Origin of the sequence: Type-D symbiont of Plautia stali, assembly GCF_001485335.1 — a bacterium.
GTDB classification, from domain to species: Bacteria; Pseudomonadota; Gammaproteobacteria; order Enterobacterales; family Enterobacteriaceae; genus Pantoea; species Pantoea vagans_C.
The window spans coordinates 1-55,676 of sequence record NZ_BBOC01000014.1 but is presented as its reverse complement, the minus strand read 5'-3'; the positions used below and the strand labels follow the sequence as shown (position 1 = coordinate 55,676).

The window sequence follows — 55,676 nt, the reverse complement described above, 5'->3', positions numbered from 1 at the left end:
TCCCGCCCTTCTTTCAGCAGCCAGCTGATGTCGCTGGCAAGCGACCGGGGAAACCGGCGCTGCTTTTCGGCGGTGGCCAGCCAGCGGGTCAGAAACAGGTTGTCCTGCGCGGGCGAGGTCGCAATACCGTCCTGCCGGGCGGTATTCAGCGCAATCAGCCCGCACCAGGCGAGGTGACTGACGTTCAGGTTGTCGTTATCCATAAGCCGGGTAATGCATCTAACTTTCTGATTTATTGTATGATGGTGGTTTTTGAGGTGCTCCGGTGGCTTCCATTTCTATCAGCTGTCCTTCCTGCTCCGCTACTGAAGGCGTGGTGCGTAACGGTAAAAGCACCGCCGGACATCAGCGCTACCTCTGCTCTCACTGCCGTAAAACATGGCAGCTACAGTTCACTTACGCCGCCTCTCAACCCGGTACGCACCAGAAAATCATTGATATGGCTATGAATGGCGTCGGGTGCCGCGCCAGTGCACGCATTATGGGCGTTGGACTCAATACGATTTTACGGCACTTAAAAAACTCAGGCCGCGGTCGGTAACCTCACGCATACAGCCGGGCAGTGACGTCATCGTCTGCGCTGAAATGGACGAACAGTGGGGCTACGTCGGGTCTAAATTACGCCAGCGCTGGCTGTTTTACGCGTATGACAGGATACGCAGGAAGGTTGTTGCCCACGTCTTCGGTGAACGCACGATGGCCACGCTGGAGCGTCTCCTGAGCCTGCTGTCGGCCTTTGACGTGGTGGTATGGATGACGGACGGATGGCCGTTGTATGAATCACGTCTGAAGGGAAAGCTGCACATTATCAGTAAACGTTACACGCAGCACATTGAGCGGCATAACCTGAATCTGAGGCAGCATCTGGCAAGGCTGGGCAGGAAGTCACTGTCGTTCTCAAAGTCGGTGGAACTGCATGACAAGGTCATAGGGCATTATCTGAACATAAAACACTATCAGTAAGTTGGAGTCATTACCCTTTCATCATACCTCTCATGAGTCCTCACCAGAATAGAATGCAGATGCAGGTAAGCAATTTATCATTAATTGTGTGTTGTAGATTCACGGCCTTAAATCTGGACGATCATTCGCACTCTGTGCAGCTGTGAGTGCTTTCCTGGTTTTTCTTGTTAAAGCCAGTTTCAGGCTACTTTTGATTTATTCAACAAAGCCCCTAAATTCCGGTAACGCTCGAGCTCTCTGATTTCATGAGTGTAGTAGCGCTTGTCGGTATCAGTGTACTGCAACTCTCTCCGAGTTTAAGACAGGCCAGATACGGAAAAGGCCGCCCGTAGGCGACCCATTTCGTTCGGGGGGGGGTAATTTAGCTTTTAAAGCCTGGTTTCCCGTTGGCTGCGCGCCATTCTTTGACTTCTTTGACTTCTTTGACTACACCTTCCGGGCTATCTTCCCTGCTATCATCCGGATAATAGATAAGATCAGATCCGGATGGATGTTCACATAGTCTTTTGAACTCGAGAATATTCTTTATATCCTCTTCCTCAGTCGTATTTTGCACATTAAAAATTCTTTTAACGAATGCTAAAAATTCAGCTTCGGTATAATCAGAAATCGTTTTCTTTTCCATCTCACTTACTCCCTTTATGGATCTCAATATGGCGTTTCGGGGTAGTTACGCGAATATTATCAATATCATATACGCTACCATTATCTTTGATTGGTTTAACGTGGTGTAATTCATATTTAACACGCCCACCAACCTGCTCCGAATCTCTAGGCACAAGGGATTTACCAGCTTGAATATTACCAACGTTCCCCGGCTTGAACTGCTTAAGCAACTCAGGATCCTTCCCCACTTCGGTCCAGAACGCATTACGGAACTCCCTGAAGCTGGAAAAATCCTTCCCGTGTAGCTTATCCGCAATCTGTTTTGGGATGGGTGCGCCATCGCCTGATGCGGCGGCATTCAGCCAGCCCTCCCCTACGTCCTGCCCTTCTCCGCTGACTGTACCGGGCAGGTCGCGCGGACTCATGAACATGACGTACACCGGCTGGACGCCGGCGCTGCTCCAGAGCGCATTCCGGCTGGCCTCCGCCTGAACCGCCCTGACGTTTTCCTCCGCGGCCTGCCGGGCCTGCTCTTTCTGCTGGCGCTCAGCCTGCGCCTGCGATAGAGCTTCATTCGCCGCGTTCAGCGCCGATTCGGCGTCGGTTTTAGCCTGCACGGCCGCGTTCAGCTCGCCCTGTCGCGCCTGAGTGGCTTGCTGCGCGGCGCCCCATGCATGATAGGCGGTTTGCCACCCCTGAAACTGCGGCGTGGAGAGCGAGGAGCCCGAGCCGCCGGACAGCGCCTGCTTCTGCGTCACGGCCTCTGACGCCGCGTTCAGGGCATTCTACGCCGCCTGCTGCTGTGATGATGCCTCACTTTCACGCTGCGCGGCCTGCTGAAGAGCGGCATCTGCTTCCTGCTGCTGACGGGCCGCCCCCGCCACCGGGTCTGCCGCGTCCGCTTCAGCTTGCTTTCTTGCCGCTTCTTCTGCCTCTGCTGCTCTGCCTGCTGATGCTGCTCCAGCGCCTGGTTAACGTCCGCGGTGATCTGCGGAATATTTTCCGCAAACCGGATCTTATTAGCGTTATCGACCTCGGAATAGGTTGTATGACCGTTCTGCCCCCCTGACTCATGCTCAAATCCTGCGCACAGGTTGTCAAGCAAACGCGGATGAGAATCATATTACTGTGTGGCGGGACGAACCGGCAGGGATTTCTGGCGGGCGAGCAGTGCGCAGCCTGTCCTGTGAATGCCGCGTGAGCGGCATGGAGGCGCCAGAAACCGTTAAGGACGGGTCGTATGCCATCGGGCGCCGTTAACCCGGCAGAGCCGGTTACAGAGCGTTATGTTCGTGCAAGCCCAACCACCCCCTGCCAGACGCCGTTTAAGCAGCGGCCTTTCAGGCGCGAATAAGCCGGATGGTCGCAGACGAAAGATACGAACCGCGGGCCTCAGTTCAACAGCCATTTCTGACTTTAAGTACAACATCCATCATTAAAGCGACTCTGTTCCGGCCCTCCGGGCCGGGGTGGCGGCGCTTTTCAGGTGGGTTTCGCTTGGTGGTCATATTCACGCGAGTGTGATGGCACATTTGTCCGCTGTTTCTGCTGAGAGGATGAAGCCGGGCATTTTGCCCGCCGCTTCTGGCGGGAGCTACCTCAGACGCGAAGCGTCGTATCCGGACCGGCGCGGACGTGAGTCCGCTGCAAGGGCGGGCGTTATTCACCTGTCCACAGGACGGGTGCCGAACAGGTTTTATCTTTAAAGGTAAGTAATAACAGTTCTTTAAAAGAAAGGAGATCGGGTTTTTAAACGGATCATCGCGGTTTGTAAAAATCCCGTTCAGTGGTTAAGACGCTGTCCGGACAGAAGATAAATGTCATACCCTCTCGCGGTTAATGTGGATAACTCAGAAACGGGGCGTGAAGACGTCAGCGCAGTGAAATAGTGTGCGCCCGATCGCATTCCGGGAGCAGGTCTAAGGGGCTGATGTGGATGAGTTTTGTGCGAAAGGCGTTCTGCAGGCGTGGGGAGGCCTCCGGCGCAAACCGGATAGCTGGATTCCAGGCAGGGGAAGAGAAAAGCCGGCTTCGGGTGCCGGGCAGCAGGCAGGGGTCATCCGGCGCGCATGCGCCAGCGTTTTAGGGGGAATGCCGCAACGGCCGTCAGGTCGTGACCAGCAGGTCGTCTCCGAGCCGCGCGTAATGGCCACGCGACAGCTTCATGCGCTCGGTGACGCGATGCTCTATCTCCGTGCGTACCGCATCGAGGCTGCCAAAGAAGCGACCGTTGCGGATTTCTTTCTGCAGCTGCAGGCGGACCAGCTGCTCGATGTCCTTGCGCGTACGCGGCGCGTCCTTGCGCGCGCGGTGGCGCTTCATGCCGTGCTCACGGCGAGACTTCTGGTACTCGCGGAAACGTTCGCGGACGAATGACCAGGCGGCGCTGATGAGCTCGCCGGCGTCAGCGCGCGGCAGGCCCTTCTTCTCGCGGCGGCGGTTTTCCCACTCGATGCGGCTGCGGCGCGCGGCCGCAACGGCCTCCTCGGACACGTCCAGCACCTGCCACATCAGCGGCGTAAAGGTGATGTCCGTCGGGATGTTACAGCCAATTTCTTTGTCGTATTCGGTGTTGTAGGTGAGGAGCTTCAGCTGGGCCAGGAACTGCACGGCGCCGGTAAAGCGGGTAATGGAGAGGCGTTTTTTCTCCGTGGCCAGCCCGCAGCGGATGCTCATGGTGGTGAGCGAGGCGCCTACGCGGTTGGCCAGCGGGTTAAAGTAGTGGCAGAGCGCCTGCAGCGAAGCTTCAAGGGCGCGCATGCGCAGCTCCGGCGGACGGCGGCGGCGTTCGCCGCGGGCGATCGACATCGCAACCAGCGTCTGGAACTCGACGCGCTGCGTGAAGCCTGCCGCCTTCTCACGAATTTTTTCGCAGAACGGCAGGGTCTTCTTTCCTTTCTCAGGAATAAATTCCGGATTCGGATTCTTTACCTGCCGGTAAAATGAAGTGTTTTCAGATACCTGTTCAGTCACGCCTTCCTGCGCTTATGTTGCACAGAAGGAGTAGGCACCGAGGGTATTGCAGTTTTTCGGGCATGAATCTATACTCCCCGCATAGAGCAACAGCTTCTATGCAGAATAAGTGGGCCCCGTTAGTCTTCTCCTGAGTCGCCAAACCTAGGAAGATTATCGGGGTTTCGTTTTTTCTGGCCTCAACTAATCAGTCAGTACCAGACTTCTGCCACCTTTCGGCGTGGCAAACCAGGAACTTAATTGCGAGCTAATGTATCACCACGGGTTTGCACAATCAATTTCCGTGAATAGTCACCCTCAAAAATCGTGATTCTTACTGGCTTCTATAAGCCGTTCAATCGCTTCACCCTGCGTCAGTCCGGACTCTTTACAAATCTCATCCAGTTTCTGCTTGGTGCTGTTATGGATAAACACGTTAAGTGGAGAATGTGTTTCACGCTTACGTGCGACTGAACGCATCTTACGCTCCCTGACGGTGAGGGGCGCTTTGCGGGAAGGTTTTACCTCAGATTGAGTTGTATTTTCAGTCTGCGGCATACGAGCCTCCAGCATTTCTAAAACGAATTGGCTGAGAATACTACAGATCCCTTAAATCAGCGACTTAACTTTACAACGGCGAGCAGACTGCGTTGGCGCACAGTCTGGCCAGAGAGGTGATGTAACGTGCGGGAGGTGATCAGTAGGTGGACTGCCAGTCCTTACCCCCGTCCCATCGGGACTGCCAGTGCGCCAGATAAGTCTGTGCGAGCGCCGGTACGCCCCGAACAACCAGCGCGTTTTCGGAGTTGGACTCCGCCGCGCTGCGGGTGTAATTGAAGGATCCGAGCTCAACGTTCTGCCCGTCCGTGATGATCACCTTGTCGTGCATGATCTTGTACTGGCTGTTGGTACGCAGCGGTATGCCGGCATTCACCACCACATTCATAGCCGCCTGACTTGCCTTGCTCCGGTTACCTTTGTCATCCACGACCACCCTGACGTCCACGCCGCGACGCTTTGCCGCGACCAGAGACTTCACCACTTCAGGCGAGGTAAAGCTGTAGCCCATCAGGCGTATGCTTTCGTGCGCTTCATCCAGCGTACGCAGCACCAGCTGCTGCGCGCTGCCTTCGGGCGAAAATCCGGCGTCGATTGAGGGCGCCGCGACGGCCGCACCTGTGGAAAGCGTCAGCCACAGCGCGCTGGCCACGATTCGTGCATTCAGTTTCATTCCAGTTCCTTGTTAATCCCGCCATAGCCGGCGGGTCAGTTCATAAACCATGATTCAAAGCTGTCGTGCGTTATCTCCACGTCACACCGACACAGACAGACATCGCCATAGCCGCCATCATGAGAGGCCGCATACCGCGCAATTGCCCGGGCGTCCTGCACGTCCATAACGGTCGCAATGAGACGATCGCTCTGCATTTCCGTAATCCGGTAGCGCCCGGTATCGGGCATGACGGCCGGCTCATAAACGAGGCTGGCCGTGGAGTCTCCCCGCCATGGCCAGCTTACGTATCGCAGTCCTTCGTACTCCGCTTCGCTGACATGCAGCGCCTGCAGCTCAGCCTGTTCGGCGGCCTGACGGTCATCTTCGCGCATTTGCACATGGAGTTTGTGCGCCCACTGAAGCTCAGTCATCCAGGCCGGAATGCTGATTTCGCAGGCAATGCTGTTTATCGCATCGAGCACTTCAGCGCAGTACGGACTCAACGGTACACCGTCCACGTCATAACTGGTCACCACGAAGGCGGCGATGGACAGCGCCTGCTCCGCGTCATCGCACAGCCCCCCCTTCAGCCGCATTGTGGCACGCGAAACCAGAAGGTTACCCTCGTGCCAGGCGAGCAGATGCAGGATTTTCCAGGAGGAATGGCCGGTATTCATGGGCAGCGACTCCCGTCCCACAACACCACTGACAATTCGCAGGCGCTTCCCGAAGCCTCTGCAGCGACTCTGATGGCGCGCAGGCTCTGTTCCGTTGTCAGGCCACCGGTGCCGGCACCAATCAGCGGCATCGCCATTGAGGCTAAACCCCGTTCATCTGCCAGCGCCAGCGCGGACGCCGTGCATCGGGAAACGATCGATTCCGAGCTGCGCCACAGCAGGTTCAGCCCTGCCACGTGGATAATGGGTTTATTGAGCACGCCGCCGGCAGTCAGAACGGCGCTGCCAGGGTTGAGCCAGCCGTGACGGGCCAGCTCACGAAACGGTGCCGGGCCCGCAGTTTTCTTCAGCTGAGCAGTCACGCCGCCCGGATGAAACAGCCACCGGGGAAAGAGGTTCACGTTCCAGGGGTTCACAATGCAGGCGGCGTCATGCGCCAGCAGATTGCCGGTGACGATGTTCATGGGGTGTCCTTGAGCAGGAAAAGCAGTTTCAGGGGAGAAGGTAAAAAAAGAGGGTCCGGGAGGACCCTGCTAAACAGCTGTCAGGGAAAAGTATGTTTGTATGGAGTTCTTTCACCGGCGGGCCGGCTGATAAAGGATATCGGTCAGCCCAGGCAAAACCTTAGCGCCATACGCATATTTCAGGTCAGCCGTGTGCGTAAGGCGTTCCATGTCCCGCTCCGCATCCCTGACCTCCGTCAGCTGCGCGGCAAGGTCGGTCACGCCCGTATACGGGGTGTGGCAGGCGCGCCGGCAGCCGCATCGCAGGAAAGGTGTAAGCCATCAGTCAGCCACGCGTCAAAGCTCATGTGAGTCGGTTTCTCAGACGTTTCGCTTATCAGCACGTCCCCGAGCCCGCCGTTGACCGATACGGCATAGCTGGCAAGATGCCTTGCCATATACATCGACGGAAGGATAGCCACTTGCCGGCCGCAGCCGGGCTCCGTAACGCTGAAACAGTGCTTTCCTGAAGCGCCCACCTGGACATACACACTGGCGTCGACTGCATCACTGCGATGGGGCACGGGCTGATACTCAATGCCGCCGTAGCAGATATTCTCTGGGACATTGTCATCGCCTTCCTGCGCTGTCTGCCAGGCACCTGACTCGTAATCCACGGCCCAGATCCACTCCCGTGCATCGATTTGCCACGCCAGCTGCTCAACGCTGATGGCCAGCATTGCGCAACTGAGGTTTAGGGCGGGTCTGATGCTGTATCCCACCCGGACAAATTCGATGCCGATGAAGGCAATTTCAGTGCGTTCGCTTGCCGTAAGATGCCCCCGCACTCTCTGAGCCGCCGCGATGGCCATCAGGCGCCCTTCCATCCCGGCAAGCGTATGAAGATGCCGCCAGCCCTTGATGCACACGGAATTCTTATCAGAGACCCGGCGTGTATTTCCGGGCCTGGTTTCAGTCATCATGTCTGTGACCTCTCAGTTGTCAGGCTTCCTGTGACGCCGCTTTAACAGGAGCCAGCGCCACGTAGTTCTGCGCCGCCTGTTCGATGGCATCGCGGCCCGCACCCAGCAGACGCGGCTCGCGCAGGCGCACTTTATATCCACGCCCGCGGACCGGCAGGCTGGCCAGCACCATGTTCCAGAGAACTGCCGACCGTACGGCTGCTGCCGGCGATCGTTTCCAGCTGAACTCACACTCCAGATCAAACTCACAGACGGTGGCCAGCGCCGGGTCGGTCAGCACCAGCCGGCGGGTATCCTGCAGACCGGGCTCAGCATCGAGAACACGCAGGATGTGCTGTACACGATCGGCGCGCACATAGCTGCGGCGCTCGCGGTACGGCATGGTGGCCAGCAGCTGCTGCTCTGACGGTGGACTGACTTCAACAAACCGGTTTATCCGCACTGCATCCTGCGCAAATTTGTCGGCATCTTTGATATAGAGCGAACTGCCGCGGATGACCTGCCCCCGGAACAGCGTGATGTTTTCGCCCTCCTGCAGTGCCTGAATCTCATCGACGTCGACCTTTTTCTTCTCGCTCACCTGCAGACGGGTGTCATCGTTCCAGCCGCTGCCGAGAATGCCGGCCTGCTGCACCATGCTGCCCATGTGCGCGCGGTACTCGGTGCCCGCCATCAGTTGAAGGATTTCCAGCGTATCCTTGGGATCGCGGATAATGCCGGTGATTCGCGTGCCCATGTTGGCGATCAGCGTCCACACCGCATCGCCCGCAGCCGTCTTCAGGCGCTGAACCTCCTGACCGGCCAGCAACAGGCAGTAACCCAGCGAGCGGATCTGCGTGGCCAGCTCGCCGAGTTTCTCGCTGTAGCCTGCGCCGACCTCGTCAATGATCCACAGAAACGGGAAGCGGTCCTTATACCGGCGCACCTTCATGTTTTCCTGCGGACGCCCTTCAATCTTCTCGCCGAGATCCTGGCTCAGGATCATGGCCAGCTGCGACTGATAAAGGCGGCCGAGCGTTGAGCTCTCACTGGAGGACAGCTCCAGCGCCGGCACCAGCACGATCAGGATGCGGTCATTGTGCACCACGTCGCGCAGATCGATGTCGCCGGCGTCGCGCGCGAATACGTGACCGTAGGTGTCGTTAAACAGGCTCAGCATGCGGGTGAACTGCTGCATCAGGTAGCCGTGCTGGCGGTTCGCCTCCGGGTCCCACTCCGACGGCGTGGCCACCTTATCGATATCGAACCCGGAGAGCGTGTCGAGGTAGTTCTGCAGCACGTGGCGGATTTCCTCATGCCACTGCTCCTCCACCGCCTGGATGTAAAGCCCGGCGATTTTGCGCAGCGGCAGGTGCTGCTGAATGGTCCGCTGGGACAGCGTCGTGCCCTCGCGGCGGCATTTGTAGACCAGCGCAAAAATCAGCGCCTGGTTCATCGCCTTGGCCTTTTCCTGCCATTCGCCGCCGCTGCTGCCGGTTTTGGGCAGCATGGAGTCCATCAGGTTCACTATGTAGGTTTCCTGCGCCAGCCCGAACACGGAGGTGGTGTTGGTCTCAGGCCTGCCTTTGACGTTGTCCAGCAGTTGCTGTGCGCGGGAGCTCCCGCCGGTGATAAAGTTCATCACCCGCAGGTCGTCCTCGCGGCCGAAGCGGCGCGCCATGGACATCGTGGAAAGCGCCACGTCGTTCTGTGCCTTGTGGTCAGAGAGGATCATGCCCTTGCCCCAGCACATCGCGTTGAACACCCAGCCCAGCAGCGTCTCCGTTTTACCGGCGCCGGTGGTGCCGAACATCAGCACGTGCCGGGTCAGGTCGTCCATAGAGAGCCACAGCTCACGCCCCGCATCTTTGCCGCGCAGGTACCCTGCGTACAGGATGCCGGCCGCGCGACCGGTATGGATACGGACGCTGGCCACCGGCAGAAAGCCCAGCACCTTCGCCGGTACCTGCCGCTCGGTGGACGGGTCGTCGCGGTTCATGTCCATCGGCATGCGCATCGGCATCTTCCAGCGGCCGGCCGGCGCCACGACCACCGACCAGAACAGCAGCACCGGCAGGCTCAGCAGCAGCGTAGCGGGCCAGACAATACCGGCAACCATACCGGTCAGCATGCCCCAGACCAGCGTCCCGCCCTCGCTGAGCATATCCGTCAGCCAGGAGCGGCCGACGTGCCGGTTTACGCGCGCGCTATCCAGCGTGGAGTTATTTTCCATCACGGTCCCCTTCGTTCAGAAATGCCATCAGCGCCGCCGGCGAGCTCAGCACGCTCTGCGGCACGTAGCGGCCGTCGTTACTGATGGTCCAGGGCGTGCCCGGCAGGCGGTAAGCCCTGAAAGCCACCTCGTTGACGCCAATCGCCCCGCGTGCGATTTCGGCCTGCCGCTCGTCCGCGACCGCCGGTGCGGCCTGTGCGGTGCCCGGCACGCCGATACCGGCGTCGGCCGCAAACAGCTGTTTCCATGCGGCGGATCGTTCAGCTTCCGGCAGCGCCATCACCGGCGTCAGCGCGTTTAGTGACGCCTCGCGCCCCTCGATGGTGACCGGGAATATCACCACGTTGACGGCACCGGCGGCGGTTTCAAAGTGGCGCTCCATACGCTGACAGTTCGGGCACGCCGGGTCGGCGAAGACGTAAATGGTGCGCGCGTGGCCGGATGACAGCGGCACCGTAAACAGCCCGCGTGACGCCGCGCTGTGGAGTTTTGCCGGCAGCTCAGCGCGCACGCTCAGGGGCAGGTCCCAGCCGTCGGCTGGAATCTCAGCGGCCGGCATCTGTGGCTGGGGACGCGGCTGTGGCCGGAGCGGAAGAACAGCGCTCACATCATTTTCCTGTGACGGCATCACGGTCCTGACGCCGGGTTCAACGGGCATAGCGCTGGCTGGCTCCGGGGGGCGAAATACTGTACGGGTATCCACTGTAGTGAGCAGACGGGGGTCTGGCGTGGTAAACAGGTGGAATGCTATTGAACTGCCAACAAGCAAAATTCCTGCCAGACAGGCCAGTGTGGCCGTAAAACCGAGCTTTCTGAATTGCCCGCGATCGATACGCTTACTCTCTACAGTGGTCAGCAGGGTGGTAATGCAGTGGAGCAGCTGACCGGCATCTTCACCCCGGTAAAGCGGCGTCAGTGCGTCGTGAGCGTTCTGAGCGTAAAGCCCGTCACTGTGCACCACAAACCACGGCATCTGACGGAGAGAACAAAAGAACAGCATGCTGATACCGCTTCCCGTCGGCGTCACGAATTCCGCGCCCCACTGTTCCTCAGTCTGACAGCGGCGGACACTCAACAGGTCTCCGGTGATTTCGGCCACAAACGGGCCTTCTCTGTGCGTAATGCTCATCATCAGTTCCTTATCAGCGCACGCCGGCGCTGTCTGTAAATTCATCTTCGCCCGCGTCGGGCAGATACAGTGCGTCCGGGAACGGCACTTCGCGCTCCCGTTTTGAGCGTGCCGTCCGCGCGTCGCGCGGGTATACGAGCCCCAGCGTTTCGAGCTCAAACTGGAGGCCGGTTATCGCCTCGTCGGTCATCAGCGGCGGGCGCGGCAGCCCCAGCCTGACGGCCATCTGCTCCGCGCGCGCCTGCGCGACGATACCTGCGCCCTCCACGAATACCTTTGCGGTGTCAGCGCTGTGCAGGCCGTACCATAACGTCCGGTCGCACCCTTTGAGCCAGCGGAAGCGCGCCGGCGGCAACCTGAGATCGCGTCCATACAGCCCCGCCAGCGCGGAGCGTACCGTGCCGTGCCTCTTCAGCCACTCGCTCACGCCCGGACAGGCAAGCACCCTTGCCACCTGCGCCTCCGGTATCTTCCAGTCGGGCACGCTGTGGAACACCGGTGTCCGGAACAAACTGCGGGTCATGCAGGACCGGTTTAAATCGTCCAGCAGGGTGGTCGCGGCAGCGCGATCATCCGCAAATACCTGCAGGCCGAACACGGCAAAGAGCGCGCGTTCGTGCGGCAGCCACTGGTCCGGTGACGTCATGGCCGGGCCGGTCTGCGCGTCAAACACCGCGCGGGCGGCGTCGCGGTCCAGCACCCGCCGCTTAATCAGGCCATGCTGCTCCGCAAACTCCTCGGGCTTCAGCGCCCAGGCATTTTCCGGCGTGGTGTCGTTCATCAGCCCGTCACCGCGATGACCGGCAAGCACAGGAATTACGGAGGGAGCGAACGTAGCCATCACGCGGGGCAGCGAGTGAATGTCGATCGCACGACGGCTGCGGAAGCCCAGCGCGGGGTGACGCGCCAGCGCCCAGCCAGTCACGGCTATCAGCGGCACCATCGGGACAAACAGAATGCCGGCGGTGGCGTTGAGCACGTTCTGCCATTCGCTGAGGGTGACAGACTCTGCGCCGTTGCCCGTCGCGGCCAGCAGGTTGATGCGCTCGGCGGCGTAGCGGTGGATGTGCGGGAAGTCCGCCATGCGCCACAGCCAGTAAAGCAGCCAGCAGCTCCAGCGCACGAAGTCGGAAAAAAAGAGCCAGCACAGCAGCGCCGTGAGGCCAAGGGCGATCATCGCCATGGCCGGCTCATTACTGCCGGCGGCGTTCGGATGATGGGAGTGCATGTGAAGTTTCCGGAAGCGGAGACGGGAAGCCCGTCAGACTGCAGATAAGAAAACACCGGCGCGTGGCCGGTGTCAGAGGAAAAGCGTCAGGATGTCAGCGTCAGGCTAAGTTGGCGGCCTGCGGTACCACCACGTTGTGCTCAAATTCCACAAAGCGGCTCTGGATGCCAACGTGCATCGGCCACGGTTCCTTCGGGAATGGCTCGGAATAACTGTTGTGGCTCATTGCTCCGAGCGTGTTCAGCAGCAGGCTGGTCACCGTCGGATGCGCGTTAATGCTCAGCTCCGGCACGTCAGGATTCTTTGTCTTGATACGCAACGTACTGCCTTCCACTTCGCTGCCCGTCCAGTCATCCATGGTGAGGCCGATTACGTCCACAAATCCCTTCTTGACCATGTGAATGTAGAGCATGGTGCCGTGTTTCGTATCGATTCCCAAATACTTACCGCGACCCGCATCAAGCACTTGGTGCTGCTTCTGCGGGCTGAAACGTTCATTGCTGGTCAGAAGAGCGACAATTTTCTGAAGCTTCTGCCGTTGTACTTTTTTAGCATAAAAGCGAAACGCCAGAGGCAGTATGATTGCCGTCCATATCAGCAAAGAAAACAAATGAAAATCGCCTCCGAGGCGCCCAAGGTCTCGTCCTTGAGCTTCACCTTTAAGGATAAATAAAGAAATCAATCCGAAGCAAAATAATGCTGGTAGCGCCAGATAATAATAAACAAACTTTATCATGACCCATGATTTATCATATTTAGAATCAGTGCGTTGTATTTTATGCATGGCACCCTCCTGCCGCAATTCCTCTGATTAAATTATACGCAGTGCTGTAAATAAAGCCAGGTATAATTACTTCACGCCGTCTTCTTTATTCGGCCCTTCAGAGTTAGTGACTTTCTGCAAACCCGGCGTTCTTCGGGTGCCGCCGCCAAACGCGCCGAACATCCCTTTGACGTCATCGACCATTCCACCCATGATACCGGCCATACCTGCACCACCGAGGAATGTAATAACATAATCTGCCAGCGTGGCCTGCAGTCCGAATACGCGCGTAACACCAAACGTTGCAATGCGTGCATACATCATTAGCCACCCTACCAACTTTACTAACCCCATAATCGAATCTGCATTAGCATTAGCTAGCGCGGGACCAAACAATAGATTCAGCAGCGTACCGCCCGCCATTACGGCGACGGACGCAAAAAAGAATCCCAGCACCATTAGGGACGGACGTAGCATCATGTCAATCAGGAATATATAACCGTATGCGCTGCGGCTGCCCTTGTCTTCCTCGGCACCGAGGTGAGTTGCAGACCACATTGGGCCAGCTGCACATCCCACCATGACGCTGACTATCCAGTTAAATACTCCAACCATCCAGTACAGGAACGGTACTGCTGGCAGAAAAACTGCCAGAGAAAAACCAACCGCAAAGAGCAGAAGCATCAGGAAGTAAAACGGTGGTGAAAGCTCCGTTAGAACATCTTTAACCACAGCTCCAGGATTAACAAACAGCAGGCTCCCAACTTTACCTAACACTGAATTATCTGCCGTTGATGCAGCGGCTAAGGTGAGTGTATAAGCGGCCATAGCCGTTTCAGTAGTACCCAGTGTGTAATCCCCAATGGTCTGCATTTGGATCAGAGGATTTACTTGGTTGTTGAAATTAGCTGACGAGCTTAGATTTTGAGTTGCTATCCAGTTGGTCATTACTTGTACAGGGCTGCTAAAGAAACTTACAAAAACAGCATTTGGGTCTGTGGCATTAAGCGCAGCACCGTCATCCTTAGCCGTCTGCGACCCCAGCGGCGCGGTATAGGTGCTGTTCTGCACCTGCGACCGGTAGGCCGTGAACACCTGGTGATACAGGTCGCCGGTGCCCGTTTCCCCGTGCAGGCTTGCGCCTGACGTCACCGGTGCCGCGTTGGCCACCTCGTTCGTCTTGCTGTTGGCCGTCGCAAACGTGTTGTACCAGGCACCCAGCGAAATCCAGCCGTAGGTTTTGAGCTGAGACGTCAGCTGGCTCTGCAGCGAGTCCTGATAGTTCAGCTGGTTCAGCGCGTTGTTGACCGTGGTTTCATACGCGGCCGCCGCGTTCTGAATCGACGTCTCCGGGTCGCTCAGCGTACCGGTGTCCTGGTCACGCTTGCTCAGGTACGCGTCGACGTAGGCCTGCGCGGCGGCATCGAGCGTGGCCTGCATCGTATCAAGCGCGCCTCGCTCCGCAGTAGTCACGTTCGCCGTGTTCACCGCGTCCCCGAACAGGCTGTCGAGCACGCCCGACGACGGCTCTGGTATGCGGGCGCTGCCGCACAGTGCGCTGCCGTTGCCGGTGGTGTAGTCACCGTTGCCGCCCTTCGTTTCCATCAGCGCCGTGCGCGCCTGCCCGTCCTGGTAGAGCGAGGACAGCTCGCGATTGGTGGCGTACTTGCACAGGTTCATTTCAAACACGGCACGCGCCGCCGATCGCGTGGAGGGTGCCGTGGGCTGCACGACCAGCGACATACCGCTGCTTATCATGTCGGCGGCCTTGTCGGTCAGCAGGTTGGCGCTGCCGATACCCATGGTGGAGGCCGCCCACAGCATCACCAGCTGCGACAGCGACCAGCCTGACGCAGTGGGGATAAGCGTGATAAAGCCGGCGAAGCTCATGACGGGATGCAGCATCGAACGGCCGGCGCTGAACACCTTGCCGTCCTGACCGCCCTTAAACAGCGTTTTCAGCGTCACAATAAGGAACCATGCCAGTGCCACCGTACACAGCACGCCGTTCAGCAGCGCGAACAGCGAACCGATGAGCGTGGCCTGCCCGGGCTGGAACGGGGAAATCACCACATCGCCGAATATCATCACCAGCGCCTGACGGGAAAGGTCTCCGGTCTTACTGGCGGCGTCGCTGATGGTCTGGTAGTCCACGCTGTCGGCAAACGCCGGGCAGGACGCGGCGCACAGCAGAGCCGCCGCCTGAATTTTTGTCAGTAGCTTCATGAGTTACCTGCGGGTCAGGAGCTGACCGGATAGGAAAGAGTAAGTAGGCGCCGCCTCTTTGCGGCCGGGTCAGGAGGGCGGGTTCAGCGACCGGAGCGCAGGGCAGCAGCATCTCGCAGGACGAGTGCCAGATGGTGCTTAAAGAGGTCTGCCGCACTGCACATCAAAGAAAAAATGACGAAAACCGCAGTCAGCGGAAGCGCCATCGCACAGGCGCCGCCGATTAATACCAGGTAGACAAGAATAATCCAGCCTTCCGGGGGTAAGCCTCCGGAGAAAGCGGCGTCGACCAGGGGTTGTGCCTGCGCTCTGCAGAGACACATGAGAAGCACTACGCCGCCCACCCGGGCGATAAAGCTCAGTGTTTGTTTCAACATGGTAAGGGTTCCTGCATGGACCGGTACTTTACCGGCTGATGGAGTGCCGCCCTGTGGGACGGCTCATGAAGAGGAATTACTTCACGTACTGCCAGACGTGTTTGGGTACGCGGTCAAACAGCTTGCCGGCGGCGAGCTCGGCCTTACGGTGGTCATAGGCCGATGTCATTGCAAATTCTTCATCTGCCTCGCCGGTATAGCTCAGGTGCTCGTAAACCTTCTCCAGCGTCTCCAGATTCTGGTATCGCCGGAACTTCAGCAGCCATTCGGTTCGTGTCATCGTGTTCTCACTGGTGGGATATCAAAGCGAAGCGGAATAGTGACGCAAAAAAGATGCATACAACAGACTGAATAGACTCAATTTAATTCACTTTTTTGCGTGAAGATTATGGTATTCGGTAACAAATCTTTCCACGGCTTCCGGCTCAAAAAGCAGCTGCCCGGCCGCCCTCAGGGCCACAGGAAGCCTGATTCCACTTATGCGCTTACCGCTACTCACCGCCTGCCAGAGCACCAGAGGCGGAATGTCCGCCTTACGCGCAAAGACATCAAGCGGTACTAAATTTTTACCGGGAACCGCGGGTGCCGCCTCAGGCGCACGGGCGTGCCAGCGTTCGACGAATTCGGTAGCCTCAGCCTGATCGAACATAACGGCCGCACCCCGCACCTGATGTCGGGCGGGCAACGGCATACCGTCAAGCGTTCCGCTGGTGCGCACCGCGTGAAGCAGCTCGCCGGGCCTGACTCTCAGCAGGCCGGCAAAGACATCGAGTCGTATGTACATTGTTCCTGTCCTCCGGAATTCACTATGTGCTCAGCAGGCGCCACACCCCGTAAAGCAGGCCGGCCACGATTAAGAGGATGCTCATCCCTGCAAGGCTCGCGACAGTCCGTTCAGCAATAAACCGTGCGTAAAAGCTCCGTTCCCCCGTCACGAAGTCCGGCAGCAGCAGGTCAATGGCAGAGGCAACGGGCTCAAACGTTTCCGCCGCAGCACCGGCGGCCTGCAGACGGCCGCTGACCGAGCTTAACGCTTTCACAGCCTTAAAACAGAGCGGGCTGACCATGGTGGCATCCCCCTCACGACTTGCCCGCCGGGCGCTGTGCAGCAGGTCCATAATATGTTCGCGATCGTGCCCCAGCTCTGCCCCGTCCAGCAGGGTGATGACCCGGATAAGTCGCTGTTCGCGTTTCCTGTTTCGCATGTCTGTTCCCTCAGAGCAGGCCGCCGCTCAGTACCTGACGGCACCAGCGAGTCTCCTGCAGGTAAGCCTGAAAACTCCCGTTCTCTGACGCCGACACCCGCTTTTGCGTGAGCTGCCACAGGCGATAGCTGGCCTTCAGCGCCTGCACAAAACCGGTCGCAGCGAGCAGCAGCAGGACCATTACCACGCAGCCGATGCGCAGCCAGCCGGTGCCGCTCACGCTGCCGCCAGCCGCCATCAGCATCAGCAGAAAGCCGGCGGCGGGCAGGCCGGTAAGCCACATCAGCCCCCACCAGATCCAGCGGCTGACGCGGAAGTTACGTGCAAGCCGCGCGGGCACCATACCGCTGTCCCCCACCGCCTGCGCCCAGTCCGCCGGGCGGTAGTCGCCGCCGCCACGGCCTGCCGTGACCTCACGGAGTCGCTGCCACAGGCGGGAGACGTTGCGCCCGGCGTGTCGCGCCACGCTGGAGACCTCCCACGCCGGCAGCACCACGTTCAGGGCTATCCACCCCACGCGCTTCGCGGTGATGCGGGCGGGCTTAGCGCTGTCCTCGCGGACGGCTGAATCATTGTCTTTCACAGCGGTTCTCCTTCTGCGGTCAGGACGGGTTCAACGAGCGAAAACGTCACGGAATGCAGCGCCGCCATCGCCTGCAGGGCGCCCGCGAGGAAGCAGTACACGGAGGTCAGGTCCTCGCTTTCCATGCAGCGGATGTCGGGCGTCAGGAAGATGACCTGCCCCGGCCGCTGGCGGAGCGTGCTGATCCTGAAGCCCGTTGCGCCCGTAAAGGTCTCCGCCACGTGCGGATGATGAAAGATTTCCATCCGGTTGCGTATGGCCAGCACCGAATCGCTGGCGCCCTCAAGCGTGAGCAGCGCGCGCGCCGTCTGCAGCGCAGGGTGGTAAGGATACTGACGGCTCCAGCGGGCGATGCTGCTCCAGAGGTCACCGGCCCAGAGCTGGCCGGCCAGCGCCCCGAGCCCGGCGGTGCGGCCGGTAAAATGCCCCGTGTCGTCTGCGAACGCCATGACGCAGGTCATAAGCCGGCGCGTCAGGTCGCTGTAGCGGTCCGGCGGAAACAGCGCGGCGGACAGGCACTCGCTGCCGTCTGAAGCCCGCACGCTGCGCATCGCTGCCAGCACGTCCCAGACGTCGCCCTCCTGCGTCTGCCCGGGCGCCAGGCGCCACGCCTGCCACAGGTTTTTCCAGCGCGGCGCCTGCCAGAAGGCCTCCCACAGCGCGCCGCAGGGGTCCAGCACCAGCACCGGGCCGCTGCCCGCGTCCAGCAGGGATGAAAGCGCGCCGACGTCCGGCGCAAAGGTACCGCTTGTTGTCATGGGATACTCCGGGAAGGTTACTGTGCGCTCACGCCGGCGCTCATCTGCGAGGACAGCGCCTGCAGCTGCGGGGCGTACTCATTTTTTGCCGCCAGCGCCAGCTGCTGGCCGCTGATGATGTTGGCCTGACGCAGCTCGTTTTTGATGCCGAGCGCCAGCCAGTTGGCCAGACTCTGCTGGCGCGCCATCTCGCGCAGCAGGTTGTCGCCGTCCATGCCCTGCAGGTCGGTAACCCACGCGGTGTTGGCGTAGCGGCGGCCCACCTCAAACGCCTCAAACTCGCGCTCGCTCATGGTGCCGGTCTGCTTTGCCTGCGCCGAGGCGGTCTGCTGAAAGTAGCTTTCCGCCGACGGTGCCTGCCGCGCCTCGGTGAGCGCGGCCTGCGTGGCGTCCTGCGGCTGGCTTGCCGCCACCATGTCCAGCTGCGGCTGCATCGCCGCGCTCTGCATGGCCTTGTACTGCGTGAGCAGGCCCTGATACTCCTGCCCGGTGGCGGTCTGGATTTCGCCCTTGCCCGGCGTGCGCCCGGCGTCGAGCTTTGCCGAGTTGTTCACGTAGGCCATGGCCGCGTCCGTCTGCGCCTGGGTGAAGGTGAGTTCCGGGTCTTTGCCTGCGGGGCCCGCCCCGTCGTACAGCGAGCGGGCCTCGGTGTCACCGCCCGGAAGCTGAGAGACCGACGGGCACAGGCCTGTGCCGCCGTAAAGCTTCGCCTCGTCCGCCGTGCAGTAGGCCGCGTGAATGAGCGCGCTGCGGTAGCCGCCCTGCCGGGGCGTGGTCGGCAGGCTCGCCAGCGTCTCGCGCACCACTGCGTTCGACACCCCGCTGCCGCCAGCAAGCTTCGAGGCCGCCGCCCGGGTTGCCTGACTCACCTGCGCAGCGGTACCGGAGGCGGACTCGCTGCAGATGCTGTCCGGCACCGTATACGCCGCGCGGGCCTTCTCCAGCCGGTCCGCCTGACGATTGAAGTTCTCCGCCTCGCGCTGGGTGCGCGCGGCCTCCGTGACGGCCGTGGTGACCTTGTCGGCGTTCTGCACCACGGCCGTGCCTGTTTCGGTTTCGGCGGAGAGGATTTCGCCGAGCGTGGCCTGCATCGTGCCGAGCGCCGGCTGAATGACCGTGGTGACCGGCACGCTGGTCATCACTTCGACGGGATAGGCCAGGGCTCCCGGGGAAAGCGCCGCCAGCACGCAGGCGGCAAGCAGCCGGCGCCCCGCGGGGCGCCAGTGTGTGGATGGTTGCATATCAGCACTCCTGAAAGGTCAGAGCTCGTAGCCCTGTTTATCGATAAGTTCGGTAGCAAGCTGACGGATGACGCTGTCACCGCGCTCCTCGCCGGCGGTGCGGCGACGGTGCTCAATGACTTTTTCGGCAGAGCCGTTCGGGAAGAATCGACCGAGGATGTGGCGGGTCGTCTCATCGCCGACGTCTTTTTCCAGCGTGCGACGCAGCGACATGTCCACCGGCGTGGTGCTGTGGCCCCACAGCTCCTTCGGGCCCACCGTGTTTTTCATGATGTGAGCAATCGTGCTTCCCCCTCTGATACGGAAAATACCGAGGAACGGCACGCCGCTGCCGTCCGCCGATGGTCCGCTGCCCATGCGCTCAAAGTTGTCCAGCGTGACGTCCGGCACCTTAAAGCGCTCTTTAAGCAGCGCGCGGTCCTCCGGATCCACACCGACCATATAGACGGAGTTGGCCGACTGGCGCAGCGCCTCGGGCATGTCGCGGAAATACTGTGAGGCCAGCACGGTGCGCACGCCGAACTTACGCTGCTCACGATCGGCGGTTTCCAGCATCGGGAAGATAAAGGGGACGCCCTTGGCGTTGTGCAGTTCGTCGTACTGTTTGGTTTTGACCTCCTCGTCAAGCTGCTGCACGCGGGCACGGTGCAGGCTGTGCCAGCGTTCATCCAGCCGGGGAAAGAGCTCGTCCTGGTACTGCGGCAGCACGAAGTCGCCACCCGCGATATGACCGGCGAACAGATACATCATGCCGGTCTGCAGGTAGCCCTCCTTTGACTTATCGCCGGCAACGTACTGGATATCGACCGTAATGACGCGTGCCTTAGGGCTTATCATGAAGCGCGTGCGCCCGGCAAACATGCGGTACTGGCCACAGGCGTCGCGCAGGCAACGGGCGATGTATTCAATCAGCGGTTCAAGACTGCCGTCGCGCTGTATCTTGCCGTACATGCTTTTGTAATCTTCACTGAGCAAACGGGGTGCCATATCTGCCAGCTCCGGCACCGCCATAAACTGTGCCCGCTGTGCCGCATCCGTGTCCCCCGCGTCCTGCAGCAGGTCTCGCACCTCATACCAGGTGGCGTTGTCACGATATTCCGGATGGGCCTCCCAGACAGCGGCCTCTTCCAGTGCCGCATCAACCTGCGGGAGCAGCCCGGGCTCATAGCGGCGCGGATCTTCGCGACAGGCCTTAAATGAATCACTGACCAGTCGGCGCAGAATGCTCGGGGTGTCGCGGCCGTTAGGCGGCACGCCGGTGTCCGGGTCGATGCAAAGCGCCTTCATCGCGTTTTCCATAAACTCGGACTCGTAGCTCAACGGCTCCCTCAGCCCCAGTTGAATATCGAACAGGTTGCGGCAGTAATTAACGTCGTTGCGCAGGATGATGCTCAGCACCTCATCCTTACGCTCCGGCGGAAGCGCCGCCCGCAATATTGAGGTCATGCCCGTCGCACTGAAGCCTTTCTCAATCCCCGCAAAGAATGGCAGTTGCCGCTGTGCAGACATGGCCAGAATAATGGGCTGGCGGTTGATAAACACCGATTTACCGCCGCCGGATTCGCCGGCAACGATGGAGGTTTTCTTGGTCTGGTTGGATGCCGCAAGCGCCACCGGCATCAGCTTGCCGTCGGGTGATACAAACAGGGCGTTACCTTCCTCACTCCACGCCGTCGTGGGTCGCGAAAGTGGCATCAGGTTCAGCGCTTCCGAGAGTGGCGGATACATCAGACAGGGGCCGCTCGCAGCCGAGGACGCCGTCAGCGTAGCGACCCATGCACGAACCGGATCGCCGAAGGTCTGCGTGACGCCGCAAACCCCCCAGGAGGTCAGCGCCTGCTGCAGCAGCGTCAGATTACGCGTTACCGTCTCCGGCGAATCTCCCCAGGTGGCGGCAGTGATGGTCATCACGCACACCGGCTCGTGCATGTCACGCGCCGCCAGTTTCGTAATCGACTGAAAAATGGGTCTGAGACCGGGCACCCACTCGGAAAAGCTCAACACGCCATGTTTGCCGCTGAGCCGGCGCATTCCCCCCGGCATCAGGTCCTTTCTGATGCGAAACGGCACGCTGCGGGGGATAAGCGCGCGCAGTTTCGCAAAGCTCTGCGGGTTCTGCGGGCCGAGGTTTACGGCCACGGTGCCGTGCCAGACGCCGCAGATTTTCAGCAGGTTATTGCGTATCTCTTCGACGTTCGTCCCCATGACCTGAAACTTCAGCCAGGGCGCCAGGAAGGGTGTCATGTCCTCGCCCTGACGTACGCCGTGAGGAATAACGCGATCGGTCGGCAGCAGCGGCTGCCAGTGCTCGCCGGTGCCCGGGTCGACCTGCGCCCGCAGCACCCGCCCCGCCTCATGGACGTCAATGCGGCGCATCAGCACGCCCTTGCCGCTGTCGCTGAGCGCGCGCTCCACCTGCGAAAGGAAGGCATCATGACGGATTTTGAGGCCGGGCAGCTCGGTCAGCAGCGGATTCTGACCGAACACCGCCGTGGGGCTGCCCTTGACCAGCTCGCCGACCCGCGCATTCTCATCACGCAGTTCGTGTCCGGCGAGGACGCCGCGGCCGGTGTAGCACACAAGCCAGGTTCGCTCACGGTTTACCCAGGGTGACAGCTTCGTCACCTGCTCGTCCAGCATGTAGTCCAGCTTCAGACCGGTGCGCTTCAGCGAATGATACTGAGGGGTGAGCAGCCGTATGATTTCGGCCTTCCCGCCGTCCGGATCGCATTCGTAAACGGTGCTGATTTTGTGACCAGCATGACGGTAGTGCGAGTTCAGCGACTCGGTCATGCGATCCAGCCTGCCCTGCCACGAGTCATCGTGTGAAGCCGGCAGGGTTTCATCCGGCTCGCGGTAGCTGCCTGCCACCTCATAGACCGTCAGAAAGTCACCGTTGTGGGTGACCATGATGTAGGGTCCCTCCAGCTCCGGATGACGGATACGATCGTCATCGGAGAGGCGTACAACGGTTTCCAGATCGCAGTAATCGGGCAGGTCCCGCGACACGGCAAAGCGCGTTACGGCGGTGATGATCTCTTCAATCCAGCGGATGAGGCGGTTTGGCATACAGGTCGCTCCGGGTATAGGTATTCCAGGCCGGGGTATGCACCGCGTTACCGGCGGTGCGGCCCATCGGCAGCAGCAGGGTCACATCTTTAAAAACGTCGTGTGGAAGAATAAGCACGCAGCCTTCCAGCCGCTGCTGCAGCCCCGCGCGCTTAGCGGGGGGCAGCTGACGGAACGCCGCCGCAAACTCACTGGCACGGGACGTGCCCCACATGCCCTCGACCTCGCGCGCGTGGCGGGCCAGCCAGTTCCATACCCTGCGTGATTTCTTGCGGATGCCTTTGCTGTCGCTGCGCAGCCCGATAAGCGCACGGCGCTGGAGGTTGATGATGTCGGACGCCGGCGCATCCGGCAGCCAGGCAAGGTGTCCGTGCGCGGCAGTGGGACTGTCGAGATTGAAGGTCAGCCAGCACAGCGTGCACAGCGGCTGTGCGACCGGCCCCTGCCACAAGCGCTGCGCGCGCGTGCCGCAGCAGCGGCAGGGCGGCCCGGCTTCAACGGGAACGGGCCTCGGGGCTGCGTCTTCGCCGCTGACGTCCGGCATAAGCGGCAACAGACCGTCCGCCACTGCAGGAGGCTGATAAACAGACATAGCGTGTCCTTACAGGCAGGGCCTGATTAAGATTGAGAAGTGGAAATGATGAGCTGGACGGCTTTATGACCGCCCGGGAAGTAACGACAGCCTTAAGCGCTTACCGACACTGTTTTTCTCTTCAAGGTTCGCGGGGACAGCCAGTACCCAGGCGTTAACCACAAAAATGTGCAGATGTTTTTTCCGCGTACAGCCGGAAAATTCAATTCTGGGATGCCACCCTCCGCCGCGACCGAGCGCCGCCATTTTCGCACTCTGTGACACCATGGAAAGCAGGTGCAGGAGCCTGCCTGTCAGCGTCCCGTCATCTCCCCTGAGAAAGCGCCTGAGCTGTACCCCGGCCTGTGATTCAGTGAGGAGCGTTGTGCCGGAAAGATGTCTGATAACAACTGAAATCATCTCGTCGGGCGACAATCTGTTCATTTTCATGTATCAGACCTCAGCATGGATGCGTCAACGCCTTCTTCCAGGAATTGGAAGCTGATGAACTGCTGACGCCGGATAAACCAGTCATTAAATCCAGGGTGAGGAGCGTTTTTCAGGCCTTTTACGACAACGGACATCCAGGAATAATATATGTCCATGTCGATGAACAGTGATGCGGTGGAATATTCGCTCTCAGTCGAATGGCCTCTGAACAGCCCGCAATGCATCAGTAACCAGCCGCCGGTATATTCTGGCCAGCGCGCAATGAATTGATGAATGGGGACTTCCTCCTCAGAAACGGGTGGCACCTTTGTCAGTGCCCGGACAACCGCCGCCTGAAATTCCGCGGGAGTGGTCTGTAAATATTTACCGTGGTAGTGCATTGCTCATGACCTCTGCGGGGTAAACGGGCGGGACGTTCCGGACAGCGGATCGGACAGGCGCAGCATTCTGCGCCCCCCGGGTCTCATCCTGTTCAGTTCACGACAGGTCCCTTCTCCTTCCACTGTGGCCAGCCGGTATCAGGCTGTACGCTGCAGGTTGCTGTATGGCGCGCCACCGTGGTCACGGCACCCTGACTGAATGCTTTGCCATCCAGCCAGCAGGCACCCTTATATGCTTCCTTATCCTGCTGCTCGATATGGGTCAGAATCTTCTCTACCCGGCTGTTGGTTTCCTTGACGATATCGTTGATATCACTTATCTCCGTTGCCATGTAGGGGTCCAGCACGCCGGCAGATACCGGTGCACTTTCGCTGATGGCGGCGAGTAATACAGAGGCAGCCACCGCCGCCGGAATAAAGGTTTTCATCCTGAAACTCCGCAAACGTTCAGACATCATCAGAAGTGCCGCCCGTAAGGCGGCAAGAGTAGTTAATTCACATTGACGCCGGACTTGCTCCACTGCGGCCACCCCGTTTTTGCCTGCACGCCGCAGGTCACCGCGTGGCCCGCTGTGGTGGCCTCTGCCCCCTGACTGTAGGCTTTGCCGTCCAGCCAGCAGGTGCCACTCTGCGCGCTCTGGTTCAGCGCAGTGAAAAGCTGCTGCAGGCGGCCGTCAATAACCTGTGCGGTGGCGTTCAACTGGTCGAGTTTCTGACTGACGTCAGTATCGCTCACCGGCTGGCTCGCCTGGGCGCCGATGCACAATCCGGCAGATAAGGTGAAAGCAGTAACAGTGCTCAGTAAGGTTTTCATCAGGTCACTCCGGATGGGTTGTGAAGCAAAAGGAAATGGCCGCCCCTGTCCGGGGCGGTGTACTGGAGTTAACCCACGCTGACCGGCGTCATTCCAACCTGCGTCTGGCCGCGGCGGATAAGTTCCGGCACGACAATCAGCAGGATGCTGACCAGAAACGCAACCAGCACCATCCACGGCCTGACCTGCGGATTGTTCTTCATGCTTTTCAGTGCAAACAGGCTGCCGATAACACCAACCACGCCGGCAAACACCGCAATGTTGATAGCACTTTTGGTGCCCGACGTGGCCCCCTGTGACACGCTGTTAAACATGTCCGCAATATCCCCGTCGGCCATGGCCATCGGTGATATTAAGGCGAGCCAGGCAGTCAGGGCGCGCAGCGTCAGGCGACGCAGGGTTTCAGACACAGTCAGGGCGAGCGCGTACACCGCGCAGTAAAGGCGAGTCATCATGGTTTTTTCCTTAAGAATGAGTGTGGCCGGATGGCCGGTTAAATCGTCCGTGAGGACGGAATTTCTGCGGCCTGCGTCAGTGCAGGCCAAGCGTTTTCTGAATGGCGTCAAGCAGGTAGGGGTTACAGACAAACATCACGCCAATGATAAATTTCGCGGTACCGGTGTTCACGTCGTTCCCGGCCGTCAGGCCGGTATGACCATCTTTTTTTGACCGCCGCCACAGCAGAACGCCGGAGAGCGCGAACCAAACGCCGATCATGCGCAGCAGGGTCAGCAGGGCGTTGGCCGCCACCGCTCCCTGCCCGAACGTGCCCTGGTCGACGTAGCTGATGGCGTCAAACGACACCTGCCAGCCCACCTGGCGCGCGCCCGCGCCGATAAGCTGGTCAAGCCCCACCAGGCCGCAACACAGCAGCACCCAGGCAATGACCGCACCGCCGCTCGCCGCCTGTCCTGGCGCCTTGCGGGCAAGCCAGGACTGTCGGGCAAGAAAGCCGCTGGAGCCCACCACACCAAAGAGGATGCCAAGCGTCAGGGCAAGGTTAATGCCCGCGCTCTGCAGCCCCGAGGCCAGATTTGACAGCATGGTGATGCCGTCGAGCGATCCTCCCATGACGCCTCCCTAGCGCAGCACGCCGGCGCTGGTCGTCACGCTGCGATCGGCCGCATTCACCTCCCGCACCGTCACGCTGCCGATGCTGTCGCCGGGCTGCACAGCCCACGTTCTGCCCTGCCAGCTGACCCACGCCATGCCGTTCTGCAGGCTTTCCAGCCGCATTCCGGACAGTGCGGAACGCGTGCTTTTGCGGCCTGACGAGGCGTGGCCTGACTGAGCATCCGGCCTGACGGCCAGCACTGTCACCAGGTTGCCCAGCCTCGCGTTTTCTTTTGCCAGACCGTCGAACTGCTGCTGCAGCGTGGCCAGCGCTTTCGTCTGCGCGCGCACCGTGTCTGACAGGCGGGTGATGGCTTCGCGGTTGGCTGCCTCAAACTCGCGCCCCTCACGGATGAGCTTCACCACGTCATCCGGCACGCTACCGGCGGTCCCGGTGTCGTTCAGCGCGCTGACCGGTACGCTGAGCCCGCCGGTCTGTGGCGGCGCCGGCGCGGTCTCAACCGGTGGGGCAGCAGCCGCGGTCGCGGGGGCCGGCTGCGCGTTGCTGAAACCGGGTTCCTGCCCGAAGGCAAGCTGCCCGGCGTCCGGCGCCGATGAGGACGGCACCAGCAGGAACCAGCCGGCGGCGAGGATGACAATCGCCCCGCCGACCAGCCACGGCAATGACTGCCCGAGAAAGAGCTTGCGCGTCAGCAGGCTCTCTTTCTTATGTACCGGCGGCGCGGGAACCTGCGCATTATCGGGCGCGCTGACCGCCGGCTGCGGATCGAATTCATTCACGTGGAGTTCCTCTCTGTTCGGCCGCGCGGATGCGCGTCTGTGTTTCCGCGCGCAGGTCGGCGGCGGTCGGGGTCGGGTTGCTGCTCAGCGCGGCAGGTGATGTTGTGGTCGTGGCAGACGCTGCCCCCCCCTGTGCGGAGACGGCGTCGGTGCTGTACACCCCGCTCATAAACTGAATGGCCACCACCTCGTTGTTTTTCACGGTGACGGTGCGATCCGGCAGGCGGGAGGCGTCACTGGCCAGCACCTGCCCCGCACGCTGGGCCATGCCGCCGGCAATCACGCCGCCGACCACCGTCGGGTCCGGCAGACCGGGACGGGCGGTGACGGTGTTAAAGCCGTTGCTCAGCAGCTGCGTGTTGGACTGCGCGTAAAGCTGCCCCGCTTCACCGACGCCGCCGAAGATCGAGGGCAGCACGATGCGGCGGACGTAGTGATGGTCAACGTCGGTCGCAATATTGGCCACAAGCGTCTTGTCGTCGAGCGCGTAGGCGTCCACTTTGTAAGCCTGCCCGTTCAGCGTCATGCTGGTGAAGTGGATGATGACGCCGTCACCGGACAGCTTCGCGCCTTCAGGGGCCTTGAGTTTCGCACCCGCATACGGGCCCGTTTCAATACATCCCAGCACCGGCGTGGCACCATTATCAGAGTCCACGCCGGTGCAGATTTTCCCCGGACCGCGCCAGTAAGGTGCCACCACGACAGAGGGCGGCGGCGTGTTTGCCGCGTCCTGATGGCTGCGGGCCGCGGCAAGCTGCACGTTGCTGCCGGGCAGCGAATCCCGCCACTCCGTCCAGCCGCCGTCCTTGCCGCCCAGCAGCTGCGCCGGAGGCAGCTCACCGGTTTTGGGCTCCGCCTGCAGCTTCGCCAGCAGCGCGGCAAGCGACTTTTGCCGCGCCTCCGCCAGAGCCTTTTCCTGCTCCGGTGTGCGTACGTTACTCTGCTGACGGGGAAGCGTCTGTGCCACCGCCTCCGGGGCCGCCTTTGGCGGTGCGGCCGGCGCCGCCACGTCCTGCTGCAGCGGAATGCTGGCGATAAAGCTCTGGTTTGAAGCCGCCGCGTTCTGCGCCCCGCGGGCGTTGTTTTCCCGCAGCAGTTCGCGATAGGCCGGCTGCTCCTGCGCGCGGGTCTGTGTCGTGCCCGTGACGCGGGTGAGGTCTACGCGGGAGGCCACAGGCGGAGGGGCCGCCACCCAGCTCCACAGCGCGTAGCCGCCCCCGACCACCGCCACCACGCCGCCGGCAATCAGCCCCATCATCAGGCGGATGTTACGTCCGCCGGTGTTCTGTTGATCGCTCATGATTACTCCAGGGCAATGCTGAGGGCTTCGGTGCGCCCGTCAACGGAAAAGGCCACGCGCGGCGTCAGCGGCAGCTTCCAGAGATGCGTGCCGTCGGCCGAAGAGAGCGTGGTGTCAAACTCATCGCGGATGTCTGCGCGCGAGCGAATGTAGAGGTCGTCGCCCTGCTGCCACACCGCCGTGTCCGGCACGCTGCCAGTGGTTTTCAGGCGCTTAGCTCCTGTCGGCGGCACGCCGTCCAGAAACGCCTGCAGCACGTCGTCATGCAGCCCGATGCGCGACGGGCCCGGCGCATCGGGCGCCGCACCCGGTCCGCGGCGGGGTATGCGCAGGTCAAGGCGCGCGTCCACCGTCCACGTCTTCTTCGCGGTGTCGGCCTCGCCGCTCATGACGCTTATCTGCAGCGGCACCGGCAGCCCTTCAAGGCCAACGGTAATGAGCGTGTTCACAAAGTCTTTGTTTGCCTTGATTCGCATAAAGGAAGCGCCAGACGTCCAGTCCACCGTGATATCCGGCGAACCGCTCAGGGGAGAGCCGGTGATTTTCCAGGGCGCGCCGGTGCTGTCGATAAAGCTTACCGTAGCCGGCCAGTTCACCGCCGTGCGCACCAGCGGCAGGCTGGCGCCCGGCTGCAGGCTCACGGTCTGCGCGCTGATGCGCGGCACCGCCGTAATGCCCGGCGTGGCCATCGCCCGGTCCTGCTCGGTCTGCAGGGCGCGCAGGCGGCGGATTTCATCGGCCGACAGCGGCGCCACCGTGGCCTCCGCCTGGTCATAGGCGACCGATGACGGCGGCGGCAGGGGCTGATTCGGTAAGGGACCGGCGGGTGCGGCGACGGGTTGTCCGGAAGCGGCGGGCGTGCCGGTGGCGGGCACCGCGGCGGCGCCCGCGCACCCGCACAGCGCCAGCCACAGGGCCAGCGTGCGAAAGTGGCTCATATCTGTCTTATCCTGCGTTGTTGGTGATGGTCTGCGTGACCTCAAGACCGCGCGGCTTGAGTCGCACGTCGGCCTGCTGAATGCGCAGCGTGAAGATATAGCGAAGCGGCGGGCTGCTGCTGTTCTGTCCCTGCAGGCGCATGGTCACGGGATACTGGAACTCCCACGTGTAACGTCCGCCGATGACGCCGCGGCGGGTGATGACGCCCGGCTCGACGGTGTTGGTCAGGTTCATGCGCTTGTCCTTCACCAGCGACAGGATGTTGGACCCGGTGGTCAGCGCCTGGTTATAGCCGGTAAAGCCCTCTTCCGAGAAGTCCGGCGACGCCGCCGTCATCTGGTCGCGGTAGTGCACAAAGTCCAGCGTGAAGGCCTTACTGATGGTGTCGGCGCCGAACTGGCGCACGTCGCTTTCGCTCCATACCGGCTTGTCCGTCGGATAAACAGGTGTGATACGGCCGTTTTCAGTTTTGAAGTACTCACGCTGCACGTTCATTAAAATGAAAATCAGCACGCCGATGGCAATCGCCTGAATCACGTTTAGGATGACGCTCCATACGGCCACGGTCAGGCAGCGGTGCGCAAAATGGGCACCCAGCGATCGCTCATGCTGGGCTTGCACAGAATGTTCGTATATCGACGGATCGATAACGACTACTGCCGCCTCCTCAGGCGGCGCAGCGGGTTGGGGATTCTGCATGAAGGCTCCTTACAGACCGTAGGACTGCCACGGGTCAATACTGGTGGGCAGGTTGCTGTTGATTTTGTCCGTCAGGGCCCCGCAGACCTTCTCCGACGCCTGATTCATGATGTCCTGCAGGCTCGGCAGGTTAGGCAGGCTGATGGAGATGTTGCGGATGCCGGACAGGCAATTCTGCAGCTGATCGGACGTCTGGCTTTCGCGGGCTGCCCACGCGTCGCTGGCCTTTTTCGCGGCGTTATAACCCGCTTCGCTGCCGGTCTGCGCCGCGCTCCCTGCGCGGCAGGTGGCAGCACCGGCGCCGAAGGCGGTGCAGCAGAAAAAACCGCCACAAGGGCGGTCACTGTTTTGTTTGTCATGTGAGTTCTCCGGAAAAATCGATTACTGGGCCGGCCGCGGCGGCGTGGCCGGTGCTGCCTGTGGTGCTGCTGCCGGCTGGTCCTTTACCCAGCCGGACTCGGCCTTGTAGCGCTCGTCGTAGCCGAGGCGGGCGTGCAGCGCGGCGGGCAGGTCGGCGGGCGCGTCCAGCTTCGCGATGCGCTGCTGCTCGTCGCCGGTGAGGCGGACCACCACGTGCTCGCGCGGTACCGGCTGGCCGTTTGAGCGGTTGATGCCGTTGCCGCTGCCGATGGGCTGTGCCCCCTCCGGCGTAAGCAGATTAATCACCATCGGCGGCGCCTCTTTGCTGTCGGGGAGGCTGACAAGCACGTGCTGATAGACGCCCTCCTGCCGCACCACGCCCTGCAGGTAGTGACCGTCTCCCTGCGCCAGGTACAGGTCCGGACGGCCGTCATCGCCCCACGCCGACATCACCGCCGTGCCGGCACGCTCGTTGTGTTCCGGCCGCGGTGCCGAGAGCGGGTCGCCCGCAACGGTGCTGCCCTGCCCGTCCGGCTTCAGCCAGTACAGGCCGTCGGCGGGCTTCGGCGGCGCGTGGATATCCAGACCGAGGCGGCTCACCACCACGTGCTGTATCTGCGTGTAGCGGTTCACGTCAACGGCCGCCAGCCGCACCATGTCTTCAGCACCGGTCTGCACGCGGGTGCCGCCGACCGGCGCCAGCGACCATTGGTTGCGCCGCGTCTGCACCTTTTCATACTGACCAGTAAAGTTCCCCTGCGCGTCCTTCATGGGCTTATTGACGGTTACCGGCTGCTCCCCCATCCACTGCAGCGTCACCATGCGCCCGGGCTGCAGGTGAGTCTCGCGCAGCAGCCCGGCAAGCTCCTTGCCCCAGAACGTCTGCGAGCCTTCTTTAGTACGCAGGGTAATAAAGGTGCTCTCGCTGGCATCCGTTTCAAAGCGGAACGGGGCCTGTCCGCAGGCGGTGACTTTCCCGGTGACAGGCTCACGCGCCTTCTCTGCCGGGGTGTGTACCTCGGCGGAGACCCGCGGGGTCGCAGGCTCTTTCGGTGCCGGCTTCGGTGACGCCGTCACGGGTTCTGCCGTCTGCTGAGCCGTGCTCGCCGGAGCAGGCTGCGCGGCGGGCGTCACCGGCGGGGTTTCTGTCACGCGGGCAGGCTGCGGGTCGCCGCGTACCGCATCCACAGGAGCAGCCGGGGTGACGGGCTGCCCCGCTGCCAGCCGTGCGGCGTCAAGGTCGGCCTGCTGGCTGGCGTTCTTCATGCTCACGTTCAGCTTGTTGGCCACGATGACGCCGATCGCAAACGCCTTAAACTCGTCGCTGCCGGTGAGCTCGATGCGCCCCTGATAATGATTGGCAGCGGTCAGCAGCGCGGCCAGCACCTTCTCTTCGTGCGCGCTGCTGCCCTCGGCCATGACAAGACGGTTACCGCGGTCAATAAACGCGGGTTCACCGTCCAGCTTGTACATAACGCTTTTGCCGTCAGGATGCTTCTCATGCGTAACGCGGCTCAGCAGCTTATCGGCATCAATGCGGGACGCGTTTGCCCCGGAAGAGGCAGGCAGGTCTTCATCCTGCGGCACCACACGCGGTGCACCGACCAGAATGGCGTTTTCCTCACTGAATGCGGTCGTCTGCTGTGAAGGGACCGCATCAGAGCGCTTATCGAGCTCGGCGCGGAGCTCAGCTTCCAGCGCTTCACTCTCATCGGACGGCCCGCGTGCGCTTTCAGTATCGTTAACCTGCGACCACATTTCCGTCAGCGCAATTCGCTCATTAATAAGCGCACCCGTACGCATGGCCAGCACGTCCGTATCCAGCGCGCCCGCTTCGTCTTTCAGCGCTTTCAGACGCTGACTGATGTCAGCAAAGTCCACGCTGAAGTCCGGGGACGGCGTTGAGGCAGAGGCGGACTGTTGCGCGCCGGCTGCCGGTGGTGCCTCAGATGGCTGAGCGTCAGGCACGTTCGGGGCCGGTTCAGCTATGGCAGCCGGATGTTCTGCCATAGCCGGTGCCGCTGATGCTGGCTCAGGAGCAGCCGCGACGTCAGCTGCGGCATCAGGCGTCATCGTTGGTGCTTCTGACACAGGCGCATTCTGTACCGGTGCCACCGGCTCAGGAGTAGCAGAGGAAGCGTCAGGGGAGGCTGTTTTTTCTGGCTGCACGACAGGCGCAGCAGCGTCTGCGACCACGGGGGCCGCTTCAGCAGGCGCTGCGGCAGAGGCGCGGGTGGCAGACAGCGCGGCAACGGCTGCAGTTACTGCCCGCCCTTCCGTCTCGCCAGCAGCCAGGTCCAGGCGACCAAACGCCGCCCAGGATGACTGAACGTCTGCAGGCGACGGCTGACCGGACAGCTCGGCGCGGCGCAGGTCGTCTCGCGCCTCGCGCAGGGCCTTTTCCAGCTGCGGACGCGACAGCTCACCGTCAGCCAGGCGGGTATAGAGCGACTGGATCTGAGCCGGAATGGTTCGCACATCTGAATAGCCGCGGCTGCGCAGGGAAAACGTTGTGTCGCTGTCCTTAAGCCCCGCCGCGCTCAGCGCACGGCTGAACATGCCCGGGCGCTCGCTCACCGCCAGCCCGCCGCCGGTCAGTCGGTCAAATACCGCCTGCGTTTCGCTGACGTAAGCGTCGGTATAGGTGCCGGACTCTCGCACCTGATTGAGCTCACGCTGCAGGCGCCCGGTGGTGTCCTGAAACTCTCCCGGAGTGATACTGCCCTGAATCAGCGCGGAGAGCGCCCCGCGCAGCTCACCCTGAATCGCCGGTGGCGCGCGAACGACATCAGCCTCAGCCTCCGGGGCGGCAGCGGGCGCGGCGGGTGCTGGCTGCGGTTCGGGTACAGTGGGCGCTTCTGCCACTGCAGGCGCCGCAACGACCTGCTCTGGCATTGCGGCAGCGGGCAAATCATTAACTCCGACGGCCGGCGCGTCTGCCGCTGCGGGGTCTGAGGCGGCGGCAGGAGCGGAAGTCGCGGGAGCCGCTACAGGCTGCTGCGCCTTCAGGATGCGGTAAACGCTGGTCTGTCCGATGCCGAGCTGCTCTGCAATCTGAGCGGGCTTGAGCCCCTCATCGCGCAGCTTCAGGATCTCGTCGGTTTTCTCTTTTGCGGCGCCGGGGCGGCGGGCGGGAGTAGTGTCTGCGGCGGCATCCGGGAACGCGGCGGAAAGATTATCCGGCGCAGACTGTGCGTCGTCAGGTGTGGCCATGGGGGCATCCTTATGGTTGAGCTGCTCAAGAGCCTGAGCAATGTCGGGAAGCAGGGTTTCGCGCAGGCGCCCGGCGCCGCGGAACAGGTGCAGGTCATTAAAATCGGTAAAGCCGCGCTCGATTTCGGCGGCCGTCAGGTCCGGCAGCAATACCGCGCCACCGGTGGCCGCTGCGGCGCGGTTTGCCGACAGCACGCCTTTATTGACGTCTTTGGTGTGGTCGACATCGGCCATAAACAGATGCGGGCTGTCGGGGTAGCGATCCTTCAGTACACTGGCCACCGTTTCCATGTTGCCCGCATCGATGGTCATCACCACGGGACGACCGGTGACCATGTGCAGGCTGCGCGCGGTGGCGTAGCCCTCCGCGTACAGCACGGGCTCACCGTTTCGCAGCTCGCCCCCCTCCACGCGGAAGTGCCCGGCCTTGGGCGCGTCCTTATACAGATACTTTTCACCGTCGGGCGGAATGTACTGCAGCGTGCGGAACGCACCGTCTGCGTCACGGAACGGCACGACCAGCGCGCCGTTGCGCGTCTGCCTGACGTCGTCTGCCACCGTGATGCCCTTGCGTACCAGATAGGCATGCGCCGGGTCGGGCGCCGGCAGCCGGTCATAAAGCGCCTTTGCCTTTGCGGTCTGGCGGGCGTACAGGGCGGCCTGCTCCCGGGCAAAGTCATCCTGCGACTGGCGCATCACCGCGCGGATGTGTACGCGCGCTACCGGATCGGCTTCTCCCGTCCCGCTGCTGCTTGCCTTCCAGCGCGTGATGTCCTTGTCGTTCTCGGCGCGGTGATAGTTGATGAACCAGCCGCCGGGCTTGATGCCGTCGAGAAAACCACGATAGACGCCGTCTTTGTTACCCTTTTTCCCGTCGGCCACAGGTACGCGGTGTCGCCTGCCGTCCATGACCGGCAGACCATCAATCACCAGACCGCCGCTGGTCAGTGCGTCCAGAAACTCGTCCTGCGGGTTACCGCCGCCGCTGCTGCGGATGCTGCGATCCGGCAGCCACTTCTGCAGCCGGCTCAGGTCCGCGCCCGGGCGGGCGTACCAGAGTTGTGCCTCTTTATCCCATGCGATCGCGCTGCGACCGTCAGGGTGCTTCCCGGCGTCGGCGCGTGCGGCGTCGCGCTGGTCCGGTAAGACGGCAAGCCATACCGGGTAGTCAGCTGTACTCATGATGCCTCCTGTTACAGGGTCAGAGACGGCTACTCACCGTCGGTAAAGCGCCGGTACCACCATGGCCGGCCGCTCAGGCTTTTGCCGCGCGCGAGGCGGACCACGCGCGTCAGCAGCTCGGTGACGCCCCAGCCGAATGCCTTCAGCAGGCGGAACACGGCGATGATGCCGGTCACGATGTAAATCGTGTTCATGGAGGGAAAGCGGAACCAGAAGAGATAAAGCAGAAACAGCCAGGCGGGGATACCGAGAAAGTTCAGCGGGGGGCCTGCCCACCGCCAGAACCCCGGCGGATAATCCTCTTTTTTAAATTCACTCACGCGATGCCCTCCTCAAACTCGCGACGCTGGCGCGGTGACATCACCACGGCCAGCTCGGATTCTTCAATCCGGCGCTCAAGGTACAGCTGCCACGCCTGGTCGACGATGCGGCGCTTCTCCTGGCGGATAATGGTGTTAATGTGCGCGCCCCACTGCGACCACGGCATGCCGCCCAGCTTCTCGCGCAGGTAGTAGTCGAAAAGGATGTACTCTCGCACCGCTGTGCGCTTTCCGTCGGTGGTGCGCAGCAGCGTCTGTACCACCACGTACTGCAGCACGCCCAGCAGTGACCACGCCATGGCCTCGCGGCTTTCGTGCGGAAACTCCATCAGCAGGCGCGCGAACGCTTCGCCCGGTGAGTCGATGTGCGTGGTCGAGAGACAAAGGTGGCCGAGCTGCCCGGCGCGGATGCCGGCGTCAATGGTTTCGCGGTCGCGCATCTCGCCAACGCCAATCAGCGAGGGCGCGCGGCGCAAATCTGCGCGGATGCCGGTGGCGAAATCGGGGATGTCTTTACCGACCTGAGACTGTAAGGGGGGCAGCACGTCAGTCGGGCGGCCGAGGATGAACTCAATCGGGTCCTCTTTGGTGGTGACCTTGCGGTCAGGGTCCGTGTCCAGGCAAAAGCGATAGGTGGAGGCCAGCGCCGTGCTCTTGCCCGAGCCGGTGATGCCGCCCCACAGCCCCATGCCCTTGGCTGGCAGGATGTTGGCCATCAGCTCCGCCTCCAGCCCCATGCCTGTCAGCGGTGGGATATCGGAGGGGATGACGCGCAGGGTCCAGGCGATGGTGCTGTCCTGACGCCCCGCCGTACCCTGCAGCAGGTTCACGCGAAAGCGGATGCGCTCACCGCGGTTCAGGCCCCAGCGACCTGACATGTCGCCGTCGAGCTGCAGCGCGCGGTCCACTGAGACTCCGCCGCGCACCTGCGGGCGGAGCTCCGGGGTGAACACCTCGTCCATAAGCTTGGCCATGGTGTCGTCTGCTACCGAGAATTTGCTCGCCCTGAGCAGGCGCCCGTAGCGGCCGACCACGAAGTGGTTGTCGCCCTGCATGTGAATGTCGCTGACGTTGTTGCGGGCGCACCACACCAGAAAGCCGCGCAGCGTATCGGCGCTGAGGCCGCCGTTGAAGTCGTAAAGTTCCAGTTCTGAGGCTGACATCAGCGCTTCTCCGTATTGATGACCGGCTTCCACTTCGCCTTGTCGGTAACAAAGCCCGCGCGCGACTCCAGACGACGCTCGCGATCGCCGGTGGTGAGCTTGCTGCTGTCGCCGGAGACCGTCTGCTGACGCTCGGTGACGACCGGAGCCGTGATGAGATTCTGGCGGCGCAGCAGGACGTACTGCAGCATGCCGTTATAGTCGCGCGTCAGGCGATTGACGTTGGCCTCCAGCGTCTCGTCGGCGCTCTGGCGTCCTTCTGCCCAGCCTTCGTTGACCGCAGCCTGCCAGATGTCGCGCTGCACGCCGTTCTCCGGAACAAGGCCGCCCACCGGTTCGTCCGGCGGCACGGTGCTGAGTCCGGCCATCAGCCAGCCGCGCCACGTGGGCGGGTTGCTCACGAAGCGTTCGGGCTGAATGATTTCGTATACATGGCTCGCGGTACGTATCTGGTCGGGGGTGACGTGCGCCACGTCCACCGCCTCGGTGATGACCGGCGGCAGCCAGCCGCGCGCACTGATGAGGGGACGGAAGTCATAGGTGGCGTCCAGCTGCTTCGCGCGCGCCTCCAGGTCACGCCGGAGCTCCCACGCGCGCTGTGCCTTGCCCCCGCGAAAACCGGTGGTGCGTCCGCCCTCGGTCAGCATCTGCCGGCGGTTGTCGGAGACATCAGCGGTGTCGCGCTTTTGCGGGGACAGATAGGCTTCCGGCCCCGGCGGCGGCGCGCCGTCAGGTCCGGGCGCCGGCGCCGTCTTCGTGAAGTGAAATCCCGCGCAGCCCGCCAGCAGCGCGGGCAGCAGCAGGACACAGAACCGGGCTTTCATCGGCGGCCCCCTTTATTCGTGCGGACCGGCGCGGCCGGCAGCGAAGGCATAAACTGCAGCACCATCTGTCCGGGATACGTCACGAGCGTGGCGCGCCAGGCGGTCTGCATTTCAATCATGCGCAGCACGTTCGCGTAGGTGATGCCCTGCACCTCGATGTCGACCGGCAGAGGCAGCCGTATACCGGCGTAGCTGAAGGCCTGACCGCGCGCGCGGGCCAGCGCGCTCAGGAGCTCCACGGCGTCGCCGTTCCAGCTGAACGTCACGCGATCGCTGTCGGCCCGGATGGACGACACCGGCAGCGGCGTACCGGTATCGAGGTCACCCTCGGTCCAGAGCTGCGTCATCTGCAGAGCGGTCCGGGGCGGCGTGACTGGCTGCGTCTGCGCTGTCGCCTGAGCGGTGGTATGAGGCTGCACGGGCAGCTGACAGCCGCACAGCAGCAGTACCGGCAGCGCGGCAATAAGGCATTTTTTCATGTTGTCTCCGGGAGTAGCCGGTCTTCAGAAAGAGTGAGCAGGCGGCGCCGTTCAGCGGCTGGCCAGCCAGATGGAATAGACTTTGCGGGCATACAGCATGCGGCGGGCCTGATTGCCGTCCGCAAACCCGGCGTTATAGCTGCCGAGGCACTGCCAGGTCAGGCCGCACACCTGCAGATGCTGCGCCAGTATCCAGGCGCCGGTCTGGACGTTGAGACAGGGCTGCGTGAGGAGGTCGCGCTCGTCGCTGATCACACCCAGCGCCTTAAGCTTTGCCAGGTGCGTGGAGTTAATCTGCATCAGGCCAAAGTCGCGACTCGTGATGCGTCCCTGACGGTCACGGTTGTAGCCGACGGCATGCGGGTCCATGCCGCTTTCCACCTGCGCGATGGCGCGCAGCAGCTGCGGCGACACGTGATAGCGGGCGCCCGCCTCGCGGAAGCAGTAAGCCTGCGCGGAAGCGGAGAAAAACAGCGCGGCCGCCAGCAACAGCAGCGTGCGCCAGAAGGGAGTGATTCGCATGAGGGAAATCTCCGGCGCCGGAGAGCCGGGCCTGTGGCTAATGCATCAGAGGGGGAACATCATTCAGCTGACCGCTCGTTCAGTGCGCGGTGCATCAGCATCCGCTCATCTAACACCTTTTTACATGTGTCGTCCGCACGCCCCTCACTGTCAGCCTTCTGAACGCAACTCATGTGACTGTATCCGGTGACGGCAAGTGAAAGCCGGTGCATGAGTGCGTCAGAGCGGTCGGCAAGACACCCGAACCATGCCGCACCGTAGGTCGATGAAGAGGTATCGCCTGGAGTGACCGCGCGCATCAGCGCGTCGTTCTCAGCCGCGCACTGTTGTTTAAAAACGGACTGCGTCAGCGGAAGAACGGAGGCATCGACTTTCCCCCACGGAGAGAAATCGAAATCATACCGCCAGCTTGTGTAACCGACCGCCCCCGCCCATCCGAGGATAAATATGCAGGCCGCTACGCCTGCCTGCTTTAATTTCACTTTCTGCATGGTTCAGTTTCCTGTGAGTTCGATATAGCGCGCGTAAACCTTGCGGGCGTAGCGCATGCGAAACGGCTCGTTCGCGTTTTTAAATCCGGCGTTGTACGCGCCGACTGACGTCCAGTTCACGCCGTTCTGCGCGATGTTTTTCGCCAGTATCCAGGCGCCGACGTGAATGTTCTGGCAGGCGTTGCCGAGCAGCACATCACGGGTTATGCCCATCGGGCTTAACACCGGCAGCCAGGAGGAGTTGATTTGCATCATGCCGAGGTCTTCGCTCAGCACCCGGCCGTTCTTTTTGTTGAGCCCGATGGCGCCGGGGTTTAGTCCGCTTTCAACTTCGGCGATGGCCTGCAGCAGCCGCCAGTCAACGCTGAAACGTACGCCCGCCTCACGAAAGCAGCGGGCGGCCTCCGGCGGCACTTTCGCCGCATCCGTCACGCCTGCCACGGTCAGCAGCAGGCAAATCATCACAGCGCGCCACATAGCGACACCGCCACGAAGACCGGATAGAGCACGGTGATAAACGGTACGCCGCGTACGAACCGTCCCGCTATTGCGGTCAGCAGCAGGCTCATGGCAAGACACGCGCCCGACCAGGTCGGGGTCAGCCAGGCACCAATGGCCGGCAGCACGTACAGGTCACCGGAGGCCAGTGCCGGCGGCTGCGACCGTATCCAGGTGATGAGATTCAGCAGCAGCGCCGGCAGCAGCATAACGGCGGCCCCCGTCAGGGCGGGAATGGCATCAGGGCCGCCCGGCAGCAGCGTGGTCAGCGCCAGCCAGGAGAGCAGGAAAATGAGCAGGTCGGGCACCCACTGCGTCACGCAGTCGATATAGGCGGCGCTGGCCAGCAGCAGCACAAACAGGACAAAGGCCGGGTTGTGCGTCATAAGCCAGGCGGGAAACACGCCACCGCAGAGCATCACGGCAGCCAGCAGCGGCCGGATGGGCGCCACGTCCGGATAGGCCTGCGTTTCAGCCGCAGAGGATTCGGCAGCCAGTCGGGCACCGGCATAGAGCGCCGGCAGGTTAAAGGCGAGGATCAATGAGAAAATCAGTACGGCAGGAATAATCAGCATTGCGCTACCTCACGTAAACCACATAGCCGGCCGGAATAAAGTCGGGCCGGGCCAGTCGCCCTGACGGCGTGTTGATGCCAGCCGCATCGCTCAGCCCAAAGTGCGAACTGTTTTCTGTGTCCTCCATCAGCTGCGCATAGAAGCCCGGGGCTGAGGGGGTATACACGTAACCGGCTCCCCCACTGATGCGCAGCTGAATGGCGGCACTGCGCGGCAACCAGTCGGGCAGGGTTATCCGCGCGGCAGCATCCCCGTCGGCAGGAGTAGTGCCGGTCCAGAGGTCGTTGAAGGCGGAGACGTAGTGAAGAAACTGGCCCGACAGCTGCGCCTGCGTCGCGTTGGCCACGGTGTCCCTGTTCGCATCATTTACACAGGACAGCAGAATGCTCACCGCCGCGAGCAGCACGGCAGCGAAGAAAATGGAAGATCGCATGAGTTATCCGGTATGAGAGAGAAGCCTGAAGGGCGGGCGAGGTAAATAAGCCGTTCAGGCAGATTAATTAGCCGTGCAGAACACCGGCACCTGCCAGTTCTGCGTGTACCCCCCGCTGCAGTTCTGACCCAGCGTATTCCAGGATGACCAGTCTCCGTCGTGGTTTACGCGACCAACTTCCAGTGGCCACTCGCCTCCGCAGCTGTTAGCACACACGCGCACCGATGAGCCCGCCGTGCTTTTCCAGACGCCTCCCTGACAGGAGAGTAAGGCACCCGTGCCATCGCGGCTGACCGCCCCCCAGGTGTCACAGGATGTGCCGGCGGCATTTACCTGCTGCAGTTTAACCACCCCGCCAATCACGGCGTCATGCGCGCTGCGCAATGTCCCGTTGGCCAGCACGTCATTATTCGCCGTCACGTTACCGGCCGCCGTTATGCTGCTGTTTGAGGTGATGTTACCGTTGGCGACCATGCTGCTGCTCGTGGTGATGTTCCCGCCCGCCGCAATGTTGCTGCTGGAGGTAATGCTGCCGTTAGCATTAATGGTCCCGTTCGACTGGATGCTCTGCGTGGCGGTCAGCCGTGCCGTATTGACGTCGGCCGACGCGGTCAGCGTCTGCGTCCCGATGGTTTTCGCGCTGCTGATGTCGTTGCTGCCCATGTTCAGCGTGGTACCCATGGTGTTCAGCTCCGGGTGGCCCGCGACGCTGTGACGGTACAGATAGTCGTTAACCAGCGCGCCGTTGGAGTAGAAGCCGGCAATCACCACGCTGCCGTCGCCCGGGTTGTAGCCCCCGAACGCGGACAGGTTTTCCTGCCAGCTCCCGAGCGCGCCCTTCGCCACGCCGCTCTCGATATAGCCGCCCGCCGGCCCGATGTGGTTCGCGAGCTTGCGGGCGTCGCTGAGCGACAGCGTCGAGCCGCCGGTCAGGAACGTCATGGTGTGAAACTTGTTCGCCGAGGGCTGAAAAATCAGCGTCCGGTAGGTGGCCGTGTAGGCGTTCGTCGCCGAGTAGCCGGTCGGCAGATAGCCTGCCGTAATAAGCATCGGCACCGTCAGCGTGTAGCCTGCTGAGGCGCTGCTGTTGGCCGCGACGGTCGCCTGCTGGTCGGCGATGTAGCGGTTTACCGCTTTCTGCACCGTGTTGGCCTGTCCGGCCGCCACGTTCATGCGGTATTCCTCCGCCGCCCACAGCGTGAGGGGGATAAGCAGCGTAACGATAATGACGGCGACGACCCCGTAGGCCACCGTTGCATCGGTGATTTGCGCAATGCCCCGCTTCATCCTGCTCATGATCTAATCCTTAAAGTCATAGGTGATGGCGTTAAACTGGTCGTCAAAGTTGAACTGACCCGACGTGATTTTGGCGCGGATGGTATCGGCCGTGGTGGCATGCCGCAGGTTGAAGCCGGTGATGTCCACCTGACGCTGATTGTTGGCGGGATTCACCCGCATCTTCTGGTGCGCCAGCACGTACAGCGTGCTGGCAATATTGGCCTTGGCGGCCGGGCTGATTTCTTCACAGAACATCACGTAGCGCTCCAGCGCCTCCCGGATGGAGGCCGCGTGGATGGTCGACACCACGAACATGCTCAGGGAAGCCTTCAGCACCTCATGCGCCGTGGCGCCGTCGCGGATTTCACCCAGCAGAAACGCGGACGCCCCCATGCGATAGGCCTTGCGCGTGGCGCTGGCGTACCCTTCGCTTTCACCGACCTCCAGCTGGATGCATCGCCCGTCACCGTGACGGCCCTGCAGCAGCGTTTCCGCCGGGTCCTCAATCGAAACGCCGAGATTGCCGGTCACCGCGATGCGCCGGCTCAGGATGGCGGCAGCGGAGGTGGTCTTACCCGCCCCCATTTCTCCGGCAATGAGTATCAACCCCGTCGCGCCAGGATGCTCCACGGAGCGGCGCAGCGGCGTACTGAGGGGGATGTCAGCAAATGCCGGCAGCACCGCGGGCGTCTGACGCAGCACCAGACCGGTGCGCCCCAGCAGATCGCGGGACACGGTGGTGCGATAAAGGCGTCCGTCGTGAAAGCAGGAAAACTCGTTGCGCCCGCTTTCCTGATGACGTTGTTCACAGAGCGCGCGCAGCGCCTCAACGTCAGCAGCAAGCGGAGCAGGTACGGGGATAAGCAGGCGCGTGGCGCCCACCATCCCTTTAATTTCGGCGTAGTCTTCACCGAGGTAGAGATCGATAAAATCGGTCTCGCTGAGCGCGGTGGCGGTCATAGTCGGTCCCGATAGGGGCCGCCGTCAGACGGCGGCGGAGAAGTTAAGACTTGGTGGTAAACGTCAGGGTATTGTCACCGTCCACGCAGGCGGTAGCGGCGTTGGCCGCGGTAACCTCAGCGGTGTAGGTGGTGTTGTTGATTTTGGTGGACGCGAGGTCGGCGGTGCCGATGCTGCGTGCAACCTTCACGCAGTCACGCTGCGGCAGGCCTGCATCGGTCACGATAAAGCCTACGCCGTTGCCCTTCACCGTCACCTGACCGCCTGACTTGTTGTAAATCAGGTTGTTGGTAATGGTGTAGCTTTTCGAAATGCTCCCGCCCTTGACCAGCGCCGGCACGTAGTCGTCGGTGCCGTAGCCGCTGGATGAGCGCAGGTTGCGCGTTTCGTTCATCACCGTGGTGACGAGCGTGACCTCGCTTGTGCTGTTCACGTAGAAATAGGCCAGCGCGCCGGCGGCCACCACCAGGCTGATAACCACAATCATGATGCCCAGCGAACTGATGGAGTCAGTAATGTTCGCAATACCCTTTTTTAACTTCTTCATTTCATCACCTTTGAGGAGACACACGGAAAGAAGCCGCGCGGCGACGGGCCGGGCGGCTGACTGGAAAAAACATGGTGCGTTGAAGCGAACGGCCGTCCGCCTAGTTAAAGAAAAACGCCTTCTGGATGAGGCTGAACATGATGAGCATCAGTGAGGCAACCAGCACCCCGCACAGCAGCAGGCTGACGATGCGCAGGCGATCGCCGGTGCGCTCGACGCTGCTCACGGTGCGTTCAAGCCAGGTGGCCGCAAAGCGCTTGAGCGACCCTTCGCTGTTACGGGTCTCAAACAGGCTCTGCAGCTTGACGATGGCGCGCTCGTCCGGAAACTCGTAGTCCGTGGCGTCCAGCGCCACGCCGAGGTTCTTCTCACCGGAGGAGATAGCCAGCTCCAGCGCGTCAAGACGCTCGTAGAGCCAGGCCGAACGGGTGGATGCCTTCATGGTGGCCACGGCGCGCTCCATCGGTATCCCGGCCGCATCCATGGCGTTAACGTTCATAATGAACGCCGCGCCGTGAATACGCCGGTAAATGGACCACGGCGGAAAGCGGTCCAGGAAGAAGCGCAGGCGCCCGGTGAGCCGGGGTAGCGACCACACGACCAGCGAAACTACGCCGGCGAACAGCAGCAGCAGCGCCCACCACCAGTCTGAAAGCAGCAGGTAAAAGTAGTAAACCGCCGTCTGCAGGCCGTTCCACTGACTGAGCGGTACCGCCTGAATAATCACCGGGACCAGCATCATGCAGAACATGACCACCACGCCCACGGTCAGCAGCGTCAGGTACGCCGTCACGGCCACGGTCGATTTCACCGTGCCGCTGATGCGCCCGGTGCCGCTGGCGATATCCATGGCGTTAACGAAGCCGTCTGCCGGGCGACCGGCCAGGTCACAGGACTCGATGATGCTGAGTTCCTGATCCGGTATCCACTCGCGCAGCGAATCCGCGAGGCCAAAACCGGCGCCGAGGTTCTCCGCACACTCGGTGAGGATCTGCGCCACGGCATCGCCGGGTTTCTTCCCTCGACGGCTGTAGTTGTCGATAAGCTTCTGGTAGGTCTCTTTAGCGCCGCGGCCATCCAGCAGGTACTGACGGAAATCGTCATAGATTTCGATGCGATCCTGCGCGCTGAAGGTCGCCTGATATATCGCGCGGGCCAGTCTGTTCACAGGTCGCTCCCCGCTTTAAGCCGGGCGTCCCGGTCCAGGTTGATGATGCGGCGGTGTGCCCACACCGGATCCGTGACGCCGCTGTTTATCAGCCGCAGCAGGTTCTGACACAGCGTTACGCCGCCGCGCTCAATCCAGTCGAGATAGGCCGCCATCTTGCCCTGCCCGCTGTAGAGCCGCATAAAGCGGTTATCCGTTTCAATGACTTCGAAGATGCCGGTGCGCCCGTGGATACCCGTATGCCCGCAGCGCTCGCAGCCGCCGGGGTTGCGCAGAAATACGCCACGGACCTGAGCACAGGTCTCCACCATGTCCTGCATCACAGGGCTGACGCTGCTTCGCCCTTCCTGCCAGGGAATGCGGCAGTGCGTGCAGAGCAGCGGCACGAGCCGCAGGCCGACCAGGCAGGAAATAATGGTCGGATCGAACAGCAGGTCTTCGTCGACCCCGAAGCGGCGCAGGCGCTGAGGAATATCCGCAGGCGAGTTGGTGTGGATGGTGGTCAGTACGGGGGCGCCGGTCTGTATGGCCTCAACCACGCCGTTAGCGGTACCCGCATCGCGTACCTCACCGTTATAGATGCGGTCCGGGTCCATACGCAGCAGGTTTTTAATGGCTTCCGCAAAGGTCTGAAGGCCGAGCGGGGTCTGAAACACCCCCTCAATCGGCGACTCAATCGGGTCTTCCACGGACATGATGTTCTCGCCCGGATCATCACGTGCCAGAAACTCGGCGGAGACCTGACACACCGTGGACTTGCCGTGCCCGGTCGGGCCGCTGAAGAGGGTCCCGCCTGAGCTGGTCAGCGCACGCCGCAGCATGGTTTCTTCCGCAGGCGTCAGCCCCAGCTGCTCGAAGTGCAGGCTCTGCTTGCGGCGGCTCACCAGGCGCAGCGCGACCGCCAGCCGCCCCTGCCCGCCCGGACGGCTGGCAAAGCGGATGGTACTGAGGCCGTAGCCGTTCACGAACTCCTCGCGCACGCGCGCGTCGCAGGGCTCGGTGAAGCTCAGCGTGGTTTTGCTCTGCTCCTCGCTCATCGAGTTGTACAGCGCGTTAACGAGGCGCGTGCCCCACTCTGCCGAATGGGAGTGCATCGGCCGCAGGTTACCGTCGATGCGGTAAAGCACGCGCGTGTACTTGTGCTCGATGCGGATATGAATGTCCGAACCGCGCAGGCTGGTCGCTTCGGCTATTAAGCCGAGAATAAGGTTCTGAAAGTCGCTCGCGCCCGCCACGCTTTCGCTGCGGTCGCTGAACTGCTGCGAAATTTTCTCGAGCTCCTCGCGGTTGCACCAGGTCACGCCCGGGTTCAGCCCCTGGCTGCGCAGCTGCTCGCGCAGCTCAAAGTACTCGGTGCTGGCGTCCAGCTCGTTGAGCACGTACAGGCAGTGAGACTGGCTCTGCTCGTCGCGGATAAAGCGGACGCTCTCGCTGATAGCCGTGGAAAAGGGACGGCCACCGGGAGGGGGCGCAAGCGGCAGCAGGGTATGGGTTTTCTCACTCAGGTTCATCATGACGTCACCTCAGTTCAGGGTAAAGACGCGCCCGTCCAGCGCGCGCTTAATGACCACGCCGCGCATCGAAACGGACACCACGGTGTAGCCGCCGCTGACGCTGTCGCCCGGGCGCACCTGCGTGCTGCTGCCGTCCGTAAAGCTCAGCGTGGCCACCGTTCCCGCCACCTTTTCCAGTACCGGCAGCGTACTGGCCGGTGTGACCGCAGCCGGCGTGCCCGGAGGGCCGCCGGGCACCGCGGGGGTGGCCACCGGTACGGCAACGGTGTCAGCCTGCCCCGCCGCCATTTTTGCCTTGTTGTAGGCGGCCTGCGCGTCGTAAAACACGCGGCCGCTCTGCAGGCGATCGAGATCGCCCACCGTTTTAACGTCGGCTTCCGCGTGCGCAAAGCCGCAGGCCAGCAGCATCAGCGCTGCGTACTTAACGTTTTCCATAGAGCGATCCTGATATTTTGTAACGGGTGGAACCGTCAGAGGTGTTAATGCCCACGGTGATCTGTGAGAGGCGGATGCCGGTGAAGCCGGCGCCGGCGAATATGTCGCGCGGCGGGACGTCGGTTTCGGCAGAGAACTGATACTCCTGCCAGTCCTGCAGCGGCAGGTCTTCTCCCTCGCTGTTCTGCTTTACGTCCTTAATCGGCACCGCCGACACGGCGAGGTCGATGTTCAGCGACTGAAATCGCGAGATAAACTGCATCAGCCTCTCATCCGCCGGCACCATCGGGTCATCCCCTTCCGGCTTCTGCGTCTGCGGCAGGGTGAATGAGGCCTGGCTGCTGTCGGCAAAGCTGAACACCGGCGTGACGCCGAACAGCTTTTTCACTGCAGCGACGTAGTCGGCAGTGGTGGCAGCAGAATTTGTGCGCCGGAGGGACTGCACGCTGACGTCACCCTGCGCGCAGACCACCGTGACGGTCATCCAGCCCTCAATGGAGAGCGGCACGCGGTCCAGTACCTGCTGGCACTGCCCGACAAAGGCGCCCACCGAAGGCTGCTCCGTCCAGGGGTGGCGGAAGCTGTCCAGCGCCGCCTTGTAGCGCGCCTGCTTGTTCAGCTCGGCCTGCCGGGCCATCTCACGCTGTAGCGCCACGCGGGCCGCGGCTTCCCGCTCGCCCTCCACATGCAGCCAGAAGGCCAGCCCCGCCAGCGCCAGCGCGGTCACCGCTGCGGCCGCCATCAGCTGCCCCCGCGTCATGCCCCACGTCAGCGGTCGCAGCCGGAACTCTTTGCTCAGCAGCTTCGGCGCCAGCACCGCCTCAAGCTCAAGCGGCGCGGTCACGCCGGCGACAGCGGGATCGCCGTACACCGGCACCTCCAGGTCGCCCTTGCTGCCGCGCAGCTCACCGCGCAGGTCAATGAGCGTCTGGCGCAGCAGCCCGGCGGGATAGACCTTATCGGACCACGGGTGAATGCCGCCGCGCTCCGTCTTGCCGACCAGCGTGTACTGCAGGACGCCGTCCGGCCCTTCACCCAGCGACACCACGGCAATGCAGCAGCCCTCAAGCAGCGAAGCCAGCGCCACCGTCAGCGAAAAGGTGCCGCGCAGGCGGAGCCGTGTTTTCGGCGCAAAGCCGGCCTGAATGCTGTCGCTGCGCCGCACTGCAACCAGATCCAGCCCCTGCTCCTTACCGACGCGGCGTATCTCCTTCATGGGGTTACGCTGCGCGCGGATGGTCTGCCAGGTCAGGCCGACCACAAAGCGCCGCTGATTGATGGTCATCACGCGGATATCGCCGGAGTCCTGCGCGGGCGCCGGCGTCTTCCTGATTCTCTTCATGGCAGTTACCTGATGTAAGGCGTGACGGTAATGACGAAGGACTGGCGCGTCCGGTCGCCCGAGCGCTGGCCGCCGGTTATCTGGTTATCCGGTGACAGCTGGCCCTGCCGGTTTGAGGTGGCCACGTTCTGCTCCAGGCCGCTGATGACCACGGTCTGGCCGGGTTTCAGCCAGACGCGCTGCGGAACCGAACGCGAGTCCACCTCCGGCGCCTCCAGCTTCTCGGTGTCCGAGCTGATTTCGCGCAGCTGGATGAGGCTGGAGATGTTCAGGAACATGTTCAGCATCATGCGGTCGCCGCCGTCGAGAATCTTCGGGAAGATGGTGATGTTGGTTCCGGTGGTCACCGAGCCCGGCGTCAGCGTCTGCGACGGCAGCGTGGTGCTGCCCGTGGAGTACACCGTCGTGGAAACGCTCTTGAGATAGGCTATCTGACGCCCTACCACCACGGACGCGGAGGCCATGTTCGTGGTCATCAGCGGGATGGTGCGCACGTCCGCCACCTTCGCCTGCTTCGAGAGGGCGTCAAACAGGAACGAGGACCCGGCAAACTGCCGCGCCGCGCCGGTGGCCGTATCCAGCACCGAGAAGCTGACCGAGCCCGCGTCGGCCACGGTGCCTGACGGCCCGGCGAGGTTAATGCCGTACTTGCCGGCCAGCGTTTTGTAGATGACGTTCCAGTCAATACCGACCGCATCGCTTGTTTCGGTGTTGACGGTGTAAATCACCACCTTGAGGTTAACCTGACGGCTCAGCGCCTTGTTTTCAGAGGTCAGATAGTCGCCGATACGGCGGACCACCTCTGGCACGTCGGTGACGACAACGGTTCCGGTCGTCTTGTTCATGTCGAGGCGCCCTACGCCGGGCGTCAGCATGCTCTCCGCGGTGGATTTAAGGTCGTCATACAGGTTATTGCCCATCGCGACGTCGGACTTCAGGCTCGTGCCGCTTTCACCGGAGACGCCGCCGCTGGAGCTTGAGCCCGAACTGCCGGAACCCGTGCCCCCGTCTGAGCTGCTGCTGTTGGACACGCCGCTGACTACCGAGCCGGTGAGCGCGTATTTGGCGTCCGAAGGCTCGATATCAAAGCGCGCCGTCTGCAGGTAGAAGAACGTCACCATCCCGTCCTCGTACTTCCACGAAATCCCCAGGCGGGCGGTCACGATATCCAGCAGGCCACCGAGGTTGCCGGTGTAGGTTACCCCCGAAAACGTCCGCGAAGTGCCGGCCGACGGCGCGGTCGCGCTGGCCGTGGTACCAGTGCTGAACGAATCCAGCGGACGCATATCGCCGGCGGTCGGCAGGGCGGGCGATGGCACGCTGGCCAGTCGCTGCGTCGGCGAGCCGCTCTGGCCACCCCCGCCACCCAGCGCCGCCGCTGCATCAGGCGTGACGCGCGTGCGGATGTGACAGACCGTCGCAATGTCCTGGCTGAACTGCCAGATGTCCTGCGGCTTGACGGCCCGGTAAGGCATGTTGCAGTTCACCACCTCACGGGGGGCGTCGTACTTTGCGACCGGCAGCGGCACGGGGCTGACGTACTGGCTGTTCTGAAACTGCACCACCGGGCGGTTTTCCGCGGCCTGGCGGATAAGCGAGGAGGCCTCATCGGCGGTGCTGCCTGCCGAGCGCTGAACGGCATTGATGCGCTCCAGGGCGCATCCCTGCAGCAGCGTGCTGCAGATGAGCACGCCTATCGTGGATTTTCTAAACATGGTTGTTCCTGTTGCAGATGACGGTCAGGATCGGCGCCAGGCGGCAGCAGGAGACCCTGAGGGATTAAGGTGCGGGAAAAGGCACGTCACGACGTGACGCATTGCCGTGATGAGAGAGCCGGGGCGCTAACATGATGCGGCAGCGATAGCAGACCGCGTGCCTCTGAAGGTGGCCAGCGGCTGTACGTTTAGGTAGACCGCGCGCTCGCGGCAGGTAAATCGGTCATCAAAGATGACCGGATGATAAGACGGGCAGGCATCCGGCAGGCTGAGGATAACCGTGATGTCGATGAGGTCGTTTGCAATGACGTCGATTTCAACAAAAAGATCGTCGGTATTTTCCTCATGCCCGCCGGGCCCCTCCGCTTCCCACAGCCACGCCACCCTGCTGAGCTCAGAAAGCAGATACCCACCGCAGTACGCGCCATGTCTAGAAAGAAACAGGCGTAGCGCGCGCGTCAGAGGATCGTCTTCACATCGTGTAGCGGTATCAGCAAGCAGCGTCCTGATTAACCGGATACACGCGCTTCGTGAGAAAAACGCCTGCGCGCTCAGGGGGAAAGTCTGTGTCTGTATGAGCATCAGCGCGTCTCCTTAACTGCGGCGTTCGGTGTCGCTGAAACCGCCCCCGGTGGCGCGTCACTGATAACGACCAGACATTGCTGCCGGTAGCCGCTGACAAACAGGGGCACCTGTGCGGAATGCCAGAGGGTAAACAGCTGCGCCGTCGCATCCTCAAAGTTTGCGGCATGGAACGTCAGCGTGTAGTCAATCGGGTAATTGGTGCCAGTATCCCAGCGGACCGTCCATTTAGGCTTATCCGACGCACAGACCTCCTGCGACACCCACTGCTCATATCCCTGCCTGAGGGTCGTGCCCTTCTCAATCTTCCAGACGCGCAGCACAGGTGCTGGCGCCACTGCATTAACAGGCGTCACCGGTACGACGCCAGTTACTGCGGCTTTGTTGCCCCTGAACGGGTTGCGGCCGGTAGAAGACTCATTACCGCTTTTAACGTTGCCGGCGGGCGTCGCCTTCACTGCAGATGCAGCAGGCACCAGGGGCACAGCAGACTTTCCTGTGCCCGGCAACGCCTGTGCGTGCTGCGATGCCGCGATAGTGACGGTATGGGTCTTGTCGTTCAGCGTGGCCTTCAGACCGCGAGCCGAGAGCATTTTGTCAGCGACGTAGGGCCAGCGATCGTTCCCGGTCCAGCGCCACAGCTCCGGCGCATCGGCGGAAACGGTCTTGTCGAACACCACGGTCTGCCCGGGTGGCACGATTTTGCGCAGGGCCGCGCGAAGTGTGGGAGCCGCGCCGTCTTGCCGGATAAAGCCGTCGGCCGGACCTGCTCCCGTTGCAGATGCCGGAGGCGCTGACGCGGGCTTAACCGTCAGCGCTGAACCGCTGGCCGCTCCCGGCGTGAATGCTTTTACGGGTTTCGCCGCAGGCGAGACTGGCCGCTGCGCCGAGGGTCCGGTCTGGTGCACCCGGTACTGCATGGCGCTGATGTCGGCCGCGCTGCGCGAGAGCATGCTGTCCACCACGCTCCCGGAAGGCGGCCCGGTATAAACCGTCTGCTGCGCGCAGCCGGTCAGCAGCAGGACCGGTATCAGCCCTGCCCGTTCGGTAAATGACATAGAGAAAACTCCGGATAACTCAGGGCTGCACCGTCTCTGCGGCGGCCGGAGCCGGACCGGCAAAAACCGTGCGGAAAGGCAGGGATAACCTGCCGGTCAGAAACGAAGTTGCAGCGCCGGGTGCCTCCCGGTGCTCTGGCCGTACTGGCAATCTCCAGAGCGGTTTTAGACTTTGAGCACCAACCGATCGTGTAATCGTTGATACCAGTTCTCCGCGAGCGCATAGCCGCATTCACCACAACGAAAAGCGCACTGACCGGTAAGGGAAAGTGCGCTTTTCAGTGGGGTGATTCGATATTAAGGACGCCCGGCGGGACCGGGCTGACATCATGCAGAAAATCTTGCGCCGATAAGCCAGACAAGCCAGCCGTCCCGGACAGAGTGGACTGTGACAACGGTATCACCATCTTTCAACATCACGCGTCCGCTTTCGTGCACTTCATCCCCGGTTATGCCACTGTCTGCAGACGGAAGCCGTGCGCTCAGGCTGAACTTGACCACTCGCGATGCAAGCCTGCGGATTTCAGGCCCTGCTGTCAGCGTGGCACTGTACGAATCGTACGTATTCGACAGCGCGACCGGAAGCGGCTCGCCTTCTGTCGTGCTGCCCGCATAACGGACGATGTTCTGGCTGCGTCGGTCCTTAAAAAGGCGCTCTGCAATACCCTCAGCCGACGCAGAGCTCACGATTTCCGTACTGTCAGAATTCAGCGACTCCGGCGAAATGTGCCGCGATACCTTAAGAAGTTTCATCAGATCACGCTGGTCAGCCCGGACATGCCAGACGCTCAGATTGAATACGGTGCAGCCCTGACAGGTAGTTGCGCCGGAAGCCGGTGGCGGGGCATTCATTTTATGATAGCTGCAGGAGGTCATGGCCAGAGGACAGGCGAGCGCCAGCAAAAGCCCGGCACGCCCCAGAAAGGAACGGTTCATAATGGGTATCCATGCTAAATCGGGAGAATAAGACCCGCCGTCAGGCGGCGGATGCGGTGTTCTGCGATGTGATCAAAGTCGAAGCGGACGTAACGGCAGGGGATGACTCGCATTGCTCAAACCAGAAAACAACGGGATCAGCTTTGACGCGACAGAGCCCGAAACGCAGAGCCGTGCGAAAATTAGCGCTGTGACGCTGGGCCCGTTCCACCTGTTCAGCCAGCAGCGCGCGAAAAGCTTCGGGTGACGCGTTACCTTTAGTAGCGCGACACTCCTTACACACTGGCGCAATACCGCCCTGCACATAATCCTCGCCAATAAATTCTGCATGCCACTCTCTGGCAGGCAGCTTACTGCCGCAGAAGGCGCAGCGCCCTCTGAACTGTTCACGCAGCGCTTCCCGTTTTCGTTTTGTTAGATTCATGTTATCCCCTGATTGTTTCCTGAATACGTCCCACATCTCTGAGATGCCTGTCATGTAATATCAGTTCGGCCGGAACAGCGCCGGGCTGACCCACTCACAGGGAGTGGGCCCGCACAGACTGCTCTGTGTCATCTTTGCGTTATGTGGTGTATGACGTCAGGGAAACCCGTTCGCGACTGCGTGTATACGCTAGACTAATCATCACCAGATACAGGTTGTGCCCAGTGGAACGCACCGGGGCCTCATGCAATAAATGCATCGGTCGAACTGGCTACATCGAACTGATTCGCAGGGAGAAACCGAAGAAACTGGTAAACAACCCTTTCGCATCTGCGCGTATGCGCAGTGCTAATACACTCCGGAAAATCCTTCCCTTAAACCGACGCCGCTAGACCCGCTGGCGCCAGAAAAGAGGTATCGAACTGATTCGCAGGGATATAAACGTGATACCCACAATTCCGACTTTGAGTTGTGCCCGTCAGCGAAATAAGCGACCTGTAATGCATGCCTCAGTCGCTTATAACCTGCCCCGTAATGCTGTGGGTTCCCCTGATGTGATTCTGGCCATGACATAGCCTCCGGACGTCTTCCGCGCACCGTTAAAGCATGCCGGCAAGAGAGGACCTTGAGATCAGGGTTTCGGGCACATTGTTAAAGAGCAGAGGCTGATTTCGGGCAAAAAGAAGCCCTGCGCGAATGCGCATAATTCATCAGAAATGAGTGCCAGCAATTAATGTGCTGGCTCAGATAATCTATAAATCTTTGCTGCCGGTTCCGGCAGGAAAACGTTGCCCTGGTGTCGCAATCGATTCGAACAAATCAAGATGGTCTTCTAAACGAAACAGCGCTTCTGTGACTTTCGCACGGCCGGATTTCTTGGCTGAAGCGGATAGCTTTTCGTTCAGTTCCGTAGACATGTACAGCATGATTGCGATGCCTTTATGGTTTTTGGGGGCTGCCATGTCAACTCCGTGTATGCGTTATGTAAGCATTAAGTAAGTGACCGCCATTAAATAGGATTGGTCCTAATTATGGAACCCTGCTTTTTTTGGCAGGGTGATACTATGTGTATGTTTAATAAGAACTAACAAAAAAAAGCCTGCTTTTTTTTGCAGGCTCTAAGGTTAAACTTGTTTTAAGTTAAATTTTTAAGGCTGATACAGCTATTCCTTGAAAATATAGATAGCTATGTGCATGAGGACTCGATTGATAACTGAGGTACGCAACAATTTCATTGAACTAACACCAAGCTTCTTCTGAGCAGAGCTCATAGATTCCTTAACTGTGTTAGGTGCTACATCTCGGAGTTCAGCAAGTTCCTCAACTGATAAATTATTAAATACAAGCATGCAAACATGCACAGCCTGTAATTCAGTTAGTTCAGGAAAAAACTTGCCCATTGCAGAAAATTGACTAGGATCCACGGCAGCCATGATGACCTCTCATGCAGGTTAAATTGGTTAGCTGGTTGTACAGGGTTCCAGCCTGTGCAATCAGCGACTAAATACTTCCGTTTGGCTTATGTCTCTCTTTTTAATCTCCTCATGGTCGTGGTAAATCTCTGATAACAGAGCGCAGGTTTTCATCATCCCTGAACTCCGGTTCGGCTTGTTTCATCTCAGGTTGTACACTGCGGTTCCTGATACTTTCTTCTGTCGCAAGTACCCTCGCCATCAACTCAGGATCGCTGACTTTAAAGACGCGGTCGTCACGGTTATTCACATTGCGAATAACCCCTGAATACAGCACCCGGTTAACGGCTTTTGGTTCTCCGCTCAGAACAGTGTTGTCTCCGCTTCTCCGTGCAGTCAGTTCAGCCGCAAGGTCGTTATTGAAGCGGTCTGAAATGGTGTCAGGAGCAGGGTAAACTTCAACTCGGTCACCAAAGTCGGTTACAGCGGGTTTATCGTCGCGCAGATAGCTGACTGTACCGTCACGAAGCAGGCGCGTTTCGTGTTCGCTGGATTTAATTGCCGGAGCATTATCTCCCGCGCCGTAATGAACAATGGCGTTAGGTTCCGGCCACGCATTTTTCTGCTGACGTGCAGCCCGTTTCTCACGGTAAGCCCAGCCGCGCATCTGGCTGAGCGCAGCTACGTCTCCTCTGAAAGCTTCACGTTCAACCCATGACTTCCAGCTCAGCGGACGATTGTCTCCTGTCTCTTTCAGAGTCTGACGCTCATCACGCAGCTGCAGGCGCAGTTCGGCCATCGCCTTCATCTTTTCAAACTCGGCCACGCGGTACATCAGTTTGCGCATCAGCGGGTCTCTGACGGTGTCGCGGACGTGGGCCTTGGCGACCACACAGTGTGAGGCAATCTGACGGAACCGTTCGCCCGCGCGCAGGTCTGGTTTTTCCCAGCCACTGCGGTACGCGTCATAACGTGCACGCAGGATATCGCGCGCAATCGCACGGGCTTCTCTGCGTTCCTGACGCGCTTCCTGATCGCGCACGTGCAGCTGAGGCATATAGAATTTATCAACGACGAGTATCCCTGCTTCATGATTGTCAGGATCGGATGCAGGGGGTGCCGGTTGATAATCACCCCAGCGCTTAACCATGGCCGTATGGCTGATAGCAGGGTGAACGTCAGACGCTTTCACGCTGACACCATCCGGATTCATCAGATCGTAAACGGCGAGTCCACCCTGCTGTTCGCGCAGACCGAGTCCACGCGTATAAAGCACGTTATGAACCAGCGGCCAGTCCAAGCAATCCTGCTCTGCAAAGTCATTAAGCATCTGACGGGTTTCCCGTACCGCATAACCGTGCAGACTTTCTTTGTCTGAGAAGATTTCACGCTTGGCTGCACCGCGCGGAGTTGATGGCATATCTCGACGGGTACGATGAAGGTCACCGTACGCATCCATATGCCAGCTGCCGTTATCCACTTTAAAGCCGAGCTCGCGCTCAAGAACGCGGCAGCATTTCTGCAACTCGTCAGCGTCGTTCCACATGTTCTGCGCGCGGAACGTGGTCGGGTGAACGCGGTTAGCCGACACGTGACAATGGATGTTGTCCGTATCGCGGTGAATGGCAGCCACGTACTGGTGCTCTTCCATGCCCAGCTGTTTGAGGCTGTAACGCACTGAGCGGAATATCGCATCGGGTGACGGGTCTTCGTCGCCCTGCCACGACAAAATAAAGTGATATACCGCGTCTTTACAGTGGCGGTTCTGGTCTGCCGTCATGTTCATTTCTGACGCGGCAGTTTCAAGTGACCAGCAGTTGGTCTCGCACAGCACCTCACCGGAGAGCACGCGCTGAATGCCCTCGGGTGAAGTGCTGACGATTTCAGTAGCCGGTGTGGCACGCTTACGTCCGACGTAATCGACCAGCTGACCGAAGCCTGGCGTGGCGATGTGCTCATTACCGGTGCTATGAACCGCTTCGTGTGTCACAGCTTCGCCAGGTTTTTTTTCCTCGCGCGTGCTCACGTAGTTAACCAGCTTTTTGAAGCTGGTCTTCTTATCGCGACGCTTTGGCGGGATGATCACGTTCATCAGTCTTTAATGTCCTCGACCGGCACTGGCGTCATGTCCAGTGCGTTAATGGCGTGTTTGATGCTGGTCAGAACTTCGGAAAACTGGTGGCTCAGTTCGGTTGTCATGTTCGACTGCATCTGGGTATACAGGTGTTTCTGCAGGCCGCCCAGTCGCAGCAGCTCGTTCATCATGCGAATGTCAGTGCGCACGGTAATGCGGCGGTTCAGTGCCGTACGGCGCAGATATTCAGACGTTGTCAGCCCTGCGGCAATGGCCTTCTTTTTAATGGCGTCCGCCTCAGCATCAGTACAGCGGAGCTGGATAAGAGTGTTCTTCTGACGCTTTTCACTTTTCGACATAACTCAACCTTGGCACATTACCCGGGTCTCGGGGCGGAGCCCTGAGCAGGTCGTTTTGGCGTTATCGTCTGCGTGCAGGCGGTAATGACAAAACATTTCCTGTCCTGTCTTTTAATTGACTGTTCATATTTTGCCACTTAGCTGGTCAGAAGTAAACCAGCGTCATGCGGAGTGTTT

General features: G+C 61.1%; 60 protein-coding genes and 1 pseudogene (1 of these 61 running past the window's edge). 1 reads left to right on the top strand and 60 read right to left on the bottom strand.

The genetic code is table 11. From position 1 onward, the window contains the following. Window positions 1-203 (bottom strand): annotated as a pseudogene (locus PSSD_RS06725) (DUF2913 family protein) (it extends 399 nt beyond the left edge of the window). 62 nt (window positions 204-265) lie between these two features. Between PSSD_RS06725 and PSSD_RS06715 the strand changes: the two are divergent. Continuing rightward, window positions 266-963, top strand: a protein-coding gene (locus tag PSSD_RS06715) for an IS1 family transposase (protein WP_201023800.1) whose coding sequence is annotated in 2 segments (ribosomal slippage) — window positions 266-515 and window positions 515-963 — 699 coding nt in all. Because the reading frame shifts where the segments join, the coding sequence is not laid out codon by codon here. A gap of 361 nt (window positions 964-1,324) precedes the next feature. Here PSSD_RS06715 and PSSD_RS06710 read toward each other — a convergent pair. The 59 genes from PSSD_RS06710 to mobA all read right to left on the bottom strand — a co-directional run bounded on the left by PSSD_RS06710 (window position 1,325) and on the right by mobA (window position 55,499). Continuing rightward, window positions 1,325-1,588: a bacteriocin immunity protein gene (locus PSSD_RS06710; RefSeq protein WP_058970092.1), complete on the bottom strand. Its 264-nt coding sequence runs from the start codon at window positions 1,586-1,588 to the stop codon at window positions 1,325-1,327. Window position 1,589: 1 nt separating this feature from the next. Beyond that, on the bottom strand, window positions 1,590-2,327 hold the full coding sequence (locus tag PSSD_RS28075) for a pyocin-S2/colicin E7-DNase domain-containing protein (protein WP_235589190.1): 738 nt from the start codon (window positions 2,325-2,327) through the stop codon (window positions 1,590-1,592). A gap of 1,348 nt (window positions 2,328-3,675) precedes the next feature. Next, window positions 3,676-4,542: a plasmid replication initiator RepA gene (repA, locus tag PSSD_RS06700; protein WP_058970089.1), complete on the bottom strand. Its 867-nt coding sequence runs from the start codon at window positions 4,540-4,542 to the stop codon at window positions 3,676-3,678. Then, complete coding sequence (gene tap, locus PSSD_RS28425) at window positions 4,535-4,606, bottom strand: RepA leader peptide Tap (protein WP_369404263.1); 72 nt, start codon at window positions 4,604-4,606, stop codon at window positions 4,535-4,537. Before tap ends, repA (PSSD_RS06700) begins: the two co-directional genes overlap by 8 nt. 233 nt (window positions 4,607-4,839) lie before the next feature. After that, on the bottom strand, window positions 4,840-5,079 hold the full coding sequence (gene repA, locus PSSD_RS06695; protein WP_058970088.1) for a replication regulatory protein RepA: 240 nt from the start codon (window positions 5,077-5,079) through the stop codon (window positions 4,840-4,842). A 139-nt stretch (window positions 5,080-5,218) separates the two neighbouring features. Then, a complete protein-coding gene (locus PSSD_RS06690) occupies window positions 5,219-5,752 on the bottom strand; it encodes a phospholipase D family nuclease (protein WP_058970086.1) in 534 nt (177 codons plus the stop codon). A gap of 35 nt (window positions 5,753-5,787) precedes the next feature. Then, window positions 5,788-6,411, bottom strand: a complete 624-nt coding sequence (locus tag PSSD_RS06685) for a hypothetical protein (RefSeq protein ID WP_058970084.1) — start codon at window positions 6,409-6,411, stop codon at window positions 5,788-5,790. Next, window positions 6,408-6,875 (bottom strand): macro domain-containing protein, encoded by a 468-nt coding sequence (locus PSSD_RS06680; protein ID WP_058970081.1) that lies wholly within the window; start codon window positions 6,873-6,875, stop codon window positions 6,408-6,410. The genes PSSD_RS06685 and PSSD_RS06680 overlap by 4 nt, the downstream gene beginning before the upstream one ends. A gap of 257 nt (window positions 6,876-7,132) precedes the next feature. Continuing rightward, window positions 7,133-7,837, bottom strand: a complete 705-nt coding sequence (locus PSSD_RS06675) for a hypothetical protein (protein ID WP_058970079.1) — start codon at window positions 7,835-7,837, stop codon at window positions 7,133-7,135. 19 nt (window positions 7,838-7,856) lie between these two features. Further along, complete coding sequence (trbC, locus tag PSSD_RS06670) at window positions 7,857-10,049, bottom strand: F-type conjugative transfer protein TrbC (RefSeq protein WP_058970077.1); 2,193 nt, start codon at window positions 10,047-10,049, stop codon at window positions 7,857-7,859. Further along, window positions 10,039-11,181: a thioredoxin fold domain-containing protein gene (locus tag PSSD_RS06665; protein ID WP_235589189.1), complete on the bottom strand. Its 1,143-nt coding sequence runs from the start codon at window positions 11,179-11,181 to the stop codon at window positions 10,039-10,041. Before PSSD_RS06665 ends, trbC begins: the two co-directional genes overlap by 11 nt. A gap of 10 nt (window positions 11,182-11,191) precedes the next feature. Next, window positions 11,192-12,361 carry a secretion/conjugation apparatus DotM-related subunit gene (locus PSSD_RS06660; RefSeq protein ID WP_235589188.1) on the bottom strand — a complete coding sequence of 390 codons (1,170 nt, stop codon included), beginning with the start codon at window positions 12,359-12,361 and terminating at the stop codon, window positions 11,192-11,194. 145 nt (window positions 12,362-12,506) lie between these two features. Continuing rightward, window positions 12,507-13,190: a plasmid IncI1-type surface exclusion protein ExcA gene (excA, locus tag PSSD_RS06655; RefSeq protein ID WP_058970071.1), complete on the bottom strand. Its 684-nt coding sequence runs from the start codon at window positions 13,188-13,190 to the stop codon at window positions 12,507-12,509. A 66-nt stretch (window positions 13,191-13,256) separates the two neighbouring features. Further along, window positions 13,257-15,395, bottom strand: a complete 2,139-nt coding sequence (locus PSSD_RS06650) for a DotA/TraY family protein (protein WP_058970070.1) — start codon at window positions 15,393-15,395, stop codon at window positions 13,257-13,259. Between the two features lie 83 nt (window positions 15,396-15,478). Further along, window positions 15,479-15,772 carry a hypothetical protein gene (locus PSSD_RS06645; protein ID WP_058970067.1) on the bottom strand — a complete coding sequence of 98 codons (294 nt, stop codon included), beginning with the start codon at window positions 15,770-15,772 and terminating at the stop codon, window positions 15,479-15,481. 76 nt (window positions 15,773-15,848) lie between these two features. Continuing rightward, a complete protein-coding gene (locus PSSD_RS06640) occupies window positions 15,849-16,052 on the bottom strand; it encodes an Hha/YmoA family nucleoid-associated regulatory protein (protein WP_058970066.1) in 204 nt (67 codons plus the stop codon). A gap of 87 nt (window positions 16,053-16,139) precedes the next feature. After that, the gene (locus PSSD_RS06635) at window positions 16,140-16,556 is read right to left on the bottom strand and encodes a hypothetical protein (RefSeq protein ID WP_058970064.1); all 417 of its coding nucleotides are present in this window, start codon (window positions 16,554-16,556) and stop codon (window positions 16,140-16,142) included. A 22-nt stretch (window positions 16,557-16,578) separates the two neighbouring features. After that, complete coding sequence (locus PSSD_RS06630) at window positions 16,579-16,977, bottom strand: hypothetical protein (RefSeq protein WP_058970063.1); 399 nt, start codon at window positions 16,975-16,977, stop codon at window positions 16,579-16,581. Between the two features lie 10 nt (window positions 16,978-16,987). Further along, a complete protein-coding gene (gene traX, locus PSSD_RS06625) occupies window positions 16,988-17,560 on the bottom strand; it encodes a conjugal transfer protein TraX (RefSeq protein WP_058970062.1) in 573 nt (190 codons plus the stop codon). Further along, entirely contained in the window at window positions 17,557-18,318 is a 762-nt protein-coding gene (locus PSSD_RS06620) for a hypothetical protein (RefSeq protein ID WP_058970060.1), read from the bottom strand. Before PSSD_RS06620 ends, traX begins: the two co-directional genes overlap by 4 nt. Window positions 18,319-18,335: 17 nt before the next feature. Next, window positions 18,336-19,559 (bottom strand): conjugal transfer protein TraW, encoded by a 1,224-nt coding sequence (gene traW / locus PSSD_RS06615; RefSeq protein WP_058970054.1) that lies wholly within the window; start codon window positions 19,557-19,559, stop codon window positions 18,336-18,338. An 18-nt stretch (window positions 19,560-19,577) separates the two neighbouring features. Continuing rightward, window positions 19,578-22,628, bottom strand: a complete 3,051-nt coding sequence (locus PSSD_RS06610) for a putative type IV secretion/conjugal transfer ATPase (protein WP_058970053.1) — start codon at window positions 22,626-22,628, stop codon at window positions 19,578-19,580. Beyond that, entirely contained in the window at window positions 22,600-23,220 is a 621-nt protein-coding gene (locus tag PSSD_RS06605; protein ID WP_072214953.1) for a conjugal transfer protein, read from the bottom strand. Before PSSD_RS06605 ends, PSSD_RS06610 begins: the two co-directional genes overlap by 29 nt. A 63-nt stretch (window positions 23,221-23,283) precedes the next feature. After that, entirely contained in the window at window positions 23,284-23,649 is a 366-nt protein-coding gene (locus PSSD_RS06600; RefSeq protein ID WP_058970047.1) for a hypothetical protein, read from the bottom strand. Beyond that, on the bottom strand, window positions 23,646-24,029 hold the full coding sequence (locus PSSD_RS06595) for a hypothetical protein (protein ID WP_058970044.1): 384 nt from the start codon (window positions 24,027-24,029) through the stop codon (window positions 23,646-23,648). Before PSSD_RS06595 ends, PSSD_RS06600 begins: the two co-directional genes overlap by 4 nt. A gap of 92 nt (window positions 24,030-24,121) precedes the next feature. Next, complete coding sequence (locus PSSD_RS06590) at window positions 24,122-24,457, bottom strand: hypothetical protein (protein WP_058970042.1); 336 nt, start codon at window positions 24,455-24,457, stop codon at window positions 24,122-24,124. A 62-nt stretch (window positions 24,458-24,519) separates the two neighbouring features. Continuing rightward, complete coding sequence (locus PSSD_RS06585; RefSeq protein WP_058970040.1) at window positions 24,520-24,843, bottom strand: hypothetical protein; 324 nt, start codon at window positions 24,841-24,843, stop codon at window positions 24,520-24,522. A gap of 68 nt (window positions 24,844-24,911) precedes the next feature. Further along, window positions 24,912-25,298: a DUF6750 family protein gene (locus PSSD_RS06580; RefSeq protein WP_058970039.1), complete on the bottom strand. Its 387-nt coding sequence runs from the start codon at window positions 25,296-25,298 to the stop codon at window positions 24,912-24,914. Between the two features lie 76 nt (window positions 25,299-25,374). Continuing rightward, window positions 25,375-25,914 (bottom strand): conjugal transfer protein TraQ, encoded by a 540-nt coding sequence (gene traQ, locus PSSD_RS06575; protein WP_058970038.1) that lies wholly within the window; start codon window positions 25,912-25,914, stop codon window positions 25,375-25,377. Between the two features lie 9 nt (window positions 25,915-25,923). Then, window positions 25,924-26,697: a conjugal transfer protein TraP gene (traP, locus tag PSSD_RS06570; RefSeq protein ID WP_058970037.1), complete on the bottom strand. Its 774-nt coding sequence runs from the start codon at window positions 26,695-26,697 to the stop codon at window positions 25,924-25,926. Beyond that, window positions 26,690-27,997: a conjugal transfer protein TraO gene (gene traO, locus PSSD_RS06565; RefSeq protein ID WP_058970036.1), complete on the bottom strand. Its 1,308-nt coding sequence runs from the start codon at window positions 27,995-27,997 to the stop codon at window positions 26,690-26,692. The genes traP and traO overlap by 8 nt, the downstream gene beginning before the upstream one ends. A gap of 2 nt (window positions 27,998-27,999) precedes the next feature. Further along, window positions 28,000-28,935 carry a DotH/IcmK family type IV secretion protein gene (locus PSSD_RS06560; RefSeq protein ID WP_082672288.1) on the bottom strand — a complete coding sequence of 312 codons (936 nt, stop codon included), beginning with the start codon at window positions 28,933-28,935 and terminating at the stop codon, window positions 28,000-28,002. 7 nt (window positions 28,936-28,942) lie between these two features. Next, the gene (locus PSSD_RS06555; protein WP_058970034.1) at window positions 28,943-29,635 is read right to left on the bottom strand and encodes a DotI/IcmL/TraM family protein; all 693 of its coding nucleotides are present in this window, start codon (window positions 29,633-29,635) and stop codon (window positions 28,943-28,945) included. A 381-nt stretch (window positions 29,636-30,016) separates the two neighbouring features. Further along, entirely contained in the window at window positions 30,017-34,390 is a 4,374-nt protein-coding gene (locus PSSD_RS26465) for an LPD7 domain-containing protein (protein WP_058970032.1), read from the bottom strand. Window positions 34,391-34,419: 29 nt separating this feature from the next. Further along, window positions 34,420-34,710: a hypothetical protein gene (locus PSSD_RS06545; protein WP_058970030.1), complete on the bottom strand. Its 291-nt coding sequence runs from the start codon at window positions 34,708-34,710 to the stop codon at window positions 34,420-34,422. Then, entirely contained in the window at window positions 34,707-35,873 is a 1,167-nt protein-coding gene (gene traJ / locus PSSD_RS06540) for a plasmid transfer ATPase TraJ (protein WP_058970028.1), read from the bottom strand. Before traJ ends, PSSD_RS06545 begins: the two co-directional genes overlap by 4 nt. Continuing rightward, window positions 35,873-36,697, bottom strand: coding sequence for a type IV secretory system conjugative DNA transfer family protein (locus PSSD_RS06535; RefSeq protein WP_058970025.1), 825 nt, complete (start codon window positions 36,695-36,697; stop codon window positions 35,873-35,875). The genes traJ and PSSD_RS06535 overlap by 1 nt, the downstream gene beginning before the upstream one ends. Then, a complete protein-coding gene (locus PSSD_RS06530; protein ID WP_058970023.1) occupies window positions 36,694-37,176 on the bottom strand; it encodes a DotD/TraH family lipoprotein in 483 nt (160 codons plus the stop codon). The genes PSSD_RS06535 and PSSD_RS06530 overlap by 4 nt, the downstream gene beginning before the upstream one ends. A 51-nt stretch (window positions 37,177-37,227) precedes the next feature. After that, the gene (locus tag PSSD_RS06525) at window positions 37,228-37,698 is read right to left on the bottom strand and encodes a lytic transglycosylase domain-containing protein (RefSeq protein WP_058970022.1); all 471 of its coding nucleotides are present in this window, start codon (window positions 37,696-37,698) and stop codon (window positions 37,228-37,230) included. A 59-nt stretch (window positions 37,699-37,757) separates the two neighbouring features. Next, the gene (locus tag PSSD_RS06520; protein ID WP_058970021.1) at window positions 37,758-38,189 is read right to left on the bottom strand and encodes a hypothetical protein; all 432 of its coding nucleotides are present in this window, start codon (window positions 38,187-38,189) and stop codon (window positions 37,758-37,760) included. A 3-nt stretch (window positions 38,190-38,192) separates the two neighbouring features. After that, window positions 38,193-38,666, bottom strand: coding sequence for a lytic transglycosylase domain-containing protein (locus PSSD_RS06515; RefSeq protein WP_058970020.1), 474 nt, complete (start codon window positions 38,664-38,666; stop codon window positions 38,193-38,195). Further along, window positions 38,651-39,262, bottom strand: coding sequence for a prepilin peptidase (locus tag PSSD_RS06510; protein WP_058970019.1), 612 nt, complete (start codon window positions 39,260-39,262; stop codon window positions 38,651-38,653). Before PSSD_RS06510 ends, PSSD_RS06515 begins: the two co-directional genes overlap by 16 nt. Before the next feature lie 4 nt (window positions 39,263-39,266). Next, entirely contained in the window at window positions 39,267-39,695 is a 429-nt protein-coding gene (gene pilM, locus PSSD_RS06505; protein ID WP_058970018.1) for a type IV pilus biogenesis protein PilM, read from the bottom strand. A 63-nt stretch (window positions 39,696-39,758) separates the two neighbouring features. Further along, on the bottom strand, window positions 39,759-40,991 hold the full coding sequence (gene pilV / locus PSSD_RS06500) for a shufflon system plasmid conjugative transfer pilus tip adhesin PilV (protein WP_082672287.1): 1,233 nt from the start codon (window positions 40,989-40,991) through the stop codon (window positions 39,759-39,761). A 3-nt stretch (window positions 40,992-40,994) separates the two neighbouring features. Continuing rightward, the gene (locus PSSD_RS06495; protein WP_058970017.1) at window positions 40,995-41,933 is read right to left on the bottom strand and encodes an ATPase, T2SS/T4P/T4SS family; all 939 of its coding nucleotides are present in this window, start codon (window positions 41,931-41,933) and stop codon (window positions 40,995-40,997) included. Between the two features lie 43 nt (window positions 41,934-41,976). After that, window positions 41,977-42,480 (bottom strand): type 4 pilus major pilin, encoded by a 504-nt coding sequence (locus PSSD_RS06490; RefSeq protein WP_058970016.1) that lies wholly within the window; start codon window positions 42,478-42,480, stop codon window positions 41,977-41,979. Between the two features lie 100 nt (window positions 42,481-42,580). Then, window positions 42,581-43,648, bottom strand: a complete 1,068-nt coding sequence (locus tag PSSD_RS06485; protein WP_058970015.1) for a type II secretion system F family protein — start codon at window positions 43,646-43,648, stop codon at window positions 42,581-42,583. Then, a complete protein-coding gene (locus PSSD_RS06480) occupies window positions 43,645-45,162 on the bottom strand; it encodes a GspE/PulE family protein (protein WP_235589187.1) in 1,518 nt (505 codons plus the stop codon). The genes PSSD_RS06485 and PSSD_RS06480 overlap by 4 nt, the downstream gene beginning before the upstream one ends. Window positions 45,163-45,171: 9 nt before the next feature. After that, window positions 45,172-45,597: a type IV pilus biogenesis protein PilP gene (gene pilP / locus PSSD_RS06475; RefSeq protein ID WP_058970014.1), complete on the bottom strand. Its 426-nt coding sequence runs from the start codon at window positions 45,595-45,597 to the stop codon at window positions 45,172-45,174. Then, window positions 45,584-46,939, bottom strand: a complete 1,356-nt coding sequence (gene pilO2 / locus PSSD_RS06470; protein ID WP_058970013.1) for a type 4b pilus protein PilO2 — start codon at window positions 46,937-46,939, stop codon at window positions 45,584-45,586. The genes pilP and pilO2 overlap by 14 nt, the downstream gene beginning before the upstream one ends. Before the next feature lie 5 nt (window positions 46,940-46,944). Continuing rightward, window positions 46,945-48,654, bottom strand: a complete 1,710-nt coding sequence (gene pilN, locus PSSD_RS06465; protein WP_058970012.1) for a PilN family type IVB pilus formation outer membrane protein — start codon at window positions 48,652-48,654, stop codon at window positions 46,945-46,947. A 126-nt stretch (window positions 48,655-48,780) separates the two neighbouring features. Further along, entirely contained in the window at window positions 48,781-49,236 is a 456-nt protein-coding gene (locus PSSD_RS06460; protein WP_058970011.1) for a hypothetical protein, read from the bottom strand. Then, window positions 49,236-50,294, bottom strand: a complete 1,059-nt coding sequence (locus PSSD_RS06455) for a TcpQ domain-containing protein (protein WP_058970010.1) — start codon at window positions 50,292-50,294, stop codon at window positions 49,236-49,238. Before PSSD_RS06455 ends, PSSD_RS06460 begins: the two co-directional genes overlap by 1 nt. Window positions 50,295-50,621: 327 nt before the next feature. Then, window positions 50,622-51,230: a hypothetical protein gene (locus PSSD_RS06450; RefSeq protein ID WP_058970009.1), complete on the bottom strand. Its 609-nt coding sequence runs from the start codon at window positions 51,228-51,230 to the stop codon at window positions 50,622-50,624. Window positions 51,231-51,270: 40 nt separating this feature from the next. Continuing rightward, on the bottom strand, window positions 51,271-51,654 hold the full coding sequence (locus tag PSSD_RS06445; protein ID WP_058970008.1) for a hypothetical protein: 384 nt from the start codon (window positions 51,652-51,654) through the stop codon (window positions 51,271-51,273). Window positions 51,655-52,406: 752 nt separating this feature from the next. Further along, window positions 52,407-52,616: a TraY domain-containing protein gene (locus PSSD_RS06440; RefSeq protein ID WP_058970007.1), complete on the bottom strand. Its 210-nt coding sequence runs from the start codon at window positions 52,614-52,616 to the stop codon at window positions 52,407-52,409. A gap of 201 nt (window positions 52,617-52,817) precedes the next feature. Continuing rightward, complete coding sequence (locus PSSD_RS06435) at window positions 52,818-53,087, bottom strand: helix-turn-helix transcriptional regulator (protein ID WP_058970006.1); 270 nt, start codon at window positions 53,085-53,087, stop codon at window positions 52,818-52,820. 109 nt (window positions 53,088-53,196) lie between these two features. After that, window positions 53,197-55,158: a TraI/MobA(P) family conjugative relaxase gene (gene traI, locus PSSD_RS06430; protein WP_058970005.1), complete on the bottom strand. Its 1,962-nt coding sequence runs from the start codon at window positions 55,156-55,158 to the stop codon at window positions 53,197-53,199. Further along, window positions 55,158-55,499 carry a plasmid mobilization protein MobA gene (gene mobA / locus PSSD_RS06425; RefSeq protein ID WP_058970004.1) on the bottom strand — a complete coding sequence of 114 codons (342 nt, stop codon included), beginning with the start codon at window positions 55,497-55,499 and terminating at the stop codon, window positions 55,158-55,160. Before mobA ends, traI begins: the two co-directional genes overlap by 1 nt. Window positions 55,500-55,676 lie beyond the last annotated feature (177 nt).

Excerpts from the sequence above, each read along its gene's own strand:
- PSSD_RS06660 (WP_235589188.1), bottom strand. The coding sequence starts at position 12,361 with ATGGCGATGATCGCCCTTGGCCTCACGGCGCTGCTGTGCTGGCTCTTT.
- traW (WP_058970054.1), bottom strand. The coding sequence starts at position 19,559 with ATGCAACCATCCACACACTGGCGCCCCGCGGGGCGCCGGCTGCTTGCC.
- PSSD_RS06590 (WP_058970042.1), bottom strand. The coding sequence starts at position 24,457 with ATGAAAACCTTTATTCCGGCGGCGGTGGCTGCCTCTGTATTACTCGCC.
- repA (WP_058970088.1), bottom strand. The coding sequence starts at position 5,079 with ATGCCGCAGACTGAAAATACAACTCAATCTGAGGTAAAACCTTCCCGC.
- pilP (WP_058970014.1), bottom strand. The coding sequence starts at position 45,597 with ATGGAAAACGTTAAGTACGCAGCGCTGATGCTGCTGGCCTGCGGCTTT.
- PSSD_RS06650 (WP_058970070.1), bottom strand. The coding sequence starts at position 15,395 with ATGAAGCTACTGACAAAAATTCAGGCGGCGGCTCTGCTGTGCGCCGCG.
- traJ (WP_058970028.1), bottom strand. The coding sequence starts at position 35,873 with ATGTCAGCCTCAGAACTGGAACTTTACGACTTCAACGGCGGCCTCAGC.
- PSSD_RS06680 (WP_058970081.1), bottom strand. The coding sequence starts at position 6,875 with ATGAACATCGTCACCGGCAATCTGCTGGCGCATGACGCCGCCTGCATT.
- PSSD_RS06710 (WP_058970092.1), bottom strand. The coding sequence starts at position 1,588 with ATGGAAAAGAAAACGATTTCTGATTATACCGAAGCTGAATTTTTAGCA.
- PSSD_RS06435 (WP_058970006.1), bottom strand. The coding sequence starts at position 53,087 with ATGGCTGCCGTGGATCCTAGTCAATTTTCTGCAATGGGCAAGTTTTTT.
- PSSD_RS06675 (WP_058970079.1), bottom strand. The coding sequence starts at position 7,837 with ATGATGACTGAAACCAGGCCCGGAAATACACGCCGGGTCTCTGATAAG.
- PSSD_RS26465 (WP_058970032.1), bottom strand. The coding sequence starts at position 34,390 with ATGAGTACAGCTGACTACCCGGTATGGCTTGCCGTCTTACCGGACCAG.
- trbC (WP_058970077.1), bottom strand. The coding sequence starts at position 10,049 with ATGGAAAATAACTCCACGCTGGATAGCGCGCGCGTAAACCGGCACGTC.
- PSSD_RS06520 (WP_058970021.1), bottom strand. The coding sequence starts at position 38,189 with ATGCAGAAAGTGAAATTAAAGCAGGCAGGCGTAGCGGCCTGCATATTT.
- PSSD_RS06495 (WP_058970017.1), bottom strand. The coding sequence starts at position 41,933 with ATGACCGCCACCGCGCTCAGCGAGACCGATTTTATCGATCTCTACCTC.
- PSSD_RS06530 (WP_058970023.1), bottom strand. The coding sequence starts at position 37,176 with ATGAAAAAATGCCTTATTGCCGCGCTGCCGGTACTGCTGCTGTGCGGC.
- PSSD_RS06585 (WP_058970040.1), bottom strand. The coding sequence starts at position 24,843 with ATGAAAACCTTACTGAGCACTGTTACTGCTTTCACCTTATCTGCCGGA.
- PSSD_RS06450 (WP_058970009.1), bottom strand. The coding sequence starts at position 51,230 with ATGAACCGTTCCTTTCTGGGGCGTGCCGGGCTTTTGCTGGCGCTCGCC.
- PSSD_RS06480 (WP_235589187.1), bottom strand. The coding sequence starts at position 45,162 with ATGATGAACCTGAGTGAGAAAACCCATACCCTGCTGCCGCTTGCGCCC.
- PSSD_RS06635 (WP_058970064.1), bottom strand. The coding sequence starts at position 16,556 with ATGTACATACGACTCGATGTCTTTGCCGGCCTGCTGAGAGTCAGGCCC.
- PSSD_RS06665 (WP_235589189.1), bottom strand. The coding sequence starts at position 11,181 with ATGATGAGCATTACGCACAGAGAAGGCCCGTTTGTGGCCGAAATCACC.
- excA (WP_058970071.1), bottom strand. The coding sequence starts at position 13,190 with ATGCATAAAATACAACGCACTGATTCTAAATATGATAAATCATGGGTC.
- PSSD_RS06645 (WP_058970067.1), bottom strand. The coding sequence starts at position 15,772 with ATGTTGAAACAAACACTGAGCTTTATCGCCCGGGTGGGCGGCGTAGTG.
- PSSD_RS06600 (WP_058970047.1), bottom strand. The coding sequence starts at position 23,649 with ATGAAAATGAACAGATTGTCGCCCGACGAGATGATTTCAGTTGTTATC.
- pilO2 (WP_058970013.1), bottom strand. The coding sequence starts at position 46,939 with ATGAAGAGAATCAGGAAGACGCCGGCGCCCGCGCAGGACTCCGGCGAT.
- PSSD_RS06455 (WP_058970010.1), bottom strand. The coding sequence starts at position 50,294 with ATGTCATTTACCGAACGGGCAGGGCTGATACCGGTCCTGCTGCTGACC.
- pilN (WP_058970012.1), bottom strand. The coding sequence starts at position 48,654 with ATGTTTAGAAAATCCACGATAGGCGTGCTCATCTGCAGCACGCTGCTG.
- PSSD_RS06535 (WP_058970025.1), bottom strand. The coding sequence starts at position 36,697 with ATGAAAGCCCGGTTCTGTGTCCTGCTGCTGCCCGCGCTGCTGGCGGGC.
- PSSD_RS06610 (WP_058970053.1), bottom strand. The coding sequence starts at position 22,628 with ATGCCAAACCGCCTCATCCGCTGGATTGAAGAGATCATCACCGCCGTA.
- traQ (WP_058970038.1), bottom strand. The coding sequence starts at position 25,914 with ATGGGAGGATCGCTCGACGGCATCACCATGCTGTCAAATCTGGCCTCG.
- PSSD_RS06510 (WP_058970019.1), bottom strand. The coding sequence starts at position 39,262 with ATGCTGATTATTCCTGCCGTACTGATTTTCTCATTGATCCTCGCCTTT.
- PSSD_RS06685 (WP_058970084.1), bottom strand. The coding sequence starts at position 6,411 with ATGAATACCGGCCATTCCTCCTGGAAAATCCTGCATCTGCTCGCCTGG.
- PSSD_RS06490 (WP_058970016.1), bottom strand. The coding sequence starts at position 42,480 with ATGAAGAAGTTAAAAAAGGGTATTGCGAACATTACTGACTCCATCAGT.
- PSSD_RS06515 (WP_058970020.1), bottom strand. The coding sequence starts at position 38,666 with ATGTGGCGCGCTGTGATGATTTGCCTGCTGCTGACCGTGGCAGGCGTG.
- PSSD_RS06460 (WP_058970011.1), bottom strand. The coding sequence starts at position 49,236 with ATGCTCATACAGACACAGACTTTCCCCCTGAGCGCGCAGGCGTTTTTC.
- PSSD_RS06605 (WP_072214953.1), bottom strand. The coding sequence starts at position 23,220 with ATGTCTGTTTATCAGCCTCCTGCAGTGGCGGACGGTCTGTTGCCGCTT.
- pilV (WP_082672287.1), bottom strand. The coding sequence starts at position 40,991 with ATGAGCAGGATGAAGCGGGGCATTGCGCAAATCACCGATGCAACGGTG.
- traI (WP_058970005.1), bottom strand. The coding sequence starts at position 55,158 with ATGAACGTGATCATCCCGCCAAAGCGTCGCGATAAGAAGACCAGCTTC.
- PSSD_RS06560 (WP_082672288.1), bottom strand. The coding sequence starts at position 28,935 with ATGAGCCACTTTCGCACGCTGGCCCTGTGGCTGGCGCTGTGCGGGTGC.
- PSSD_RS06595 (WP_058970044.1), bottom strand. The coding sequence starts at position 24,029 with ATGCACTACCACGGTAAATATTTACAGACCACTCCCGCGGAATTTCAG.
- PSSD_RS06555 (WP_058970034.1), bottom strand. The coding sequence starts at position 29,635 with ATGCAGAATCCCCAACCCGCTGCGCCGCCTGAGGAGGCGGCAGTAGTC.
- pilM (WP_058970018.1), bottom strand. The coding sequence starts at position 39,695 with ATGCGATCTTCCATTTTCTTCGCTGCCGTGCTGCTCGCGGCGGTGAGC.
- PSSD_RS06630 (WP_058970063.1), bottom strand. The coding sequence starts at position 16,977 with ATGCGAAACAGGAAACGCGAACAGCGACTTATCCGGGTCATCACCCTG.
- PSSD_RS06525 (WP_058970022.1), bottom strand. The coding sequence starts at position 37,698 with ATGCGAATCACTCCCTTCTGGCGCACGCTGCTGTTGCTGGCGGCCGCG.
- PSSD_RS06440 (WP_058970007.1), bottom strand. The coding sequence starts at position 52,616 with ATGGCAGCCCCCAAAAACCATAAAGGCATCGCAATCATGCTGTACATG.
- traO (WP_058970036.1), bottom strand. The coding sequence starts at position 27,997 with ATGAGCGATCAACAGAACACCGGCGGACGTAACATCCGCCTGATGATG.
- PSSD_RS06690 (WP_058970086.1), bottom strand. The coding sequence starts at position 5,752 with ATGAAACTGAATGCACGAATCGTGGCCAGCGCGCTGTGGCTGACGCTT.
- PSSD_RS06640 (WP_058970066.1), bottom strand. The coding sequence starts at position 16,052 with ATGACACGAACCGAATGGCTGCTGAAGTTCCGGCGATACCAGAATCTG.
- PSSD_RS06445 (WP_058970008.1), bottom strand. The coding sequence starts at position 51,654 with ATGAATCTAACAAAACGAAAACGGGAAGCGCTGCGTGAACAGTTCAGA.
- PSSD_RS06580 (WP_058970039.1), bottom strand. The coding sequence starts at position 25,298 with ATGATGACTCGCCTTTACTGCGCGGTGTACGCGCTCGCCCTGACTGTG.
- mobA (WP_058970004.1), bottom strand. The coding sequence starts at position 55,499 with ATGTCGAAAAGTGAAAAGCGTCAGAAGAACACTCTTATCCAGCTCCGC.
- PSSD_RS06620 (WP_058970060.1), bottom strand. The coding sequence starts at position 18,318 with ATGACAACAAGCGGTACCTTTGCGCCGGACGTCGGCGCGCTTTCATCC.